The organism is Nocardia sp. NPDC004568 (assembly GCF_040609955.1).
In the GTDB taxonomy this organism is placed as follows: Bacteria; Actinomycetota; Actinomycetes; order Mycobacteriales; family Mycobacteriaceae; genus Nocardia.
The window spans coordinates 1-51,281 of record NZ_JBEXLL010000050.1 but is presented as its reverse complement, the minus strand read 5'-3'; the positions used below and the strand labels follow the sequence as shown (position 1 = coordinate 51,281).

At 69.1% G+C, this 51,281-nt stretch carries 52 protein-coding genes; 16 read left to right on the top strand and 36 right to left on the bottom strand.

Annotation, left to right across the window (positions count from 1 at the left end):
• Window positions 1–247: 247 nt before the first annotated feature.
• The 6 genes from ABZV91_RS21660 to ABZV91_RS21635 all read right to left on the bottom strand — a co-directional run bounded on the left by ABZV91_RS21660 (window position 248) and on the right by ABZV91_RS21635 (window position 6,347).
• Complete coding sequence (locus ABZV91_RS21660; protein ID WP_355244491.1) at window positions 248–1,150, bottom strand: lysophospholipid acyltransferase family protein; 903 nt, start codon at window positions 1,148–1,150, stop codon at window positions 248–250.
• Window positions 1,151–1,273: 123 nt separating this feature from the next.
• On the bottom strand, window positions 1,274–2,833 hold the full coding sequence (hflX, locus tag ABZV91_RS21655) for a GTPase HflX (RefSeq protein WP_355244488.1): 1,560 nt from the start codon (window positions 2,831–2,833) through the stop codon (window positions 1,274–1,276).
• 61 nt (window positions 2,834–2,894) lie between these two features.
• Window positions 2,895–3,773, bottom strand: coding sequence for a diaminopimelate epimerase (gene dapF / locus ABZV91_RS21650; protein WP_355244505.1), 879 nt, complete (start codon window positions 3,771–3,773; stop codon window positions 2,895–2,897).
• Window positions 3,774–3,865: 92 nt separating this feature from the next.
• On the bottom strand, window positions 3,866–4,699 hold the full coding sequence (locus ABZV91_RS21645) for a TrmH family RNA methyltransferase (protein ID WP_355244485.1): 834 nt from the start codon (window positions 4,697–4,699) through the stop codon (window positions 3,866–3,868).
• The gene (gene miaA / locus ABZV91_RS21640; protein ID WP_355244481.1) at window positions 4,696–5,679 is read right to left on the bottom strand and encodes a tRNA (adenosine(37)-N6)-dimethylallyltransferase MiaA; all 984 of its coding nucleotides are present in this window, start codon (window positions 5,677–5,679) and stop codon (window positions 4,696–4,698) included. Before miaA ends, ABZV91_RS21645 begins: the two co-directional genes overlap by 4 nt.
• The gene (locus ABZV91_RS21635; RefSeq protein WP_355244478.1) at window positions 5,676–6,347 is read right to left on the bottom strand and encodes a hypothetical protein; all 672 of its coding nucleotides are present in this window, start codon (window positions 6,345–6,347) and stop codon (window positions 5,676–5,678) included. The genes miaA and ABZV91_RS21635 overlap by 4 nt, the downstream gene beginning before the upstream one ends.
• A 517-nt stretch (window positions 6,348–6,864) precedes the next feature.
• Here ABZV91_RS21635 and ABZV91_RS21630 point away from each other — a divergent pair.
• The gene (locus tag ABZV91_RS21630; RefSeq protein ID WP_355244475.1) at window positions 6,865–8,253 is read left to right on the top strand and encodes a DUF349 domain-containing protein; all 1,389 of its coding nucleotides are present in this window, start codon (window positions 6,865–6,867) and stop codon (window positions 8,251–8,253) included.
• A gap of 96 nt (window positions 8,254–8,349) precedes the next feature.
• On the opposite strand, the gene ABZV91_RS21625 is transcribed toward ABZV91_RS21630, so the two are convergent.
• Both ABZV91_RS21625 and miaB read right to left on the bottom strand, forming a co-directional pair.
• Window positions 8,350–9,066 carry a hypothetical protein gene (locus tag ABZV91_RS21625; RefSeq protein ID WP_355244473.1) on the bottom strand — a complete coding sequence of 239 codons (717 nt, stop codon included), beginning with the start codon at window positions 9,064–9,066 and terminating at the stop codon, window positions 8,350–8,352.
• Window positions 9,054–10,607, bottom strand: a complete 1,554-nt coding sequence (gene miaB, locus ABZV91_RS21620) for a tRNA (N6-isopentenyl adenosine(37)-C2)-methylthiotransferase MiaB (RefSeq protein ID WP_355244471.1) — start codon at window positions 10,605–10,607, stop codon at window positions 9,054–9,056. The genes ABZV91_RS21625 and miaB overlap by 13 nt, the downstream gene beginning before the upstream one ends.
• Window positions 10,608–10,973: 366 nt before the next feature.
• On the opposite strand from miaB, the gene ABZV91_RS21615 reads away from it, so the two are divergent.
• From ABZV91_RS21615 to ABZV91_RS21600, 4 genes are all read left to right on the top strand, one after another.
• Window positions 10,974–11,702: an amino acid ABC transporter ATP-binding protein gene (locus ABZV91_RS21615; RefSeq protein ID WP_355244502.1), complete on the top strand. Its 729-nt coding sequence runs from the start codon at window positions 10,974–10,976 to the stop codon at window positions 11,700–11,702.
• A 72-nt stretch (window positions 11,703–11,774) separates the two neighbouring features.
• Window positions 11,775–12,614: a glutamate ABC transporter substrate-binding protein gene (locus ABZV91_RS21610; RefSeq protein ID WP_355244468.1), complete on the top strand. Its 840-nt coding sequence runs from the start codon at window positions 11,775–11,777 to the stop codon at window positions 12,612–12,614.
• Window positions 12,615–12,698: 84 nt separating this feature from the next.
• Complete coding sequence (locus tag ABZV91_RS21605) at window positions 12,699–13,379, top strand: amino acid ABC transporter permease (RefSeq protein WP_084487518.1); 681 nt, start codon at window positions 12,699–12,701, stop codon at window positions 13,377–13,379.
• On the top strand, window positions 13,376–14,269 hold the full coding sequence (locus ABZV91_RS21600) for an amino acid ABC transporter permease (protein WP_355244464.1): 894 nt from the start codon (window positions 13,376–13,378) through the stop codon (window positions 14,267–14,269). The genes ABZV91_RS21605 and ABZV91_RS21600 overlap by 4 nt, the downstream gene beginning before the upstream one ends.
• A gap of 227 nt (window positions 14,270–14,496) precedes the next feature.
• On the opposite strand, the gene recX is transcribed toward ABZV91_RS21600, so the two are convergent.
• From recX to ABZV91_RS21575, 5 genes are all read right to left on the bottom strand, one after another.
• Window positions 14,497–15,201: a recombination regulator RecX gene (gene recX, locus ABZV91_RS21595; protein WP_355244462.1), complete on the bottom strand. Its 705-nt coding sequence runs from the start codon at window positions 15,199–15,201 to the stop codon at window positions 14,497–14,499.
• Between the two features lie 4 nt (window positions 15,202–15,205).
• A complete protein-coding gene (gene recA, locus ABZV91_RS21590; RefSeq protein ID WP_355244459.1) occupies window positions 15,206–17,335 on the bottom strand; it encodes an intein-containing recombinase RecA in 2,130 nt (709 codons plus the stop codon).
• Between the two features lie 152 nt (window positions 17,336–17,487).
• Window positions 17,488–17,937: a nuclear transport factor 2 family protein gene (locus ABZV91_RS21585; RefSeq protein ID WP_355244456.1), complete on the bottom strand. Its 450-nt coding sequence runs from the start codon at window positions 17,935–17,937 to the stop codon at window positions 17,488–17,490.
• Between the two features lie 13 nt (window positions 17,938–17,950).
• Window positions 17,951–18,832: a pyridoxamine 5'-phosphate oxidase family protein gene (locus ABZV91_RS21580; RefSeq protein ID WP_355244453.1), complete on the bottom strand. Its 882-nt coding sequence runs from the start codon at window positions 18,830–18,832 to the stop codon at window positions 17,951–17,953.
• Window positions 18,833–18,846: 14 nt separating this feature from the next.
• The gene (locus tag ABZV91_RS21575) at window positions 18,847–19,308 is read right to left on the bottom strand and encodes a VOC family protein (protein ID WP_355244450.1); all 462 of its coding nucleotides are present in this window, start codon (window positions 19,306–19,308) and stop codon (window positions 18,847–18,849) included.
• Window positions 19,309–19,458: 150 nt separating this feature from the next.
• Here ABZV91_RS21575 and ABZV91_RS21570 point away from each other — a divergent pair, with 150 nt between their 5' ends.
• Window positions 19,459–19,974, top strand: coding sequence for a CGNR zinc finger domain-containing protein (locus ABZV91_RS21570; protein WP_355244447.1), 516 nt, complete (start codon window positions 19,459–19,461; stop codon window positions 19,972–19,974).
• A gap of 22 nt (window positions 19,975–19,996) precedes the next feature.
• Here the strand turns inward: ABZV91_RS21570 and ABZV91_RS21565 are convergent, their stop codons facing one another.
• The 9 genes from ABZV91_RS21565 to pgsA all read right to left on the bottom strand — a co-directional run bounded on the left by ABZV91_RS21565 (window position 19,997) and on the right by pgsA (window position 26,326).
• Window positions 19,997–20,191, bottom strand: a complete 195-nt coding sequence (locus ABZV91_RS21565; protein ID WP_039825751.1) for a DUF3046 domain-containing protein — start codon at window positions 20,189–20,191, stop codon at window positions 19,997–19,999.
• Window positions 20,192–20,234: 43 nt separating this feature from the next.
• The gene (locus ABZV91_RS21560) at window positions 20,235–21,398 is read right to left on the bottom strand and encodes a nucleotide disphospho-sugar-binding domain-containing protein (protein WP_355244444.1); all 1,164 of its coding nucleotides are present in this window, start codon (window positions 21,396–21,398) and stop codon (window positions 20,235–20,237) included.
• A 122-nt stretch (window positions 21,399–21,520) separates the two neighbouring features.
• On the bottom strand, window positions 21,521–22,234 hold the full coding sequence (locus tag ABZV91_RS21555; RefSeq protein WP_355244441.1) for a PIG-L deacetylase family protein: 714 nt from the start codon (window positions 22,232–22,234) through the stop codon (window positions 21,521–21,523).
• Between the two features lie 94 nt (window positions 22,235–22,328).
• Window positions 22,329–22,502, bottom strand: a complete 174-nt coding sequence (locus ABZV91_RS21550; protein ID WP_030521672.1) for a hypothetical protein — start codon at window positions 22,500–22,502, stop codon at window positions 22,329–22,331.
• A 110-nt stretch (window positions 22,503–22,612) separates the two neighbouring features.
• Entirely contained in the window at window positions 22,613–23,557 is a 945-nt protein-coding gene (locus ABZV91_RS21545) for a hypothetical protein (protein WP_355244438.1), read from the bottom strand.
• Window positions 23,558–23,586: 29 nt separating this feature from the next.
• A complete protein-coding gene (gene pspA, locus ABZV91_RS21540; RefSeq protein ID WP_355244435.1) occupies window positions 23,587–24,420 on the bottom strand; it encodes a phage shock protein PspA in 834 nt (277 codons plus the stop codon).
• Window positions 24,421–24,642: 222 nt separating this feature from the next.
• Window positions 24,643–25,074 (bottom strand): helix-turn-helix transcriptional regulator, encoded by a 432-nt coding sequence (locus ABZV91_RS21535; RefSeq protein ID WP_355244499.1) that lies wholly within the window; start codon window positions 25,072–25,074, stop codon window positions 24,643–24,645.
• 107 nt (window positions 25,075–25,181) lie between these two features.
• Window positions 25,182–25,697, bottom strand: coding sequence for a CinA family protein (locus tag ABZV91_RS21530; RefSeq protein ID WP_355244432.1), 516 nt, complete (start codon window positions 25,695–25,697; stop codon window positions 25,182–25,184).
• Window positions 25,694–26,326 carry a CDP-diacylglycerol--glycerol-3-phosphate 3-phosphatidyltransferase gene (gene pgsA, locus ABZV91_RS21525; protein ID WP_355244497.1) on the bottom strand — a complete coding sequence of 211 codons (633 nt, stop codon included), beginning with the start codon at window positions 26,324–26,326 and terminating at the stop codon, window positions 25,694–25,696. The genes ABZV91_RS21530 and pgsA overlap by 4 nt, the downstream gene beginning before the upstream one ends.
• 131 nt (window positions 26,327–26,457) lie before the next feature.
• Here pgsA and ABZV91_RS21520 point away from each other — a divergent pair, with 131 nt between their 5' ends.
• On the top strand, window positions 26,458–27,009 hold the full coding sequence (locus ABZV91_RS21520) for an amino-acid N-acetyltransferase (protein ID WP_355244429.1): 552 nt from the start codon (window positions 26,458–26,460) through the stop codon (window positions 27,007–27,009).
• A gap of 82 nt (window positions 27,010–27,091) precedes the next feature.
• On the top strand, window positions 27,092–27,376 hold the full coding sequence (locus ABZV91_RS21515; protein ID WP_355244426.1) for a YciI family protein: 285 nt from the start codon (window positions 27,092–27,094) through the stop codon (window positions 27,374–27,376).
• 46 nt (window positions 27,377–27,422) lie between these two features.
• Here ABZV91_RS21515 and ABZV91_RS21510 read toward each other — a convergent pair whose 3' ends face one another.
• The 3 genes from ABZV91_RS21510 to ABZV91_RS21500 form a co-directional block, all read right to left on the bottom strand.
• Complete coding sequence (locus ABZV91_RS21510) at window positions 27,423–28,427, bottom strand: TerC family protein (protein WP_355244423.1); 1,005 nt, start codon at window positions 28,425–28,427, stop codon at window positions 27,423–27,425.
• A 127-nt stretch (window positions 28,428–28,554) separates the two neighbouring features.
• A complete protein-coding gene (locus tag ABZV91_RS21505) occupies window positions 28,555–31,200 on the bottom strand; it encodes a DNA translocase FtsK (protein WP_355244420.1) in 2,646 nt (881 codons plus the stop codon).
• A gap of 236 nt (window positions 31,201–31,436) precedes the next feature.
• Window positions 31,437–32,060 carry a TIGR03085 family metal-binding protein gene (locus tag ABZV91_RS21500; protein ID WP_355244418.1) on the bottom strand — a complete coding sequence of 208 codons (624 nt, stop codon included), beginning with the start codon at window positions 32,058–32,060 and terminating at the stop codon, window positions 31,437–31,439.
• A gap of 123 nt (window positions 32,061–32,183) precedes the next feature.
• On the opposite strand from ABZV91_RS21500, the gene ABZV91_RS21495 reads away from it, so the two are divergent.
• Together ABZV91_RS21495 and ABZV91_RS21490 are read left to right on the top strand one after the other, a co-directional pair.
• Complete coding sequence (locus tag ABZV91_RS21495) at window positions 32,184–32,579, top strand: DUF4189 domain-containing protein (RefSeq protein ID WP_084487178.1); 396 nt, start codon at window positions 32,184–32,186, stop codon at window positions 32,577–32,579.
• A 67-nt stretch (window positions 32,580–32,646) separates the two neighbouring features.
• Window positions 32,647–33,207, top strand: coding sequence for a hypothetical protein (locus tag ABZV91_RS21490; protein ID WP_355244414.1), 561 nt, complete (start codon window positions 32,647–32,649; stop codon window positions 33,205–33,207).
• Between the two features lie 73 nt (window positions 33,208–33,280).
• Here the strand turns inward: ABZV91_RS21490 and ABZV91_RS21485 are convergent, their stop codons facing one another.
• Both ABZV91_RS21485 and dapA read right to left on the bottom strand, forming a co-directional pair.
• On the bottom strand, window positions 33,281–35,266 hold the full coding sequence (locus ABZV91_RS21485) for a ribonuclease J (protein WP_355244411.1): 1,986 nt from the start codon (window positions 35,264–35,266) through the stop codon (window positions 33,281–33,283).
• Complete coding sequence (gene dapA / locus ABZV91_RS21480) at window positions 35,263–36,171, bottom strand: 4-hydroxy-tetrahydrodipicolinate synthase (protein WP_355244408.1); 909 nt, start codon at window positions 36,169–36,171, stop codon at window positions 35,263–35,265. The genes ABZV91_RS21485 and dapA overlap by 4 nt, the downstream gene beginning before the upstream one ends.
• A 148-nt stretch (window positions 36,172–36,319) precedes the next feature.
• On the opposite strand from dapA, the gene ABZV91_RS21475 reads away from it, so the two are divergent.
• Window positions 36,320–36,763 (top strand): hypothetical protein, encoded by a 444-nt coding sequence (locus ABZV91_RS21475; protein WP_355244405.1) that lies wholly within the window; start codon window positions 36,320–36,322, stop codon window positions 36,761–36,763.
• A gap of 214 nt (window positions 36,764–36,977) precedes the next feature.
• Here ABZV91_RS21475 and ABZV91_RS21470 read toward each other — a convergent pair whose 3' ends face one another.
• The 4 genes from ABZV91_RS21470 to ABZV91_RS21455 form a co-directional block, all read right to left on the bottom strand.
• Entirely contained in the window at window positions 36,978–37,430 is a 453-nt protein-coding gene (locus ABZV91_RS21470) for an NAD(P)H-dependent oxidoreductase (protein ID WP_355244402.1), read from the bottom strand.
• 24 nt (window positions 37,431–37,454) lie between these two features.
• Window positions 37,455–37,898: a hypothetical protein gene (locus ABZV91_RS21465; protein WP_355244494.1), complete on the bottom strand. Its 444-nt coding sequence runs from the start codon at window positions 37,896–37,898 to the stop codon at window positions 37,455–37,457.
• A gap of 47 nt (window positions 37,899–37,945) precedes the next feature.
• On the bottom strand, window positions 37,946–38,698 hold the full coding sequence (gene dapB, locus ABZV91_RS21460) for a 4-hydroxy-tetrahydrodipicolinate reductase (RefSeq protein ID WP_355244399.1): 753 nt from the start codon (window positions 38,696–38,698) through the stop codon (window positions 37,946–37,948).
• Window positions 38,699–39,023: 325 nt separating this feature from the next.
• On the bottom strand, window positions 39,024–40,124 hold the full coding sequence (locus ABZV91_RS21455; RefSeq protein WP_355244396.1) for an alcohol dehydrogenase catalytic domain-containing protein: 1,101 nt from the start codon (window positions 40,122–40,124) through the stop codon (window positions 39,024–39,026).
• A 135-nt stretch (window positions 40,125–40,259) separates the two neighbouring features.
• Here ABZV91_RS21455 and ABZV91_RS21450 point away from each other — a divergent pair, with 135 nt between their 5' ends.
• Window positions 40,260–40,655 (top strand): VOC family protein, encoded by a 396-nt coding sequence (locus ABZV91_RS21450; RefSeq protein ID WP_355244393.1) that lies wholly within the window; start codon window positions 40,260–40,262, stop codon window positions 40,653–40,655.
• Window positions 40,656–40,657: 2 nt separating this feature from the next.
• On the opposite strand, the gene ABZV91_RS21445 is transcribed toward ABZV91_RS21450, so the two are convergent.
• On the bottom strand, window positions 40,658–41,857 hold the full coding sequence (locus ABZV91_RS21445) for an MFS transporter (RefSeq protein ID WP_355244390.1): 1,200 nt from the start codon (window positions 41,855–41,857) through the stop codon (window positions 40,658–40,660).
• 91 nt (window positions 41,858–41,948) lie between these two features.
• Between ABZV91_RS21445 and ABZV91_RS21440 the strand changes: the two genes are divergently transcribed.
• The gene (locus ABZV91_RS21440) at window positions 41,949–42,287 is read left to right on the top strand and encodes a helix-turn-helix transcriptional regulator (RefSeq protein ID WP_355244387.1); all 339 of its coding nucleotides are present in this window, start codon (window positions 41,949–41,951) and stop codon (window positions 42,285–42,287) included.
• 339 nt (window positions 42,288–42,626) lie between these two features.
• On the opposite strand, the gene ABZV91_RS21435 is transcribed toward ABZV91_RS21440, so the two are convergent.
• The 4 genes from ABZV91_RS21435 to ABZV91_RS21420 all read right to left on the bottom strand — a co-directional run bounded on the left by ABZV91_RS21435 (window position 42,627) and on the right by ABZV91_RS21420 (window position 48,133).
• Complete coding sequence (locus ABZV91_RS21435; protein ID WP_355244384.1) at window positions 42,627–44,006, bottom strand: pitrilysin family protein; 1,380 nt, start codon at window positions 44,004–44,006, stop codon at window positions 42,627–42,629.
• Between the two features lie 10 nt (window positions 44,007–44,016).
• Window positions 44,017–46,314 carry a polyribonucleotide nucleotidyltransferase gene (locus ABZV91_RS21430; protein ID WP_355244381.1) on the bottom strand — a complete coding sequence of 766 codons (2,298 nt, stop codon included), beginning with the start codon at window positions 46,312–46,314 and terminating at the stop codon, window positions 44,017–44,019.
• A 395-nt stretch (window positions 46,315–46,709) separates the two neighbouring features.
• On the bottom strand, window positions 46,710–46,979 hold the full coding sequence (gene rpsO, locus ABZV91_RS21425; RefSeq protein ID WP_063059750.1) for a 30S ribosomal protein S15: 270 nt from the start codon (window positions 46,977–46,979) through the stop codon (window positions 46,710–46,712).
• A gap of 188 nt (window positions 46,980–47,167) precedes the next feature.
• On the bottom strand, window positions 47,168–48,133 hold the full coding sequence (locus ABZV91_RS21420) for a bifunctional riboflavin kinase/FAD synthetase (RefSeq protein WP_355244377.1): 966 nt from the start codon (window positions 48,131–48,133) through the stop codon (window positions 47,168–47,170).
• A gap of 124 nt (window positions 48,134–48,257) precedes the next feature.
• On the opposite strand from ABZV91_RS21420, the gene ABZV91_RS21415 reads away from it, so the two are divergent.
• The 3 genes from ABZV91_RS21415 to ABZV91_RS21405 all read left to right on the top strand — a co-directional run bounded on the left by ABZV91_RS21415 (window position 48,258) and on the right by ABZV91_RS21405 (window position 51,057).
• Window positions 48,258–49,001, top strand: coding sequence for a metal-dependent transcriptional regulator (locus ABZV91_RS21415; RefSeq protein WP_355244374.1), 744 nt, complete (start codon window positions 48,258–48,260; stop codon window positions 48,999–49,001).
• A 249-nt stretch (window positions 49,002–49,250) separates the two neighbouring features.
• Window positions 49,251–50,495: an aminotransferase class III-fold pyridoxal phosphate-dependent enzyme gene (locus tag ABZV91_RS21410; RefSeq protein WP_355244371.1), complete on the top strand. Its 1,245-nt coding sequence runs from the start codon at window positions 49,251–49,253 to the stop codon at window positions 50,493–50,495.
• 67 nt (window positions 50,496–50,562) lie between these two features.
• Window positions 50,563–51,057, top strand: a complete 495-nt coding sequence (locus tag ABZV91_RS21405) for a DUF3830 family protein (protein WP_355244368.1) — start codon at window positions 50,563–50,565, stop codon at window positions 51,055–51,057.
• The last annotated feature ends 224 nt before the right edge of the window (window positions 51,058–51,281 follow it).

Below are 51,281 nucleotides of genomic sequence, written 5' to 3'. Positions count from 1 at the left end.
CAGGAGGGCGTCGAGATCATTGGTCACACACTGGTCATAGACGCCCTCCGCCCATGTCCGGGCATCGACGGGACTTCGGACTTACTCGTCTAGTGAACACTCCGGACGGGACCGCGCCGGCCCGTCACTGTGATCTACCGTACCCGGAGTGTGAATCGGTGTTCACTTCACTGTCCGAATTACCTGGTGCTCCCCTCTCACGACCAGTAGCCGCACCGCCTTACCATTCACCGGCGGGCGCGCCGGGTCAGACCGGCAGCAGTTCGCGCAACCGCCCGCCGAGCGTGCGGCCGCGGTCGACGGCCTGATGGCCGAGCAGGAAGAGCAGTTCCTCGCGCACCGCCTTCTGCACCACCCGGGAGAGCTGTTCCGCGGCCTCGTCGATATCGCCGGCATCGCGCCAGGGCCCCGTATCGATGGGCGGCCCGGCGCTGAAATAGAAGCGTTCGGGACGCGGAATCGGGGTGAGTCCGATACCGCACACCAGCGGCGGGGTCAGCTCGGTATGGAGACCGAGCGATTCGACCAGCAGTCGCAGCGGCCGCAGCAACCGGTCGTCCTTGTCGGCGACGATGTCGTAGGCATCGTCGATCCCGATCATCGCCACCGGCACGATCGGCACCCCGCATTCGATCGCCATCCGCGCGAAGCCGGTGCGGCCCTCCCAGCGCAGTGCGTACTTCTCCCCTTTGCGACGGATCGCCTCGCGACCCCCACCGGGGAAGACGAGAACCACTTCGCCCTGGTCGAGCAGCGTCCGGCAGTTGTCCCGGGTCCCGCGCACCGACCCGTAGTAGTGCAGCAGATGCCGCACGCCGGGTACGGAGATGAGCAGATTCTCGGCGAGACCGCGGATCAACCGGCCGCGCGTACGCAGCACTTCCGGTAGCAGTAACGGCGCGTCGATCACGCCGAGCAGGTTGTGATTGGCGACCAGTAGCACCGGCCCCTCGGCGGGAATGTTGTCCAAGCCGAAGAAACGGGGACTGCTCCAGGCCCGCAGCGGCGCCAGGGCCGCTTCGAGCACTCGGAGGTCGATCGCACTCAGATCGACCGATACCGGCGCGCCGTCACTGAGCCCGGTCCGGTCCCTCAGCGCCCTGCGCTGTCGGTCGTCGCCGCCGAGAGCGGTGCGGCCATTCTGTGACATAAAACCCTCCTGAGGTCGACTCATACCGATTGTGAATCGACATGGGTCGACAGCCCACAGGGTTATGCAATGTCCCACATTTTCGCGACCCGGATCGGTTCGGGCGGGGTGCGCCCGAACCGGTCACGCCGGCGCCGCGCCCGCGTTGGCGTAGCCGGAAAGGGCCGCTGCCAGCGCACTCGGTACCCGGGCTTGGACACGGGTGCCGTTCTCGGTGTGCTCGGAGCGCGAAATCCTGCCGTCGGCATGGATCCTGGCGAGCAGATCGCCGCGAGTATACGGAAGCAGCACGCTCACTTCCACATCCAGCCCACCGAGAACCTCGTCAAGCCGGGTACGCAACCGGTCGATACCGAGGTCCTTGTGTACGGAGACGAACTCGGCGCCGGGCAGCAGCCCACGCAGCCGGGTCAGCTCCACCGGATCGACCTCGTCGATCTTGTTGACCACCAGCAGCTCGGGCGGGGCGGGCTGTCCCGACTCCCGGATCACCTCGGTGACGACCTCCCGGACCGCCTTGATCTGCTCCGCGGGCAGCGCATCGGAACCGTCCACCACGTGCAGCAGCAGATCGGCGCCGGTCACCTCCTCCAGCGTGGAGCGGAACGCCTCGACGAGCTGGGTGGGCAGGTGGCGGACGAAGCCGACGGTATCGGTGAACACCACCTCGCGGCCGTCCTCCAGCTCCGCGCGTCGGGTGGTGGGGTCCAAGGTGGCGAACAGCGCGTCCTGCACCAGCACACCCGAGCCGGTGAGCGCGTTCATCAGGCTCGATTTGCCGGCATTGGTATAGCCGACGATGGCCACCGACGGCACCCCGCTGGAGGTGCGTCGTGCGCGCTTGGTGTCGCGGGCGGTTTTCATCTCCCGGATCTCGCGGCGCAGTTTGGCCATCCGCTCCCGGATCCGCCGCCGATCGGTTTCGATCTTGGTCTCACCGGGACCGCGCAGACCCACACCACCGTTGCTGCCGGCCCGGCCACCCGCCTGCCGCGACATGGATTCACCCCAGCCGCGCAGCCGGGGCAGCATGTACTCCATCTGGGCCAGCGCGACCTGGGCCTTGCCTTCGCGGGAGGTGGCGTGCTGGGCGAAGATGTCCAGAATCAAGGCGGTCCGGTCGACCACCTTGACCTTGACGACCTTCTCCAGCGCGGTCAGCTGCGCCGGGGTGAGCTCGCCGTCGCAGATCACGGTGTCCGCACCGGTGGACAGCACCACCGCGCGCAGTTCGTCGGCCTTCCCCGAACCGATGTAGGTCGCGGGATCGGGCCGATCGCGCCGCTGGATCAGGGCTTCGAGCACCTCGGATCCGGCGGTCTCGGCCAGCCGGGCCAATTCGGCCATACTCGACTCGGCTCGCGCCACACTGCCCTCGGTCCATACCCCGACCAGGACGACACGTTCCAGTCGCAGCTGCCGGTATTCGACCTCGGTGATATCGGTGAGCTCGGTGGACAGACCCGCGATACGGCGGAGCGCGCTCCGCTCGTCCAGTTGCAATTCGCCGGTGGTCGGATCGGCGGACCAGCCGGCACGCCGGCTGCCGGGCGCCACGCCGTTCGCGGTGCGCGCACCCGAGTCGATATCGTCGAGCGCGAAAGCCGGATCTGTTTCCGGCGAGTGCGCGTCGAACGATTCAGGGGACCCGTTCCCGGTCCCGGAAATATCAGAATTTCTCATACACCATCCATGCTGCCACTGATGCGCTGGTCGGCGCATATGATTTTCCGCCCGGACGCGGTTATCGCGCGTCCCACCACTGCGCGGCCAGCCGACCGGTGGCGAGCAGCTCGGAGGGACCGCGCAGCCACGCCGCGCCCGCGTGCACTCCCACGCGGACCTCCCCGCCCGGAATCCGGACGCCGACCTCGCCGGTCCCGTCCGCGAGATCGAACCCGTCGGCCGCCAGGGCCGCGGCGGCCGCGGCGACGGTGCCGGTGCCGCAGGAGCGGGTCTCGCCGACGCCGCGTTCGTACACCCGCATATCCACAGTGCCGTCGGTGTCGAGCCCGGTCAGGATCTCGACATTGACGCCCCGCGGGAACATATCGGGGTCGTATCCGGGAGGCGCCGTGAGATCGAGTTCGGCCAGCGCACCGGCCGACAGATCCGCGACACACGCCAGATGCGGGTTGCCGACATCGATACCCAGGCCGGGGTATCCCCACCCGGCCACCGTGGCGGTCGAGGCGCCGAGCACCCGCACGGGCCCCATATCGACGGTCACCTCTCCCGCGACCGTGCCGGCCTCGTGCACCACGACCGGTCGTGCCCCGGCACGACTGCCGACCACGAATTCGGCCCCGTCGGCCAGACCGCGGGCCACGAGGTAGTGCGCGAACACGCGCACCCCGTTCCCGCACATCTCGGCGATCGAACCGTCGGCGTTGCGGTAATCCATGAACCAATCGCCGGGCCCCACGCCGTCGGGGTATTCGTCGAGTACGCCCGCGCCGACCAATTCGCCCGCCCGCGCGACGCGCAGTACGCCGTCGGCGCCGAGCCCGCGCCGCCGGTCGCACAAGGCCGCCACCCGGGACACGGTCAGATCGAGTCGCACCTCCGGGTCGGGTAGCACCACGAAATCGTTCTGGGTGCCGTGGCCCTTGGTGAACTCCACATCCTTGTCGTTCCCATTTCGGAGCACGTCGGGCCTCTCCTGCACGTCGGGGGTGTTCTGCACGTCGGTTCGGGTCTCCTCGTCCACTGTTCTCACCGGGCAAACGTCCGGCGCTGCCGGGAAATTTCGTACAGCGCCACGGCCGCGGCCGACGGCGCCCCGAGCGAGCTGGCGCTGCCGCCCATCGGAATGGTGACCGTGCGGTCGCAGGCCGCCAGCCAGGCGGCGCTCATCCCGCTGGTCTCGTTGCCGACGACCAGGATCGTGGCGTCGATCAGATCCTCGTCGAAGACCGCGCGCTCGCCGTTCTCGTCGGTTCCCACGATCCGGGTGGGCACACCGCGCGCCACCTGACGGTCCCGGAACTCCAGCACCTCCGCGGGCCCGGGCACCCGGAAGACCGGCACCGAGAACAGCGATCCGGTGGAAGCGCGGACGCAGCGAGGGTCGTACTGATCGGCCCCGTGCCCGGCGACCACCACCGCCGACGCGCCGAACGCGTCGGCGGACCGGATCACGGTGCCCAGATTCCCGGGTGAATTCGGCCGGTCGAAGACGACGACCACCGGCGCCTCCCCCGGCTCGCCGAGCTCGCATCCGGCCAGGTCGTCGCGGGCGTATTCCGCGACCGCCACCAGTTCGGGCGGTCCGCCCGTCTTCTCTCCCAGATCGGCCATCAGCTCGGGCGCCAGCCCGACCGCGGGCACCGCGCTCGTCTCCAGGATCTCGCGCGCCCAGGCGGACAGACCCGGATCGCCCAGGCGATACAGCAGAGTTTCCAGCGGCCAGTCGTGCGCGAGCGCCTGCGTGATCGGCCGCACCCCGTGCACCAGGAAACGGCTGTCCCGGTGACGTTTGGTGCGATTGTCCAGATAGGCCGTCCACACCTGGACAGCGGCGTTGCGGCGATGGATCTGCCGGGTCACGAGCGGGTTCGCTCCTCGGGTAGGCGATCGGACGCCCGCGGACCGGGCGCCGGTGGGCGGGTTACCGCAGAGTCTGCCAGCAGGGCCAGGGCGATCGCGGTGGAGTCCGGGGCGGCGCCGTCCACCCAGCGCACCCGGCGGTCGCGCCGGAACCAGGACCGCTGCCGCCGGACGTAGCGGCGGGTCCCGATGAAGGTGCGCTCACGCGCCTGCGCTTCGTCGTACTCACCGTCGAAACAGGCCAGCACCTGGGCGTAACCGATGGCCCGGCGCGCCGTCTGCCCATCGCGTAGCCCCAGTTCGACGAGCCCGCGGACCTCCTCCAGCAGCCCCTGCTCGAACATCGCCGCGGTGCGCCGGGCGATCCGCTCGTCCAGTTCGGCTGTCTCACGATCGACCCCGAGGATGCGGGTATCCCAGCGCGGCGCGCCGATCACCGGCGCGGACGCCGCGAACGGCCGGCCGGTGAGTTCGACGACCTCGAGCGCGCGCACCATCCGGCGGCCGTCGGTGGGCAGGATGGTGGCGGCGGCGGCCGGATCGGCCCGGCACAGCGCCTCGTGTACGGCAGTCACCCCCTGCCCGGCCAGCAGTTCTTCCCATTTCGCCCGCACCGCCGGATCGGTGGCGGGGAACTCCCACTGGTCCAGCAGCGCCTGGACGTACATCATCGAACCGCCGACCACCACGGGCACCCGGCCGCGGGCCATGATCGCCTCGATATCGGCGGACGCGGCGGCCTGATACGCCGCGACGGTCGCCGTCTCGGTGACCTCCAGTACGTCGAGCTGATGGTGCGGGATGCCACGCCGCTGATCCGGCGGCAGTTTCGCGGTGCCGATGTCCATACCGCGGTACAGCTGCATCGCATCGATGTTCACGATCTCACCGCCCAGCTCTTCGGCCAGGTCGAGGGCGAGTTCCGATTTACCGGTAGCGGTCGGTCCGACCACCGCGACCGGTCGCGGGTCCCCCGTCACCGCGCCACGGCGGCCAGCCGCCACAGGCCCGCGAACCAGCCGACGCCGAAGGGTGCGCCCCGATACCGCTCGCTCACGACCGGCGGCGCGGCGTCGGCCGCGAAAAGCCCGGCGAGCGCTTGATAGGCGGCACGGCCGGACACCATCAGTTCGGTGCACAGGGCCGGGTCCAGGGCGAGCAGCGCCTCCGGATCCCCCGTGCCGACCGCCCGGTCGAGCGCGGTCTGCACCGGCGCCGACCGCGGATCGAAATATCCGGGGGCGGCGGTCGACAGGGTCGCGGCGCCGTCGGCGACCACCAGGACACCCTGTGGCTCGGCCTCGGCGTCCAGTTCGGTGCGCAGCTGCGCACCGAACTCCGCGCACTTGTCCGCCGGAGTGTCGGCGGCGAGCATGCACGCCCGCGCCGGCACGTGCGGCGCCACCGCCGCGCGCAACCAGCCGGCGACGAGGACCGCCAGCGGCAGGTCCGGGTCCGGGTCCGCGGCCGTCTGCGCACCCGGTCCACCCAGATCCACCCGCACATCCACGCCGAAGCCGCGGAAGGTACCCGCCGTATCGGCGTCGTAGCTCCGCTCGACGGGCCCGACCCCGAGCACGGTCCAGTGCGGTGTCGCCTCCGCCAGCGCGGCCCCCGCGGCGAGGACGGCGGCGCGGAGTTCGTTCACCGCCGCCTCCGGCGGCCGCGACCCGCCCCGCGCACCGGCCGGTTCGGAGGCGGGGCCCGCGCCGGCCGCTGGCGCGCCGCCACACAGCTCGGGGACGAGAACGGGCGGCGAGGGGATCAGAGCCGCTAGACAGAACACGCCGTCAACCGTAGCCCGTACCCGCGGACCAGCGACGCGGCCGGTTCGCCGGTACCGCCCGCGCCCCGCGCGCGGTACGAGTGTCTCTCCCGGAAACCGGGCGGCAATTGCTAGGGTGCGAAGTATCCGGACCAGGTCCGAGGAGTCCGGATCCGCAGGTCCGGCCAGTTGCCGCCGCTGTCGGCGGTGTGGTTTCCGGAAGTGCGGGCGGGTTGAATGGGGACGCACGGGCAACGCACGTACGACACGTCGACCCCAGCACGGCCGAGACGGGCAGACGTAGCCAGAATGATCGGGCGTAGCCAGAATGAGCAGAGCATAGCCAGAATGCGCAGCGCGTAAACCAGGCAGCCGTGACGCGCGGCAGGGACGAGGAGCAATGACCCACAGCAACGGAACCGCCAAACCCGGCCCGGGCAAGCCCGGTCGCCCGTCCAGCGCTCCCAAGCCCGGTAGCCGTCCCAAACCCGGCGAGGCGCACCCCACCCCGGCCGCGATGAAAACGTCCGGGCCCGCCACCGAACACCCGCATCCGGTGGTCGTCCCCAGCGCCACCGACCCCAGCGTCTGGGGCCGGGTCGACGAGGACGGCACGGCCTGGGTCAAGACCGCCGACGGCGAGCGGATCATCGGTTCCTGGCAGGCCGGGGACGCCGCCGAGGGACTGGCGCACTTCGGTCGCCGTTTCGACGACCTGGCCACCGAGGTCGCCCTGCTGGAGGCCCGGCTGGCCGCCGGCACCGATGCCCGCAAGACCAAGGCCGCTGCCCTCGCGCTCGCCGAAACGCTGCCGACCGCCGCGGTGATCGGCGATATCGAGGGCCTGGCCGCGCGCCTCCGCGCGATCGCCGAACACTCCGACGAGGCCGCCGCGCACGCCAAGGAGGAGAAGGAGCGCACTCGGCACGAGCACACCGAGCGCAAGGAGGCACTCGCGGCCGAAGCCGAGCAGATCGCCGCCGAATCCACCCAGTGGAAGGCCGCCGGCGATCGGCTGCGCGAGATCCTCGACGAGTGGAAAACCATCCGCGGAGTGGACCGCAAGGTCGACGACGCCCTGTGGCGCCGGTATTCCAAGGCCCGGGAGGCCTTCAACCGCCGCCGCGGCGCTCATTTCGCGGAGCTGGACCGGGAGCGGGCCGCCGCCAAGGTCCGCAAAGAAGAACTCTGTGTCCAGGCCGAGGAACTGTCCGAGTCCACCGATTGGGCGGGGACCGCGGCGGTGTTCCGGGAACTGCTGGTGGAGTGGAAGAACGCGGGCCGGGCTCCCCGGGAAGCCGACGAGGCACTGTGGCGCCGCTTCAAGAGCGCCCAGGACGTCTTCTTCGCCGCGCGCAACGCGGCGGCCTCCGAACGCGACGCCGAGTTCGCCGACAACGCGCTGGCCAAGGAAGAACTACTGAGCAGCTACGAGCCGGCCATCGACCCGGATACCGATCTGGAGGGCGCCCGGGCCGCCCTGCGCGATCTGCAGGAACGCTGGGACGCCATCGGCAAGGTTCCGCGCGAGCGGATGCACGATCTCGAGGGCCGGTTGCGCGCCATCGAGAAACGCGTCCGGCAGGCCGCCGACGCCCAGTGGCGCCGCACCGACCCGGAGGCACTGGCCCGGGCCGCGCAGTTCCGGGAGCGGGTCGCGCAGTTCGAGGAGCAGGCCGCCAAGGCCACCGCCGCCGGTAAGACCCGCGATGCGGAGAAGGCCCTCGCCCAGGCCCAGCAGTGGCGGGAGTGGGCCGAAGCGGCGGAGGGCGCGGTCAGCAACCTCTGAGCGGTCCCCCGCTCGGCGCTCCGTCCACCGCGACCGACCGCCGCGACCGGTCCGCCGCGACCGACCGGTCGCGGCGGACGGTCGCGGTCGCCGGAGTCAGTCCTCGCCGAACCGATCGCGCCGCTGCCGCTCCTCCTCGCGCGCCGCGGCGATCCGCCGCTGTTCCTCCGCCGCCAGTTGTAGCGCGGTCCGGCTCCAGACGACCTTCACCCAGTGGAAGGTCAGCACCACGATGGCGAGGGTGCCCAGCACCAGACCGATACCGGGCCCGGAACCCACGTAGTTGTTCAGGCCCGGGGTCTGCCGATGCCAGATCGAGAACACCCCGAACGCGCTGCCGATCGCCGATCCGGCCACCGCGATCCAGGCGAGCACCCAGCGCCTGGTCATCAGTGCCAGCAGCGAGAACCCGATTCCGAAGATCAGCACGAACCAGACGAAGACCCGCGACGGCAGCCCGACGTGCTCGATCGTCGCCGCCTGCGACCCGAGCAGTACATCGAAACCGCGCGCGCCACCGGTATGCGGCAGCACCAGCGACAGCAGCAGCAGGAACACCGCGCCGGCCACCACCATGGCGCGCACACCCGGATCGATCTCGCCCGCGATCCGGCGCTCCACCGCGTCGAGGTCTTCGCGGAATTCTTCGAACTGCTCGGTCTCGGCCGGATTCACGTCGTCCTCGTTTCCCTCGCCTGATCGATGTCCCGGGGCCGGCGCGTCATTCGCCGGCGGCGTCGCGTCGCGCGGCTCCGATGCGGCGCGGTCCTCGTCGCTTCGGTCGTCGTCGCCGGTGCCGCTCATGTCCCGCATCCGGAGGCACAGCCCGAGGCGACCGGCTCCGGTGCGGGCGCCCCGATCCGCGGCAGCCCGAGCCCGACACCGATCGGCGCGGTCTTCGGCGTGGTACCGGCCTCGTGCGCGTCCCCGGCGCGGGTCCGGCGATGTGCCCGGACGCCCGCGTCCGCGACCAGGTGATGCGGTGCCGCGCCGGTCACCTCGACGGTGACCAGGTCGCCGGGGCGGATCGGCGCGGCGGCCCCGTCGGGCCGGAAATGCACCAGTCGACCGTCCCGGGCCCGCCCGCTCATCCGGGCGGTCGCGGCGTTCTTCTTTCCCGCGCCGTCGGCGACCAGGAGTTCCACCTCGGTGCCGATCAGGGCGTGATTGGCCTCCACGCAGATCTGCTCCTGCAGCGCGATCAGCCGGTCGTAGCGCTCCTGGACCACCTTCTTGGGGACCTGATCGGCCATCTCCGCGGCCGGAGTGCCCGGTCGCGGGGAGTACTGGAAGGTGAAGGCGCTGGTGAACCGGGCCTGCCGGACCACATCGAGGGTCTGCTGGAAATCCTCCTCGGTCTCCCCCGGGAAACCGACGATGATATCGGTGGTGATCGCCGCATGCGGCATCGCCGCCCGCACCTTCTCGATGATCCCCAGATAGCGGGCCTGCCGGTAGGACCGGCGCATGGCCTTCAGCACGCGATCCGAGCCCGATTGCAGCGGCATGTGCAGCTGCGGGCACACAGTCGGGGTCTCGGCCATCGCCTCGATGACATCGTCGGTGAACTCCGCCGGATGCGGTGAGGTGAAGCGCACCCGCTCCAGTCCGTCGATGTTGCCGCAGGCCCGCAGCAGTTTGGCGAAGGCGCCCCGGTCGCGGGGTTGCCCGGGGTCGGCGAAGGAGGCGCCGTAGGCGTTGACGTTCTGCCCGAGCAGCGTCACCTCCAGCACACCCTGGTCCACCAGCGCCTGCACCTCGGCCAGCACATCACCGGGGCGCCGGTCCACTTCCTTGCCGCGCAGGGCGGGCACGATGCAGAAGGTGCAGGTGTTGTTGCAGCCGACGGAGATCGACACCCACCCCGCGTACGCCGATTCCCGGCGCGCGGGCAGGGTCGAGGGAAACGCCTCGAGCGATTCCAGGATCTCGACCTGGGCTTCGTCATTGTGCCGGGCGCGTTCCAGCAGCACCGGCAGCGAGCCGATGTTGTGGGTACCGAACACCACATCCACCCAGGGCGCCCGGTTCAGGACCGAATCGCGGTCCTTCTGGGCCAGGCAGCCGCCGACCGCGATCTGCATACCGGGCCGGGACGCCTTGATCGGCGCGAGATGGCCGAGGGTGCCGTACAGCTTGTTGTCCGCGTTCTCCCGCACCGCGCAGGTATTGAAGACCACCAGATCGGCCGTCGCGCCGGGCGCGGCCTTCCGATACCCCGCATCCTCGAGCAGGCCGGACAAGCGTTCGGAATCGTGCACGTTCATCTGGCAACCGAAGGTGCGGACCTCGTAACTGCGCGCGCCGGCCGGCTCGATCCGGGTGGGGAGCGCTACCTGTCCGATCGAATCCACGCGTCCAGGGTACGGGCCCTCGCCCCGGCGTTTTCCAGCAGATCCGCCCCTCCCGCCCCGGTGGCCGGACCCGGCCCGCCCGTGACCGCCTGGAGACGGCATGTCCGCCGTGGCCCTTCCCACATATGGGGAACGGGCCGGCCGATTCGCCGCTACTGTCCCGCCGGCCCCTCGGCAGGCAAATCCCGGCCGAGCGAACGGATTACAACGGATGACCATCGGGTTAAACCCGAATTTCGACTCGGTGTGGCGCCGGGGTGTGTCGCCGAAAGGCTCGCAAAACCGAAATTTCGGCTTAAGGTCAGTGCCATGACCGACACCGACGCCGACACGCCAGGGGCGGCCGGCGACACAACTGCTGTGCCCATGATCACCCTACGCGCCGTCGACAAGCACTTCGGTGCCCTGCACGTGCTGCGCGATATCAACCTCGAGGTGCCCCGTGGGCAGGTCGTGATCGTGCTCGGGCCGTCGGGCTCCGGGAAGTCGACGCTCTGCCGCACCATCAACCGGCTGGAGCCGATCGATTCCGGAGAGATCCGCGTCGACGGGGTACCGCTGCCCGCCGAGGGTCGCGCCCTCGCCGCCCTGCGCGCCGATGTCGGCATGGTCTTCCAGTCGTTCAACCTCTTCGCGCACAAGACGATCGTGGACAACGTCATGCTCGCGCCGATGAAGGTCCGCGGGACCAAGAAGGACCAGGCCCGCCGCCACGCCATGGAACTGCTGGAACGGGTCGGTATCGCCAACCAGGCCGACAAGTACCCCGCCCAACTCTCCGGCGGGCAGCAGCAACGCGTCGCCATCGCGCGGGCGCTGGCCATGAATCCCAAGGTGATGCTGTTCGACGAGCCGACGTCGGCACTCGACCCGGAAATGGTCAACGAAGTCCTCGATGTGATGGTCTCGCTGGCCAAAGAGGGCATGACCATGCTGGTGGTAACCCATGAGATGGGCTTCGCCCGCCGTGCCGGCGATCGGGTGTTGTTCATGGCCGACGGCCAGGTCGTCGAGGACACCGACCCGGAGACATTCTTCAGCGCACCGAAGTCCGATCGTGCCAAGGACTTCCTGGGCAAGATTCTCAGTCACTGAATCTGCCCGGCGGATAGACAGGCACACACTCGACGGCATCGCGCCGTCGAGGAGATGAGGGAAGGAACACCGATGAGGATCAACCGAGCACTCCGCATCGCGGTCGGCGCGGTCGCTGTGGCCGTCACCACCGCCACCACCGCGGCCTGTGGCGGCGGCAGCGACAAGACCGCGCTGGAGAACGCCCAGGAGGGCGAGCTGACCATCGGCATCAAATACGACCAGCCCGGCCTGGGCCTGCGTAACACCGACGGGACCTACAGCGGCTTCGATGTCGAGGTCGCCAAGTACGTGGCCTCGAAACTCGGCGTCCAACCGGACGGCATCACCTTCAAGGAAGCCCCCTCCGCGCAGCGCGAGACCCTGATCGAGAACGGGCAGGTCGATTTCGTGGTCGCCACCTATTCGATCACCGACGCGCGCAAGGAGAAGGTCGATTTCGCCGGCCCCTACTATGTCGCGGGGCAGAGCCTGCTGGTGCGCGCCGACAACAACGATGTCACCGGCCCGGAGAGCCTCAAAGGCAAGACGGTGTGCTCGGTGACCGGTTCCACGCCCGCGCAGAACATCCAGAAGAAGTATCCCGACACCCAGCTGCAGACCTACGACACCTACTCGCTGTGCCTCGAGGGTCTGAACAGTGGCGCCGTCGCCGCGGTGACCACCGATGACATCATCCTGGCCGGTTACGCGTCGCAGTCGCCCGGCAAGTACAAGGTCGTCGGCGAGAAGTTCACCACCGAGAACTACGGGATCGGCCTGAAGAAGGGCGATCAGGACACCCGCAACAAGATCAACGACGCGATCGAGGAAATGATCAGCTCGGGCGCCTGGGACACCGCGTTCCAGGAGACGGTCGGTAAGGCCGCGAGCTACGAAACCCCGCAGGCCCCGCAGGTGGACCGGTACTGACCACCGCATCGGAGGGCGGGGTCGCGCCCGCGGCCCGGCCCTCCGGTCCGGCCCCATCCTGCCGATCGGAGGCGCGCAACCACCGTGTTCGATTTGATCTCGGAATACGACACCCAGCTGCTCGAAGCATTCTGGATGACCATAAAACTGACCGTGTTCTCGGCGGTGGGTTCCCTGGTGCTGGGTACCGTTGTCGCCGGTATGCGGGTATCGCCGGTCCCCGTGGCCCGCTGGGTGGGCACGGCCTATGTGACCGTGTTCCGCAACACCCCGCTCACCCTCATCCTGGTGTTCTGCTCCCTGGGCCTGTACTCCACGCTCGGGATGAACCTGGCCTCCGAGGGGCCCACCTCGCTGGCCGACAATAATTTCCGCTGGGCCGTGATCGGTCTCAGCGTGTACACGGCGGCATTCGTCTGTGAATCCCTGCGGGCCGGTATCAACACTGTGCCGATGGGCCAGTCGGAGGCCGGGCGCTCGCTGGGCCTGAGCTTCCTGCAGAACCTGCGGATCATCGTGCTGCCCCAGGCGTTCCGCTCGGTGATCGCACCGCTGGGCAGTGTGTTCATCGCGTTGACCAAGAACACGACGGTCGCCTCCGCGATCAGTGTCGCCGAGGCATCGTTCCTGATGAAGAACATGATCGAAACCGAAGCGGCGCTGCTGGCCATCGGCCTGATCTTCACGCTCGGCTTCGTGATCCTGACGTTGCCCGCCGGTCTGCTGTTCGGGCATCTGGCCAAACGATTCGAGGTGGCCCGATGAGCCGCACGGCATCCGTTCTCTACGACGCTCCGGGCCCCGTCGCCCGTATCCGCAATAGCGTCTACTCGCTCGTGGTGCTCGTGGTGGTCGTGGCCGCGGGCTTCTTCGTCTACCGCGGTTTCGCCGACAAGGGACAGTTCACCGCCGAGAAATGGGAGCCGTTCCTGGACGGGGCGGTCTGGAGCACCTACATCCTGCCCGGCCTGCGGGGCACGGTGGTCGCCGCGCTGTTGTCCATCGTGTTCGCCATGGTGATCGGCATGATCTTCGGTATCGCCCGGCTCTCGGACCACCGCTGGGTGCGCTGGACCGCGGGCACGATCGTGGAGATCGCCCGCGCCGTTCCGGTGCTGATCCTGATGATCTTCCTGTTCGCCCTGTACTCCGAATACGACCTCTTCGAATCCGAGTATCTGGCGCTGGGCGCCGTGGTGACGGCACTGACCATCTACAACGGTTCGGTGATCGCCGAGATCGTGCGCGCCGGCATCCTGTCGTTGCCCAAGGGGCAGACCGAGGCCGGTGTGGCACTGGGACTGCGCAAGGGTCAGCTGATGCGCCTCATCCTGCTTCCGCAGGCGATCACGGCGATGCTGCCGGCCCTGATCTCCCAGATGGTGGTCGCGCTGAAGGATTCGGCGCTGGGCTATGTGATCACCTACGAGGAGGTCGTCCGCAGCGCGCAGCAGCTCGGGGCGGCGGAATCGAACACCATTCCCGCTCTGATCGTGGTCGCGATCATCATGATCGTGCTGAACGTGCTGCTCTCGACGATCGCCACCGGACTGGAGAAGCGCCTGCGGGCCGGCCGCCGGAAACGTGGCGGCGCGGTGGTCGCGGCCGATTCGGTTATCACCGACGCTGCTCCCGGGGTGGATATCACCAAGTAGTCCGCCGGTGCCGGGCCTCGCGCGGTCCGGCACCGGGATCGGCGGCGGACCACCACCGCGCTAGGGGGAGCCGGTCCGGCCGAGGTACCGGGGAGACCGCCCGCACCCATGGGGGGTGCTCCGAGTCCGGAGGTCGAGCTCGCGCCGGCTCGCAGGTCGATCTCCGGACGCTGAGCAGTTCGACCGGCGCCGGATCGGGGCGGCGCATCAGCTTGCCCGGGGCGCCCTCAATCCAGCGGTGGGTCGTCGCCGAATCCGGCGGACTCGTATTCGGACTTGACCACCGCGTATGCCACCGAATGCCCGTAGCCGCGCCGGGCGAGCATTCCGACCAGCCGCCGGATGGCCTTCTCCCGGTCCAACCCGGCCGGCAGGCTCCGTAGTTTGCGGCGCACCAGCTCGACGGCCCGCTCGTATTCGTCGTCGGCCGTGACGGCGTCCAGCGCGGCCGCCGAGTCCTCCTGTGACACGCCTTTCCGCCGCAGTTCCTGCTCCAGCGCACGCCGCCCCTTCCCGGAGAAACCGTGCCGCTGCCGCACCCACTGCCGCGCGAAATCGGCGTCGTCGATGAGACCGACCTCGGCCAGCCGGTCGAGTACCTGCTCGGTCACCTCGGACGAATACCCCTTGGCGGACAGTCGCTGCGCCAGCTCGGCCCGGCTGTGGGCACGGACGGCCAGTAACCGCAGAGCGGACTCCCTCGCCTGTTCGATAGCGCCACGCACATCATCGCCGGTGCGCCCACCGATCGGCGCATCGTCCGGTGCACCGGAGCCGGCCGGACGAACCCGCTGCGGATCGGGCTCGTCCGGCCGTGGACCCCGGGCGGAACCGGTGACGGTGCCACCGGTCGCCAGGAGTTCGTCGAGTCGGCGCCGCATCTGCGCCACCGGATCGGTGGTCTCGGCGCGGCCCCGTGACCTCGCGTCCACCGGGTCAGAAATCGGCCGGGGTCTCTTCCGTCGCGGTCACATCCGCACCGATCCCCAGCTTTTCCTTGATCTTCTTCTCGACCTCGTCCCGGATATCGGTGTTCTCCAGGAGGAATTTGCGGGCGTTCTCCTTACCCTGGCCGAGCTGATCGCCCTCGTAGGTGTACCAGGAGCCGGACTTACGAATGAATCCGTGCTCCACCCCCATATCGATCAGCGAGCCCTCCTTCGAAATTCCGTGTCCGTACAGAATGTCGAATTCGGCCTGTTTGAACGGCGGGGAGACCTTGTTCTTCACCACCTTGACCCGGGTCCGGTTACCGACCGCGTCGCTCCCGTCCTTCAGGGTCTCGATCCGCCGGACGTCCAGACGAACCGACGCGTAGAACTTCAGCGCTTTACCACCGGTGGTGGTTTCCGGGGAGTTGTGCACCATGACACCGTCGACGAAGTAGTTGTGGTTACCCTCCACCTCGATATCGAACCGGTGCATCGACCTGGTCTGCGGCTTCACGCGGACGTCCAGGACGCGTGCCGGCACAAGCCTTTTGGCCGGAGGGACGAAGTCCGGGCGGACAACACTACCACCACGGTAGCGGGGCAGAAGTTTGTACTCCATGGACGGGGCCATGAAGGGCGCCACCAACTCCTGAAATTCGGCAGTCGCCGCTGCGGTGAAGACGAGCACAGCTTTACCCGCACTACCGGCAGCACGAAGCCGGACGTCGAGACCGTACGCATCACGAAGATAGTCACGTAGCCGCGTACGCGATCCCTCGCTCATCGCTTCCACACATATTTCGATCCGGCCGCTCCCACCAGCGGTACGCTGCTGCACCCCTTTCGAGCGCACAGTAAATGATCCATCATCCATATACCAAATGGCCAGCGCGAGCGGTGTGAGCGCCTTCAAGAATTCCTCGGAAAAGAATTTCTTTCCATCACCCAGGTAGACCGCACGCTGCAACTCGGCCAGTTCGGGCAATGGCGTGAAATCGACGAATTTCGCACCTTTATCGTTGATCCGGCTCGAATGCTCGATGTTTCCGAGGAGTCCGGCCTTCCAGTCCAGGTACTCGTGTTGACGCGATCCGTGCCCCATCCGGAACCGCACACCATTACGATTCCGGCGATTCGGCGACAAATTACCATCGCCCATGAGAGAACCGAGTACGACCTGGAACTGCTGACCACCCAGCCGGAAGTCTTCGACGGCCAGTACCCGATCTCCTGCGGTGATCTCGCCCGCCTCGGTCCATCCACCGGGAGTGCGGATCAAGTGATTCGCAGTCGCAGCGAACTGAGACCTACCATTACCGCTGGACTTCTCCACGGTGAACTGGAGAAAGGAGTCCGCCGGTCCGTTGTCGTACCAGTTGACCACGCGCCGAGGAACGACCCGATCGGTCTCGGGGTCGTAGGAAAGTACCTCGACATCCATCTTCTGGTTGACGATCTTCCCGATTTTCTCGGTGGTACCGTCGGCCAGCTGAACTCGGGTGGCATAGTTGAAACACCCGAACATGACGCCGATCTTCTCGCGCAGCTGGTTGATGAAGATGGCGGTGGTGCCGGAATTGTTCAGGGCACTGGTCATCTTGCGCAGCGCCTGACTCATCAGGCGGGCCTGCAGGCCGACGTGACTGTCGCCCATCTCGCCCTCGATCTCGGCCCGGGGTACCAGGGCGGCCACCGAGTCGATGACGATGATGTCGATGGCGCCGGAGCGGACCAGCATATCGGCGATTTCCAGGGCCTGTTCACCGGTATCGGGCTGGGACACCAGCAGCGCGTCGGTATCGACACCGAGTTTGCGGGCGTAATCGGGATCGAGCGCGTGCTCGGCGTCGATGAAGGCAGCGACACCGCCGGCGGCCTGCGCATTGGCGACCGCGTGCAGCGCGACCGTGGTCTTACCGGAGGATTCCGGGCCGTAGATCTCCACGACGCGGCCACGGGGCAGACCGCCGATACCCAGTGCGACGTCGAGTGCGATGGAACCGGTCGGGATCACCGAGACCGGCTGGCGGGCTTCTTCGCCGAGGCGCATGACCGCCCCCTTGCCGAAACTCTTCTCGACCTGCGCGAGCGCGAGTTCGAGCGCTTTGTCGCGGTCATAGGGCTGTGGCGCCATCGTGACTCCCCTTTTCACCGGGTGGTAGGTAGGTGGTGTGGTTGGCGCCCACAGTAGAGGGCGGCACCGACAAGTTCCGGCCTCAGCCTAGACGAACAGGTGTTCGAGTCAAGCTACGTGGCCGCGCGTCGCGGGCCCCTCGGCACACCTGTTCACCACTGTGGGAGCTCGGTCGTATCCCCCTCCGGCCGGGGTCCGTGGATGCGCCGCTGCGCCCGGGTGATGGGTACGTCGTCGATACTCGCCTCCCGCCGCGCCATCAGCCCGTCCGGTGCGAACTCCCACTGTTCGTTGCCGTAGCTGCGCCACCACTGCCCGGCCTCGTCGTGCCATTCGTACTGGAATCGCACCGCGATCCGGTCTCCCGACCAGGCCCACAGCTCCTTACGCAGGGCATAGCCGTTCTCCTTCGCCCATTTCCGCGACAGGAAATCGACAACGGCCGGCCGACCGGTGAAGTACTCGTCGCGGTTACGCCACACCGTATCGACGGTGTAGGCGGCGGCGACCGTCTCGGGATCACGGGTGTTCCACGCGTTCTCGGCCGCGCGCACCTCGGCGGCGGCGGTCACGGCGTCGAACGGGGGCAGTGGTGGTCGCATGCGGCGACTCCTTTCACGGGTTGACGGGGGAGAGTTCGGGCGGGCTCCAGCGCAGTGGCCCCGCGAGCCGCTCGGCCACCGCGCGCACGGTGAACTCGACACCGGCGGGCCCGGCGCCGGCCGGACCGGCGGCCCACGAGAGTTCGGCCGTACCGGTGAGGTGCAGCAGGCCGCCGGTGTTCCAGTCCGGGATCAGCACACCACAGCGTGGCTCCACCGCCAGGTTGCCGAGCGTCATGAACATCGAGTTGCCGCGATACTCGGGCCAGTACAGCCGGTCCGGCGCGCGCACTTCCACGAAGCCGGGGTCTCCTCCACGATGTGAGGCGTCGGCACGACCCGCCGTATCCGTACTGCCCACGAAGAAGGCATCGGCCGCCGCGATCGCGGCCTGCTGCCGGGCATCCAGTTCGATACCGCGGCGTACCTCCGGCTCCGGCGGCGTCCGCTCCGCGACGTCGACGATATGCCGCCGGGAGATGTATTTCGGGCAGTTCGAATAGACCTGCTCCACTGTCATGTGCAGCCGGTCGCCGATCCGACGTACCGTCCCGTTGGCCCGCATCCGCCGCCGGCGGTCCGGTTCGACGGCGATGAGGCCGACCCGCCACGGATGGTCGGGCGGTGTCAGCGGATCACCGCGCCCCGGGAGCGCCGCGATCTCGAGGGTGCGAGCGTCGAGGGCCCGGAGGAAGCCCGGTGCACCGGTCAGCTGGGTCACCCACGGGCTTCCCGCGTCGTCCACCGCGGCGATCACGACCATCGGCTGCTCGGCCAGGAAGCGGGCGGCGGCCTCGGGTATCGCGGTGTGGACCGTCCGCCCCACCTTCGCGGCGATATCGGCCTGCCCCGCCCGGCGCTGCACCGCCAGTTCACCGGAATGGAAGACATTCATCGGACCGGGACCACTCAGAAGAACCCGCAGGTCGGCGCCGCGCCGCTGGGGGCGGGGGCGGATTCGACGCCGGCCGGCGTGTAGACCTCGAGCCGGATACCGTCCGGATCCGCGAAGAAGATGCCGCCGGACGCCGCGCCCTCGCCGTGCGCGACCACACCGTCGTGGAAGAAGGTGACCTCGCGCGCGGTCAGCGCGGCTTCCACCTGCCGCACCTGCTCGACGGACGACACCTGGAACGACAGATGGTGCAGCCCGGGCCGATCCACCGGGAACTCCCCCGCGCTCTGCTGCCACAGCGTGAGGGCGAGTTCACCGCCGGCACCCAGAAAGGCCCAGCGCCGATCGGCATCGGCGCCGGTGGCGAGCTCGTCGAAGCCGAGGACATCCCGGTAGAAGCGCAGCGAGCGATCCAGCTGGGACACGTTCAACCCGATATGCCCGGTGGCGAGTCGAGGTGTGACGGCTGTGGTCATGGGCGATTCTCCTTGTCTAACCGTTCAAGTTGTTTGAACGGTTAGAACTTAGCGCGCGCGGACACCGGCCGTCAACCATTGAAATTCGGATAGACAGTTACACTGGGTTCGGATACCCGGATACCGATCAGGAGGCCGTTACCCTCAGGCATGCTCGATCCACGCCCCCACCTCGGTGAACCGCCGGCCCTCGACCTGCTGAACACGCGGTGGATGGAGCACGGCCCGCGAGACCTGCTCACCGACGTGGCAGGTCTGCGGGTCTGGCTGGAGTCGGCGGGCCTGACCGGAACGGCCCCCGCGGACGAACGAACCCTGGAGGCCGTGCTCACCGCCCGCTCCGCCGTGTACGACGCGGTCGTGCACGGCTCCCGCGATGCGCTCAACGAAGTACTCGACCGGGGTCGCATCCGGCGTCACCTCGAGGAGACCGGACCCGTGGGTACTCCCGAGGTCGCCGACCCGGCCTGGCTACCCGGCTGGCTGGCGGCGGACAACCTGCTGCATCTGCTGGCCGAGGGGCCCACCCGTATCCGCCGCTGCGCCCACCCCGACTGCGTGCTGTTCTTCTACGACACGTCCAAGAACGGAACCCGCCGCTGGCATTCGATGGCGACCTGCGGAAACCGCGCGAAAGCGGCGCGCCATCACGCGCGCCGGAGCTGACCGCGCCCCGGCGGGCACGAGGTCACCAGCGAGAACGCGGGACGTCGAATTCGGCGCACAGCGCACGCCATACATCACGCGGATCGACACCGGCCTCGATGGCGACGGCGCCGGTCCGGCCGCCGAGCGCGGGGATGACGTGATCATTGAGCAGGGTGTCGCCCCGGGCCTCGCCGAATTCGGTGTGCATGAGTTCCTGGAATTCCGTCAGCCGCACCGTGCACAAGATACCCGCACCGGCGTCCGCGGGTGCCGGGCGGTCAGTACGTCCGCACCGAGTCGAGGACCCGGTGGCAGATCTGTACCGGATCGGCCACCTCGGCGACTCCCGCGGCCGCCGTTTTCGCCGCCGTGGTGAAACCGGGTTCGGCCAGTATTCGCAGCACCGCGGCGCGCACCGCCTCCGGGGTGAGCGGGCGGACCAGCAGCGACGAACCCTGGCGTTGCGCGCGATTGGCGAGCTCCCACTGGTCGCCGCCTCCCGGGACGGTCACCACGGGCACTCCCGCGGCCAGCGATTTCGCCAGGAGCCCGTGCCCACCACCACCGATCACCACGGCGGCGTGGGCGAGTAGTTCGTCCTGCCGTCCGAGCCCTGCGGTCGCCCAGTCGGGCAGCGCCGACGGCGGCTCGTCGAGCATCGAGATCGCCACCCGGACCCCGGCCCCGGCCAGGGCGTCCAGCACCGTCTCCACCATCCCGGCGACCCCGGTATGGGCGGTGGACGGCGCCACCACCACCAGGGGGTCGTCCCCCGGCGGCAACTCCAGTCGCCGGTCGGTGGGCTCCCAGAGCAGCGGGCCGACCAGCTCGGCCTCCGCCGGCCAGTCCGGTCGCGGGACCTCCAGCGCGGGCAGGGTGGCGACGAGCCGCGCCGCCGGCCCCGGGTCGGTCGCCGGCAGACCGACCCCGGCCCGGGCGGCCTCCCGCTGCCGCTGCCCGGTCCGCACCGCGCGGGCGGTCAGCATCCGCAGCACCGAATCCCTGGCGCGCCCGCGCACTCCGGCGCCCGGCGCGAGCCCACTGCCGATCGGCGGCAACCCTTTCGACGGAAGGTAGAGCGGATGCGGGGACAGTTCCACCCACGGCACCCGCAACCGCTCGGCGGCCATACCGCCTCCCGCGGTGAGCACATCGGAGACGACCAGTTCCGGCAGCATCGCGCCCAGTTCGGGCAGGATCTCGGTCGAGATGTAAGCGGCCCGTTGGTGTATCCGCGCACCGGCGTCGCTGTCGTCGTCGATCGGCCTGGGCGCCAGCCCCTTCAGCCGCCGCACCCCGATACCGGCCGCCCGCGCGGCCTCGAACCAACGGGGGCCGGTGAAGAGGACAGGATCGTCACCGGCGTCCCGGAAACGCAGGCAGAGCGCGATAGCGGGAAACGCATGACCCGGGTCGGGACCGGCGACGACAGCCACTCGCATCCGGTCATGCTATCGGCGCGCCCGCGGGCGCCGACTCCGGGCTGCGCTTCCGCGGCCGCGCCGAGGCGGCGCGGGACCTGTTTCGCGGCGCGTTCCGGCGGCGGTATCCGGCCCCGCGGAACTCAGCCGGCGAAGGTGTACAGCTCGAACCCGACGGCGCGTTCGGCGCCGAAACCGTCCAGTGGTCCTGTGGTCATCGTGACCACCGCCCGCACCTGATCCGCCACTGGCTCCGGGCTCAACACCTCCAGGTAGCGCCGGTGTTCGGCCAGTGACGCCTCGGCGGCGGCGACGGTATCGGTGACATCCACGGCGTGGGTGGCGCCGGCCGGAACGGCCACGGCTGCCCAGCGCGCGGTCCACGGTGGTGTTCCGGTGAGCTCGGGGAAGATCCACTCGTTCCCGGCATCGGATACCGCGTCGAGGGCCGCGCGGCCGACCGCCCGGTGGTCGGCGCTGTTGACGATGCCGGGCGCCCAGGTCGGCCCGAAGTGGCCCAGTACCACCAGGTCCGGACGGTGCCGGCGGATCGCCGCGGCCAGGTCGCGGCGGAGGGCCGGGTTCGCTTCGATCCGGCCGTCGGGATGGCCGAGGAACTGTACCTCGCTCACCCCGACGACCGCGGCCGCGGCCCGCTCTTCGGCTTCGCGCAACGGCCCCGCCTCGGCGGGCGGGACCCCGGCGATTCCCGCCTCGCCGGAGGTCACCAGCAAGTAGCGCACATCTTTGCCCTGGCCGGTCCAGCGGGCCACCGCGGCGGCGACCCCGTACTCGATATCGTCGGGATGGGCGACGATCACCAGGGCCCGCTGCCAATCCTCCGGAAGGTGCTGCATGGCGCCATTCGAACACAAGCGCCCGCCCGGGACACGGAAAAGCCGGATGACTCTCCGAGCGAAGAGGCATCCGGCCGTACAGTCGCGGGCGGGGTCAGACCTTGGTGACCGAATTGTCGTCCGAGCCCGAGATCGCCTTGTAGAGCAGATACAGCCCGAACACCACCGCGCTGATCACCAGAATCGGGAACAGCCCTTTGATCAGTGCGCCGATCACCGCCAGCGCGATCCAGACGACGGCGACCACGCCGATGATCTTCCACAGCATTTCGTGCCTCCCAGCGGTTGTCTCCTGCTTCGAGCATGGCACCGCGGACATGGGAAATCACCAGGTGAAGGGCAATATCCGGGGAAGATCAGGGTTGTCCCTGAGACCGGTTACGGGTGCGGGCGGCCGTGCGGCGCCTCGGCCACGGGCGGCTGCCACGGGGTGTGGGCCGCGGCGGGCGGCGGCAGCGGACCGGGGGCGCGATCGGCGAGTTCGGTGAGTGCCTGCGCCCAGCCGTCCATCCGGTCGGCCGCCTGCCGCAGATCGGCGACGATACCGTCGAATTCATAGCGCAGCGAACCTGTTTCGTCGACGGCGAGGACGCGGGTGGCCGCGGCGACCACCTGCTCGTACTCGGCGACCCCGCTGTCGAGCCGGGCGACGATCGACCGCAGTGTCTCCCCGAGCCGGTGGACATCGGCCGCGTCGGCGATCTCCGCCGCACCTCCGTGGAGGGTGCGGACCGCGCCTTCCATGGTGGCGATATCGGCGGCCAGCGCGGTCAGCGCGGCGGCACCGGACCCGGCGGTGGCGATCAGATCCTCGAGTTCGTCGGCGGGCAGCCGGCGCGACCGGGCGATCTGCCCGGCCACCTCGTGCAACGCACGTTCGGCGCGTGCCAATCGAGCCATGGCAGGCCGGGCGGCGGACCGCCCGGAGGGGAGTTTGCGCGGGAGATAGCCGGCCAGTGGCAGCGGCGCCCGCCGCAACCGCAGGTACCGACGGGTACTCAGGGCGGCGCCGGTGACCAGGGCGACCGCTCCGCCGCCGAGCACCACGACCGCCCAGGCGGGCGCGGACAGGATCACCAATCCGACGGCCCCGGCGGTGGTGAGCCCGGAAACCGTGCCGAGACCGATACTGCGCCGCCGGGCCCGGCGGCGTCGGCGGAGCTCACGTTCACGCGGATCGGCCCAGCGGCGAACCGCGACGAGCGCGTGTTCGCCGGCCCCCCGCAAACTGTCGGCGACATAGGCCGCCTGCGGCGGCAATTCGGGCCAGGCGCGGGCGAATTCCCGGGACCCGGTGCGGAATCGGGACCTGTCAGACTTCATCGCTGTCCTCGCCGAACTCGGTGGAGCCGCTACTGCTGTGCGGTCTGCCCTTTGTCCATCTGTGGTTGTGGTTGTGCGGGTTCGGCCGCCGACTTCCCGGCGTCGAGCGCCGCGCCGGTGTTCCCGGCGGGCAGGGAATCGCCGCGCATGGACGCGCGGATCTGCTCGAGCCGGCTGTGGCCCGCCATCTGGACGCTGGCCTGCTGGACCTCGAGCATGCGCCCCTGGACGGTGTTCTGGGCGAGTTCGGCGGACCCCAGCGCGGTGGCGTAACGGCGTTCGATCTTCTCCCGCACGGCGTCCAGGCTGGGGACGCTGCCGGGCGCGGACAGCGTGCTGTCCATCTGCTGCAGGGAGGCGCTGACCTGCTCCTGCATCTTGGCCTGTTCGAGCTGGCTGAGCAGCTTGGTGCGCTCGGCGACCTTCTGCTGCAACAGCATCGCGTTCTGCTCCACCGCCTTCTTCGCCTGCGCGGCGGCCTGCAACGACTGATCGTGCAGTACCTTCAGGTCCTCGACCGACTGTTCGGCCGTGACCAGCTGCGCGGCGAACGCCTCGGCGGCGTTGGTGTACTGGATGGCCTTCTCGGCATCGCCCGCGGCATTGGCCTGGTCGGCGAGGACGACGGCCTGCCGGGCGTTGGCGTTGAGCTTCTCGACCTCGTCGAGCTGCCGGTTCAGCTTCATCTCCAGCTGCCGCTGGTTCCCGATCACCGAGGCGGCCTGCTGGGACAGGGCCTGGTGCTGACGCTGAGCCTCTTCGATAGCCTGCTGAATCTGGACCTTCGGATCCGCGTGCTCCTCGATCTTGGAATCGAAGAGGGCCATCAGGTATTTCCAGGCCTTCGTGAACGGATTAGCCATCGGTTGATCCCGCCTCCATCTACTGTGCCGCCTGGGCGACTCGGAGTGCGCGACCGTCACGCACTCGGTATCTGCCTATCCTCCACCATGCGGCGCCGGGTCCCGGCCACCGAACGACGCCGCGTCTCGCCGAGAACGGCCGCGCCGACGCATACTACGAATCTATCCGGTCCCCGCCGCCGCGCGCATTGTCACGATCGGGTATACCGCGGCTATCACCGGTCAGGCGGCTTCGACCAGCACGAGCGGACCGTTGGTGGGCGCCGGGATGACGATCCTGGTCTCCCCGTCGACCTGGGTCCGCGTACCGGTGACGGCCGACGCGGCCGCGGTGGCGGGTTCGGCGGCCGCGGGTTCGGCGGCGGGCTCCGCCGAGGTGGCCGCTTCGGCGGGCTCGCGGGCCGGGGCGGCGGCCGGCACGTCCTCGCCGGCGATCGCGGTGCTCACATCCCACAGCACCCGGGACAGCGGCACGTCGAGCGCCTCGCAGATCGCGGCCAGCAGTTCACTGGACGCTTCCTTACGACCTCGCTCGACTTCGGAGAGGTAGCCCAGACTCACCCGCGCCGAGGTGGATACTTCGCGCAGGGTCCGGCTCTGGGCGAGGCGCGCACGCCGCAGACTGTCCCCGATCGCTTCTCGCAGCAGCGTCATCGAGTTCTCCTTCTCCCGGTAGGCGTCGCCCACGGCACGCACGCGGTTCTCTCTTCGCACAACGTCGGAACCGGCCCCGAGGGTTCCCGGGCCGGTCGCGGAGCTGCTCACCGGGTGGGTGATTCGCCCCGCACGCACCGCAACAGTTCCCGAACCGCGGCCTGTGTCGCTGTGAACCTGATATTCCACCGGTCGCCGGTGAGTTTCAACCGCATCACCTCGGTATGCCCGGGTCCGGCGAGTCCGAGGAAGACGGTGCCGACCTCGATCCCGTCCTGGGGGTCGGGTCCGGCCACTCCGGTGAGCGCGATTCCCCAGTCGGCGCCACAGCGGTCCCGGGCACCGACCGCGAGCTGTTGGGCGGTACTCGCGGCCACCGGTCCCTCGGCGTCCAGGACCTGCTCGTCGACCCCGGCCAGACTGTGTTTCAGGTCTGTGGCGTACACCACCAGCCCGCCACGCAGCACGGCACTGGCGCCGGGCACACCCGCGACAGTGGCCGATACCAGGCCCGCGGTCAGCGATTCGGCCGTGGCGACCGTCTGTCCGCTGTCCTTCAGGGCGGCGACGAGATCGGCGGCCGCGCTGCCGGCGGTGAGCGGGCCGGTGTGCCCGGCCGTCATCCGCGGGTCCGGTGCGGTCCGGCGAGCCACAGCCTGACCGCCTGGCCGACGTAGTCCAGCCCGGTGACCACTGTGAGAACCAACGCGATCCACATCAGCGTCATTCCCGCGGTGGCGAAACCACCCGAGAGCGGGAGCAGCAGCACTCCGATGGCGACCGATTGGACGAGGGTTTTGAGTTTTCCGCCGCGACCGGCCGGGATGACGCCGCGGCGCACCACCGCCAACCGCAGCAGGGTGATCCCGATCTCGCGCGCGCAGATCACCAGCGTCATCCACCACGGCAGATCACCCAGTAGTGAGAGCCCGATGAGCGCCGCGCCGATGAGCGCTTTGTCCGCGATGGGGTCGGCGAGTTTGCCGAAATCGGTGACGAGACCGTATTTGCGGGCGAGCTGACCGTCGAACCGGTCGGTGATCGCGGCGAGCGCGAACAGCAGGGTGGCGGTGATCCGCCAGCCGGTCTGGTGCCCGCCACCGGCGAACAGCGCCAGCACGAACAGCGGTACCAGCGCGATCCGGATCATGGTGAGGATGTTCGCGATGTTCAGCAGCGGCACCGCGGATTCGGCGGGTGCGGGCACGAGCCCACCGCGCGGTGGTCCCGGCACGGCCAGACGCCGGTCCATCTCCTCGGGGTGCACGCTCATGGCCGCCTCTGCGCCGCGGCGCCGGGACAGGCGCGCGAGGTCGAGCGGGAAGGCGGGGTCTGCGGCACACACTCAGACTATCGGTAGCCCGGCCGACTACTGTGCACCCCATGACCTCACGGGGACCACTGAGTGGTTCGACCAGCGACGCGCCCGGTGCGCAGACCGCCACCGTGCGGGTGCGTCGCGCCCGCACCTCCGACGTCCCGGCGATCAAATCGCTCGTCGACGTCTACGCGGGCCGCATCCTGCTGGAGAAGAACCTCGTCAATCTGTACGAGTCGGTACAGGAGTTCTGGGTGGCCGAACTCGGCGACCGCGTGGTGGGCTGCGGTGCGCTGCACGTGCTGTGGGCCGATCTCGGCGAGGTGCGCACGGTGGCGGTACTGCCCGAGGTGAAGGGCCACGGTGTGGGCAAGATCATCGTGGAACAGCTGGTCGAAGTGGCCCGGGAGCTCGAGCTGCGACGGTTGTTCGTGCTCACTTTCGAGGTCGAGTTCTTCGCCCGGCACGGTTTCGCGGAGATCGAGGGCACCCCGGTGACCGCCGAGGTGTACGCGGAGATGTGCCGGTCCTACGACACCGGTGTGGCGGAATTCCTGGACCTCAGTTTTGTGAAACCGAACACTCTCGGCAACACCCGAATGCTGCTCACGCTCTGAGGTGCGGGCCCGGCAGGGCACCGCACCCGGGGGTGGAGGGCCGGGACCGCGGCGCGCCACCGGCGCGCACTAGAGTCGGCCGGTGCCTGTTTTCGCTGTTCACTACACCTATTCCGAAGCCACCGCGCCCGCTCGGGACACCCATCGCCCACGCCACCGTGCCTGGCTGTCCGACCGGCTCGCCGCGGGCGCGCTGCTGAGCAGCGGGCCGTACCCGGACGGTTCCGGCGCGCTGCTCCTGTTCCGGGCGAGCGACGCCGCGGCGCTGGACGAACTGCTGGCCCAGGACCCGTTCGCCCAGGAGAAGCTGATCGACGCTGTCCGGGCGGTCGAATGGCAACCCGTTCTCGGCGTGTTCGCCGACTGAACGGTGCCGCTCCCGGCCGGGCGTCGACCCGGCCGGGACGCACCGGCTACTCGCCCGGACCGGCGGCCGATTTCGGCCGGGCCTGCCCCCGGGTGCGCAGCAGGCTGGCGACGGTCGCGACGACCAGGATGCCGAGGATCACCGACAGCGACAGCGCGGTGGAGATCTCCGGGACGCTCACATGCTCGCCGCCGTTGATGAACGGCAGATTGTTCTCGTGCAACGCGTGGAGCACCAGTTTGACGCCGATGAAGGCCAGGATGGCCGCGAGACCGTAGGACAGGTAGACCAACCGGTCCAGCAGTCCGCCGATCAGGAAGAAGAGCTGACGCAACCCCATCAGCGCGAACGCGTTCGCGGTGAACACGATGTAGGGCTCCTCGGTGAGGCCGTAGATGGCCGGAATCGAGTCGAGAGCGAACAGCAGATCGGCGAAGCCGATGGCCACCAGGGCGAGCAACATCGGCGTGAGCGCGCGCCGGCCGTCGATCCGGGTAACCAGTTTGTCGCCGTCGTAGGTCTCGGTGGTGGGCACGAAGCGCTTGATGAGCGCGACGATCCGGCTGTCGCGTTTCTGTTCCTCTTCGACCTCGTGACCGCTCTCCTTCAGGAGTTTGACGGCGGTGTAGACCAGGAAGAATCCGAACAGATAGAACACCCAGCTGAAGGCGCTGATGGCGGCGGCGCCCACCGCGATGAAGACACCGCGCATGACCAGGGCCACCACGATGCCGATGAGCAGCACCTTCTGCTGGTAGATCCGGGGCACCGCGAAGGTGGACATGATGATCAGGAAGATGAACAGGTTGTCGACCGAGAGCGCTTTCTCGGTGACGAAACCCGCGTAGTACTCACCGGCGAAGGTGCCGCCCCATTTCCAGGCGATCACCCCGCCGAAGGCCAAAGCGAGGCCGATATAGACCGCGGACCAGAAGCCGGACTCGCGGAAGGTCGGTTCGTGCGGGGTGCGCACATGGGCGAAGAAGTCGAAGACGAACAACCCGAGGATCACCGCGATGGTGATGCCCCAGACGAGAGCGGTTACCTGCATACGGCGATCCGTTCAGCGGTGCGAGTCATGACACCAATAATGCCCGATATGCCCGTTTCGGCCGACTTGCGGGGTGGTTGCCCGCTATCGTCGCATATCAGCGCCCGCGCGCACGGCGGCACACCGGTCAGCCGGCGTCCGGTGCCGCCGCTTCCTCGTCGCCGCCGCCACGGATCGACCAGAGCAAGCCGTCGAGTTCGTCCGGCTTGATCAGCACATCGCGCGCCTTGGACCCTTCGCTCGGCCCCACCACGCCCCGGGTCTCCATCAGATCCATCAACCGGCCCGCCTTCGCGAACCCGACCCGCAACTTGCGCTGCAACATGGACGTGGACCCGAATTGCGAGGTGACCACCAGTTCCACCGCCTGCAGGAATACCTCGAGATCGTCGCCGATATCGGGGTCGACATCCTTCTTCTCCCCGGCTTTGGCCGCGGTCACGCCCTCGGTGTACTCCGGTTCGGCCTGGTTCTTGGTGAACTCGACGACCGCGTGGATCTCCTCGTCACTGATGAAGGCGCCCTGCAACCGCGTCGGTTTACCGGCGCCCATCGGGAGGAACAGGCCGTCGCCCATGCCGATGAGTTTTTCGGCGCCGGGCTGATCGAGAATTACGCGGGAATCGGTGAGCGACGAGGTCGCGAACGCCAGCCGGGACGGCACATTGGTCTTGATCAGGCCGGTCACCACGTCCACCGACGGCCGCTGGGTGGCCAGCACCAGATGGATACCGGCGGCCCGGGCCTTCTGGGTGATCCGGACGATGGCGTCCTCGACGTCGCGGGGCGCGGTCATCATGAGATCGGCGAGTTCGTCGACAATGGCCAGAATGTACGGATAGGGCCGGTACACCCGTTCGCTGCCCAGCGGCGTGGTGATGGCGCCGGACTTCACCTTGCGGTTGAAATCGTCGATATGGCGGACCTTGCTGGCCTGCATGTCCTGGTATCGCTGTTCCATCTCCTCCACCAGCCAGGCCAGCGCCGCGGCGGCCTTCTTCGGCTGGGTGATGATGGGCGTGATCAGGTGCGGAATACCCTCATAAGGGGTCAGTTCGACCATCTTCGGGTCGATCAGGATCATCCGGACCTCGTCCGGTGTGGCCCGCTGCAACAGCGACACCAGCATCGAGTTCACGAAACTCGATTTACCGGAGCCCGTGGAACCCGCGACCAGCAGATGGGGCATCTTGGCCAGATTGGCCGCGACGAACTCGCCCTCGATGTTCTTGCCGAGCCCGATGACCAGCGGATGATGGTCGTTGCGGGTGGACGGTGCGGTGAGCACGTCGGCGAGACGCACCAGCTCCCGGTCGGCGTTGGGCACCTCGATACCCACGGCGGATTTCCCGGGGATCGGCGCGAGCAGCCGCACGTTCTCGGTCGCCACGGCATAGGCGATATTGCGGGTCAGGGCGGTGATCTTCTCGACCTTCACACCCGGCCCGAGTTCCACCTCGTACCGGGTGACGGTGGGGCCCCGGACGAACCCGGTGACCGCGGCGTCGATCTTGAACTGCACCAGTACCTCGGTGATCGCCTCGATCATCGATTCATTGGCGGCGCTGCGCTTCCGGGGCGGATCGCCCTCGACGAGCAGGTTGATCGGCGGCAGTGTGTAATCGCCCTCGATGACCCGGTCGGCGACGAACTCCGGTTCCGGGGGCGGCGGTGGGGTCTGATCGACCACCGCTGGTGTGGCGGGCTCGCGCTTCTTGCGCTTCGCGGGTCGTGCTCCCTCGGGGGCGCCCGTGATCGGCTTGGCGTCACGCAGGGGCGGCTCGCCCGCACCGCCGGGCGCGGACCCCGAAAATTCCTCGGCCGGATAGTTCTCGGCCGGCGCCCGGCCGCGACGACGCGATCTGCCGGGAGCTTCTCCGGCACCCGCCTCGTACTCGTCGACCGGGTCGTAGCCGTCCCGATAATCGGCCTCGCCCTCGTCACCGGGCGCTCCGAAGAATTCGCGCAGCCGCTGCGGCGCCTCCCGCACCGTCGTGCCGGTCACCAGCAGCACACCGAAGACCATCGCCAGCAGCAGTATCGGCACCGACAGCCAGGCGGTGAGACCGTCGGTCACCGGACCGCCGATGACGAATCCCACGAACCCGGCTCCGTCGGCCCGCCCGGCCGCGTCGGTGGGGGCGCCGTCGGCGATATGCCACAGCCCGAGCAACGGCAATCCGATCAGCAGACCGCCCAGCACCAGCCGGGGCCGGATCTCCGGACGGGGTTCGGTACGCATGAGCACCACCGCGATACCGGAGGCGACGAACGGCAGCAGCGCCGAAGCCGAACCGGTGACCGCACGGATGACCGCGTCCACCGCACGCCCGATCGGCCCGCCCGCGGACAGCCAGACAGCGGCCGCGATCACCGCGCTGAGCGCGATCAATCCGAGCGCGACCCCGTCGCGCCGATGGCCGTGCTCGATCTCCCCGGCCCGGCTGATGGCCCGGGTGGTGGCGCCCAGCCCACGGGCGGCCATGGTCCAGCCGCCGCTCACCATCCGGCCGAACACCGCCAGCGGCGCCGTCTCGGAGCGTCGCGCGGCGGCGGGCCGGCGCGCCGCCGCCCGGCGGGGGCGGGCACCGGTGGCCGGGCGTGTGGCGGCCTTGGCGGCCTTACGTGTGGTTCTGCGAGCCGGACCCTGGGCCGCGGCCGCGCCGGTCGCGCCGCGTGTACTGCCCGAACGAGAACGCGCCGCGGTGGTCCGCCCCCGAGCCGATCCCGCCCGCGTACCAGGTGTGGTCGTGCCGCGGGACTTACCTGCCATGGCCTCAGGCTAGCCGCAACAACCCCACCGGGACCATCCGCAACACTGGTTACCGCCGCCCGACGGCGCGCGATACCGCCTCGCGGCGGGGACGGGCCGCGCCGCGGCGGGGTCGTCACCGGGGTCCGCGGCGGCGGCGATACGCGCGCCGGCCGCCGGCGATATTCGGCGCGGAACCCGGCGAGCCGCTGGTCGGCACTGCCTCGCCCGCGACCCGCGGGTGCCGCCGCCTGTGTTCAGATGGAGCGGTCGAGTTCGAGTACCTGCCGGACCGCGTAGGGTTCGCCGGTCGATTCGATCCGGACCTGATCGCGACCGAAGGCGTGCAGCAACAATTCCGACGGCGCGCCGGTGAGCGTCACCCCCGGGCCGGTCCCGTCCACGATCCGGGCCCGTTCCCCGTCCGGAGTGCACAACTCCACCGGTACCGGCGATTTCCGGTACGCCATCTTCCCCATCTTGCGCACCGTCGCCCACAGCCGCCGCTGGTCCTCGGCCGACAGTTCCCGCGGTTCCCAGCCCGGACGCGCCCGCCGGACGTCCTCGTGATGGACGAACATTTCGCTGAGATTGGCGATCGCGTCCACCGGACGCAACGGTGACCACCAGGGCGGTCCGGTACGGATCTGGTCCAGCAGCCGGTCGAACTCCTGCCCGGCCGCCTTGTCCTGCACCTTCTGCAGATAACCGGCGAAGGGCCGCAACATGATTCCCGGCGCGGCATCGGGACGTCGCTCCCGGACCACCAGGTGTGCCGCGAGGTCGCGCACCGTCCACGCACCGCATAAGGTGGGCGCGTCCGGGCCGGTGCCCTTCATCGTGTCGACCAATGCACGGCGTTCACGCTGAGCCATGTTCACACGATGAATCTAGCCGAGACCCAGCCATCGGGGAGGGAACGTGTTGCCGATCCGGTTGCTCACCGGCAGAGATGCTCTGTACTTTGTCATTCGGTCCATAGGGTCGTGGACCGAAAAACACAGATGGGAACACCTTTGAAGAAGATTCTCACCGTTGCCGCCGTTCTGGTGGCGACCATCGGCTCCATGTTCGTCGCTTCGGTGACACCGGCGCACGCGCAGTACAGCAGTTACTACGGCGCCATCGCGGTGTCCCTGTCCACCGGCAACTACGGCTGGTCCTACGACTACGACAGCTACGCCGAGGCCGAATCGGCCGCGGAGAGCAGCTGCGGTGCCGCCGACTGCGTCGCCAAGATCTCCTGGCGCAACGGATGTGGCGCGCTGGCGGTTTCGGACAACTGGCTGAGCTACGGCTCTGGCGCCACCATGGCCGCCGCCCGGTCCGAGGCGCTGGCCAACAACCCGGGCAACGCCTACATCGAGCACTGGAATTGCACTTCCGGCTACGACCTGTGAGCTCGTACCGACCACATCTTCCGGCCGGCGCCGAACTCGCCGACTACACCGTAGGGGAATCAGAACTGTGAAAATTCGACCGATCCGGGTCGTGGCCGCCGCGACGATGGCCGCCGCCGCCCTCACCTTCACCGCATGCTCGTCCACCGAGAACTCCTCGACCGAGGCCGCCGCGACCAGCACCGAGGCCGCCGCCGAGTTCGAATCGGGTAAGACTCAGGACGGCCGGGAGGAGGGCAAGGCGCCGACCACCACACCCGCGCCGAACCTGCCCAAGCCGACAACCGAGGAACTCAACGACAAGATCAACCGGGCGCTCGACGGCTCGGTCGGCGAGGACGAGAAGCTGGCCTGGATCGAAGACGCCGAGAAGGATCCGCAGCTGGTCGACAAGCTGGTCGAGGCGGCCAAGAAGAACGAGGTCACCGTCAAGATCACCAATGTCGGCGAACCGGTCGACGGCAAGGTGACCGCCGATGCCGATGTGACCATCGGCGGCAGCCCGGTGGAGAACGCGACCGTCGATTTCGTGGCCGAGGGCGATCAATGGAAGATCGCGCACGGGTTCGCGTGCAATATCGTCAAATCCGCGCAGCTGGATTCGGCGGCCTGCCAGGCCGACTCCTGAGCTACGCGTAACTCGGCAGCGAGCGAAACCGCCGGAGGGCCTGGCCCTCCGGCGGTTTTTCGTATGCGCTGAACTAGACGCCGAGCACGGTCGGCACGATCATCGGTCGCCGCCGGTAGGTGTCTGCGACCCAGCGTCCCACGATCCGCCGCACGGCCTGCGCGATGCGATGCGTATCGGTGACGCCCTCGCCGGCCAGCCGTAGCAGTTCGGCCTCCACCAGTTCCGCGGCTTCCGCCAGCGCGGTCGGATCATCGGAGAATCCGCGCCCGCTGACCTCCGGCGGGCTCACCGCCTTACCGGTGGTCTCGTCGACCGCCACCGTGATGGCGATGAAACCGCCCTCGCCGAGCACGAGCCGGTCCGACAACGTGGATTCGCCCACGTCGCCGACCGAGAGGCCGTCCACGTAGACGTGCCCGACCGGGACCCGGCCCACGATGGAGGCGATGCCGTCCACCAGGTCCACCACCACACCGTCCTCGGCCAGGACCACCCGCTCCTCGGGAACCCCGGTGGCGACGGCGAGTGCGGCATTGGCGCGCAGATGCCGCCATTCACCGTGGACCGGCATGGCGTTGGTCGGCCGGACCGCGTTGTACAGGTACAGCAGTTCCCCGGCCGACGCGTGCCCGGAAACGTGCACTTTCGCGTTCTGCTGGGTGATGACGGTGGCGCCGAGGCGGGCCAGCCCGTTGACGACCGTGAACACCGAGTTCTCGTTGCCCGGGATCAGCGAGGAGGCCAGCACGACCAGATCGTCGGCGCGGATATGGATCTGGCGGTGCTCGCCCCGGGCCATCCGGGACAGCGCCGAGAGCGGTTCGCCCTGCGAACCGGTGGAGATGAGCACCAGTTTGTCGCCGGGCAGGGTGGCGGCCTGATCGAGATCGACCACGAGCCCGTCGGGCACCGACAGATAGCCCAGATCCTGCGCTATCTGCATATTGCGCACCATGGACCGGCCGACGAAGCACACCCGGCGCCCGTACTTCTGCGCCACATCCACCACCTGCTGGATCCGGTGTACATGGCTGGCGAAGGACGCCACGATCACCCGGTTGCGCGCCTTGCCGATCACAGTGTCCAGGACACCGCCGATCTCTCGTTCCGGGGTGACGAAACCGGGGACCTCGGCATTGGTGGAATCGACCAGGAACAGGTCCACGCCCTCGTCGCCGAGGCGGGAGAAACCGGCGAGATCGGTGAGCCTGCCGTCGAGCGGTAGCTGATCGAGTTTGATGTCGCCGGTGTGCAGGACCGTGCCGGCCGGGGTCCGGATGGCGACGGCGAGAGCGTCCGGGATGGAGTGGTTGACCGCGAAGTACTCGCATTCGAACGGGCCGTGTTCGGTGCGCTCCCCCTCGGTGACCTCGAGCAGCCGCGGATGCAACCGGTGCTCCCGGCATTTCGCGGCGACCAGCGCGAGAGTGAACTTGGAGCCGACCACCGGGATATCCTGGCGCAACCGCAGCAGGAACGGCACGGCGCCGATATGGTCCTCGTGCCCGTGGGTCAGGACCACGGCCACCACATCCCCGATCCGGTCCTCGATCGGCCGGAAATCCGGCAGGATCAGGTCCACACCCGGCTGCTGATCCTCGGGGAAGAGGACCCCGCAGTCGACGATCAGCAGTTTGCCGCCGTACTCGAAAACGGTCATATTGCGCCCGATTTCACCGATACCGCCGAGCGCGAAGACCCGCAGGCCCTGCTTCGGGAGTTTCGGGGGCAGCGCGAGCCGGTCCTGGGCGGCGGCCTCCGGAGTGACGGCGGAACGGGCCTGCTCACCGCGGCCCCGGCCGGACTGCCGGCCCCGGCCGCCGCGACGCGACCGCTGGCCCCGGGCTTCCGGAGCGGCGGTTTCGGTCACGGTCGCGGATTCGGTTGCCACCGTCTCGGGTTCCCTTTCGACAGTGGGTTCGGGTTCGGTCACTACGGGCGGGGGCACCGGTGCGGCCTGCGGTTCGGGCGCGAGCTGCGGTTCGGGCGCGGGAGCGGCCGGACCTGCCTCGCGCCGCGCGGTGCGGCGGGGACGGCGGGCGGCGGGTTCACTCATTCGAGCACCCCGGCGGCCCGCAGGTCCGCGGCCAGATCCTCGAGCTGTTCGGGACTGGGCATGATCTGCGGCAGCCGCGGTTCACCCGCGTCGATGCCGAGCAACCGGAGCCCGCCCTTGGTCATCGCGACGCCGCCGAGGCGGGCCATCGCGGCATTGAGCCACAGCAGACTCGTGTTGATATCACGCGCCCGCACCACATCTCCGGCGGTGAACGCGTCCACCATCTCGCGCAGTCGTTCCGGGACCAGATGCCCGATCACGCTGATGAAACCGACCGCGCCCATCGCCAGCCACGGCAGGTTCAACATATCGTCGCCGGAATAGAAGGCCAGATCGGTTTCGGCGATGAGCGCCGCCCCCGCGTTGAGATCGCCCTTGGCGTCCTTGACCGCGACGATCCGCGGGTGGTCGGCGAGCCGGCGGATGGTGTCGGAGGCGATCGGGACGACCGATCGCGGCGGAATGTCGTACAGGGTGACCGGCAGGTCGGTGGCGTCGGCGACCGCGGTGAAATGCGCGTACAGGCCTTCCTGGGTGGGTCGCGAGTAGTAGGGCGTCACCACCAGCAGGCCGTGCGCGCCGGCGCGCTGGGCGTTGCGCGCCAGTTCGATCGAATGCGCCGTGTCGTAGGTGCCGGCGCCGGCGATCACGGTCGCCCGGTTGCCGACCGCGTCGACGATCGCGCGCAGCAGATCCGCCTTCTCCGATTCGGTGGTGGTCGGCGATTCGCCGGTGGTTCCCGAGATCGCGAGCAGGTCGACGCCCCGATCGACCAGACGATGTGCCAGGGAGACGCCGGTGTCTATGTCGAGCTTGCCCTCGGCACTGAAGGGGGTCACCATCGCGACACCTACTGTGCCGGACGCGCTCAACACCGGGGGCGTCGATTCACCGTTCGTCATGGTCAGAAAGGCTACCCGGTCACCTGGTACGGCTCGACACCCTCGTCGGTGTTCTCGGCCGCCGAACCAGCCGTCGACGGCATGATACCGCCATCACGCCGTCATTTCTCTCCTTGAATGACATCAAGAATGGCGTCACACTGGTGTCATGGATCTGACCCGATATACCGCCCGCATCCGCGAGGATCTGGTGGCCGCCGCCGCCCTCGGCGACGAGAAGACGCAGGCCACGGCCGCCGCGCTGGCCGGCGCGGTGGAGAACTCGGCCCGGCTGGCCCTGCTCTCGGCCCTCACCGAACTCGCCGATACCGTCAGCGGCGAACTGGGCGACCGCACCGTGCGTGTCTCGCTGCACGGCACCGAGGCCGATATCGAAGTGCGGCGCGCACCGGCCGGCGACAATCCGAGCTTCGAGGAGATGACCGGCGATATCAGCCGGGTGACCCTGCGTCTGGTCGAACAGGTGAAGGCGCGCGCCGAGGAAGCCGCCGCACAGAGCGGGCAATCGCTGAACTCGTGGATGTCCGGCGTGGTCTCCGGTGCCCTGCGCGATCAGATGCGCGGCGGCTACGGCCCCAAACGCGACGAGTAGTCGTAGTCTCCGGCGCGGCCCGTTCCGCGAGCTGCCCGGCGCCGCGATATCGGTACGCCGGTCCGGTCCCTCGCGCTGACCAGCACTGTCGCGAGGAGGCGCCCGCTCACGGGTAGTACCCGGGCCGTCACCGCGCCCGTGGTGGCGGCGTCCAGGGCCTCGACCGCGATTCGCACCGTGAGGGCGACCAGCCGCAGATCCGGGTGCGGTCGGGTCAGCCCATCAGCTGGGCGGCCACCGTCGCACCCAGTTCCCAGCACCGTTCCAGATCGTCCTTCGCCGGTTTGCCCATCAGCACCACCGGACTCGCGGCCTTGACCCACCCCAGACCGGCGGTCACCGATTCCACACTCCGCTCGGCGCCCTCGGTGCCCTCGTTCCCGTGGATGTAGAGCCCGTAGGGCCGGCCGCGGGTGCTGTCCAGACACGGGTAGTAGCAGGTGTCGAACGCGTGCTTCAGCGCACCGGACATATAGCCCAGATTGGCCGGGGTCCCCAGCAGATAGCCGTCGGCGGCCAGCATCTCGTCGGGAGTCAGCGCCAGGGCAGCGCGCCGCACGACCTGCACACCTTCGATCTCCGGGTCGGTCGCCCCCGCGAGGACCGCCTCGAACATGGCCTGCATATGGGGGGACGGGGTGTGGTGGACGATCAGCAGCCTCGGCACCTCGCCGAGACTAACGGCTCGGGCTCAGGCTCCGGCCCGGCGCTCCTGTTTCTCCAGCTCCACCGCGCGGCGCATGGTGTCGCGAGCCCGCGAACGATCGCCGGCGCAGTCGTAGGCGCGCGCCAGCCGGTAGGAGACCCGCCAGTTGTCGGGGTCGGCTTCCCATTCCTTCTTCACCGACAGGAACAGTTCGTCGGCGGCCGCGCGTTCGATACGGCCGGACGGGCGCCGCGGCAGATCCGCGGTATCCAATTCCAGGCCCTCGTCGTGGATCCGGCGGGCCAGCCGCTGATGATCCAGCGCCGACCGGAGGGTGGACACCACCATCCACACTCCCAGCAGCGGCAGGATCAGTACGCCGACCCCGAGCGCGACGGCCGCGACGTCGCCCGAGGTCAGCAGCGCCACCGCGATCCGGCCGAGCCACAGGAAGTAGAAGACCAGTGCGAGCACCAGCGCCGCCACCATCGCGACGATCTCGAGGACCTCGCGGCCGGACCCGCCGGCGGAATCGCTCACAGGTCGAGAAACGGATCGAGACCGACGGTGAGCCCCGGTCGCAGCCCGATCTGACGCACCCCGAGCAGCACACCGGGCGCGAACGACGAGCGGTCGATCGAATCGTGGCGGATGGTCAGCGTCTCGCCCTGGGTGCCGAACAGCACCTCCTGATGGGCGACCAGACCCGCCAACCGCACCGAATGCACCCGCACCCCGCCGACCTCCGCGCCGCGCGCTCCCGCGAGTTCGGTGGTGGTGGCATCCGGAATCGGGCCGGCGCCGGCCTTCTCCCGGGCCTCGGCGATGATTCCGGCGGTCCGGTAGGCGGTACCCGACGGCGCGTCGGCCTTGTTCGGGTGATGCAGTTCGATCACCTCGACCGATTCGAAGAATCGGGCGGCCTGTTCGGCGAAACGCATGGACAGCACCGCTCCGATCGCGAAGTTCGGCGCGATCAGCACCCCGACCTCCGGCCGGCCGGACAGCCGGCGCCGCACCTCGTCGAGCCGGGCCTCGTCGAACCCGGTCGTCCCGACCACGGCGTGGATACCGTTCTCCACCAGGAACCGCAGGTTGTCCATCACCACATCGGGATGGGTGAAGTCGACGACGACCTGGGTGCCGGTTTCGACGAACCGGCTCAGCGGATCGTCCTTGTCCACCGCGGCGACGAGCTCGAGATCGGCGGCCGCCTCGACGGCCGCACAGATGGCCTGCCCGACCTTGCCCTGTGCTCCCAGAACGCCGACCCGAATCGGTTCCTTCACCTCGCCACTCCCTGTCCATCGTCGACCTGCGCACCGAGCCTACTGTGTTCATTCGCGCCGCCCGCGGCGGCGCGGGGTCGCGGCTTCCGGAGGTCCCGCCGTTCAGCGCCCGACACTCGCGCGTTCGGCGCATGCGCTTCGGGCGCTGACCGGCGGGACGGCCTCGACCCTTTCCGGGCCTCGCTGAACTCGGCGCTGGGTCGGGCTGTCCGGTCATCGCGGGCCGACCAGGGCACACGTCCGCGCGGCGACCCGTCGCCGGAGTGCGGAACCCGGGGTACGAGAGGCCGAGCCGTGGCGCCGAAGGCGGCGCCTTGCCCACAGCTCAGAAGATGATCACCTGGCGGAGGGCGTGTCCGGCCGCCAGTTCGTCCATGGCGCCGTTGATATCCGTCAAACCGATCCGCGCGGAGATCAGTTTCTCCACCGGGAGCCGGCCGTCTCGCCACATCCGCACATACTCCGGGATATCGCGCGACGGTACCGCCGAACCGAGGTAGCTCCCCACGATCGAGCGTCCCTGGGCCACCAGGCCCAGCGGTGAGATGGTCGCGCGGGCGTCGGGGGCGGGCAGGCCCACCGTCACCGTGACACCGCCGGGCGCGGTGGCCGCGACCGCGCTCTCGAAGGCCCGCGCGTTGCCGACCGCTTCGACGACGACTTCCGCCTGGATGCCCCGGTCGGCGACTTCGGCGGGTGTGTACGCGCTGCCGGCGCCGAGTTCACGGGCCAGCGCGAGCTTGTCCGGGACCGTGTCGACGGCGATGACCTCCCGGACGCCCAGGGAGACCGCCACCAGGACGGCCGCCATACCCACGCCGCCGAGCCCCACCACCATGACCCGGTCGGTCGCGGCCGGTTTCGCCGAGTTCAGCAGGGCGCCGCCGCCGGTCAGGACCGCGCAACCGAGTACCGCGGCGACCTCCGGCGGCACGTCGTCGTCGACGGGCACCACGGAACGCCGGTCCACCACCGCGTGGGTCGCGAATCCGGAGACGCCGAGGTGGTGCTGCACTTCGACGCCGTCCCGGTGCAGTCGGCGGCCGCCGCCGAGCAGTTCGCCCGCGTTGTTGGCCGCGCTGCCGGGGACACACGGGGTTCGGCCGCCGGAGGCGCATCCGGCGCAGTCGCCGCAGCGCGGCAGGAAGGTCATCACGACCCGCTGTCCGACGGGCAGATCGGCGCCGGGGCCGACCTGGACGACCTTCCCGGAGGCTTCGTGACCGAGCAGCATCGGCACCGGCCGCACTCGATTGCCGTCGACCACCGAGAGATCGGAATGGCAGAGTCCGGCGGCTTCGATACGCACCAGGATCTCGCCGGGCCCCGGGTCGGCGAGCTCGAGTTCGCTGATGGTGATCGGCGCCGACTCGGCGTACGGCACCGGCGCACCGATCCGTTCCAGGACTGCCCCACGAATTCTCATGCCACCACGGTAGGCCGCGCGCGCGGTGTGATCATGATCCGGTTCGGACTATTCTCTGGGGCGTGCTGGTGCTCCCGTTGGCCGCCTTGTACCGAGCCCGGGGTCGGGACCAGCACGACCCGAGGAGATATTCCTTTGTCCGTTCAGTTCAACCACACCATTGTCGGATGCCGTGACAACCGCGAATCGGCCGAATTCTGGGGCGATATCCTGGGCGTGGAACCGGGCGCCCCATGGGGCCCTTTCATTCCACTGGTCACCGGTAACGGGGTCACGTTCGATTTCGCGAACGTCCCCCCGCACGTCACCGAGATCCAGGGCCAGCACTACGCGTTCCTGATCTCCGAGCAGGAATTCGACGCCGCCTACGCCAAGATCCAGCGGTACGGCCTCGAACACTGGGCCGACCCGCAGCAGAAAGCCGCGGGCGAGATCAATCACAACGACGGCGGGCGCGGGGTCTACTTCCTGGATCCCAGCGGTCACTATATGGAGTTGATCACCGTGCCCTACGGAGGATGGCCGGCATAGCCCTACCGGGCGCCGCGACGCGATCCCAGCGTCGCGGCGCCCAGGCAGGCCACCGCCACGACGCCGACGAACCAGGGGAACACCGTGTGCAGACCCCAGGTCGTGGCGGCCCAACCCGCGAGAACGGTCGGCAATGCCATGGAGGTGTAGGCGAGCAGGTAGTAGGCCGACATGGTCTCGCCACGCCGGTGTTCGGGCACCACGTGGGAGAGGTGGCGCAGCGAACCACCGAATCCGAGACCGAAGGTGGCGCCCAGGAGCACACCGGCTCCCAGCACCGCCGCCCAGTTGTGCGTGCCCAGCGCGGGCACGGTCAGGACCAGGGCGACGGCCATGCCGATATCGCCACCGACCGCCGCACGCCGGGCCGGGACCGCGGTGGCGAACAACTGGACCACCGCGGCCGTCGTCGCGGTGGCCGCCACCACGACACCACCGAAGACGAGATTGTGGATACCGGTCTGCTGCGCGGCCAGCGACGGATACAGCGACAGCAGCACACCGAGCACCGACCACGCGGCCATGACCCCCATCGCCGCGAACCAGAAATCGGCGCGGATCTCGCGGGGTACGGCGGGGCGGGCGATACGGATCCGGCCGGCGGCCCGCGCCGCGTGCGGTTCGCGCAGCGCCAGTACCCCGGCGGTGACGAGCAGGCAGACGACGCTGATCACCACATACGGCGTGCGCAGCGGGTGGGGTGCGTACTGGGCCAGTAATGCCGAGCCCATGATGGCCACCGCCATGCCCACATTGAACGCGACGCCGGTGAGCTGACCCGAGCGCGCGCCGCGATGCGGTCGCAGGTCGAGGAGCGCCGCCGCGCCCGCCACCACGGTGGCGCCGACTGCCATCCCGTGCAGGGCGCGGGCGAGCAGCAGCATGGGCACCGTATCGGCGAGCACGAACACCACCAGCCCGGCGATCATCACCGTGAACGCACCGAGCAGGACCGGCTTGCGCCCGACCACATCCGAGATCCGCCCCGAGACGAGGACGGCGCCGAGGGCCGCGATCGCGTAGACGGCGAAGACGACGGTGGTGGTCAGTGGGGACAGATGCCACTGCTGTTCGTAGAGGCCGTAGAGCGGGGCGGGTACGCCGGAGACGCCGAGAGCCACCCCCGTCGCGCCGAGGACCAGCCCGTAGGCCCAGGGTTGGATCGTTCTGTCGTCGGTGGGAACCGCCGCTGTCGCTGTCATGAGAACCCCGAAACAGGTAAGTTTGACGTTGATCGAACTACATCGAGCCTAAACCGAGGTTCGATGATCATCAAACCCAAGCGAGTAGATCATGACGCAGACCACACCGACCACGGATTCCCCGAACCCGGTGGCACCGCTCCCCGTGGTCCTGGCCGCGCTCCAGGACCCGGTGCGCCTGGAAATGGTCCGTCGCCTGCACAACGCGGACGACGCGGTACGCTGCGCCGCCCTCTACGAGGTGATCAACAAATCGACCGCCACGCACCACTTCAAGGTGCTGCGCGAAGCCGGGGTCATCGAACGCCTGATGATCGACGGACAAACCCATCAGCGGCTGCGCACCGACGACGTCGACCGGGCGCTGCCCGGTCTGCTGGACTCCGTGGTCGGGGCCGCCAATCGCGCGGCCCCGGATCGGCGCGAGTGACCCGCCGCGTGCCCCACGCGGGGCTCGCCACCCGCAATGGCCGACGCGCTCCCGCCGGGTCGGGTCGGCGACCGACAGCACTCGCGACCCCCGGCACCGACCGGCGGCAATCGGACCAGGCATGTCCGGGCCGCATGTGGTCGGGCGGCGCGAACCCGCAACCTGCACCGGCCGAGCCGTCGACGGTACCGGCGTCATGATGCCGTCGCACACCGCGATGGTGGGCCGGCGCCGGAGCGCGACCCGGTAGCGGCACGACACGGGTACCCGCGCAACCGAGGATGCCCGGGCAGTCGGCGGCCACCGCGCATCCGAAGCGCCCGGTTCCCGCGCCGCCGATCAGCTCGCGGCGAGCCGGCGCACCGGCGCCGGCAGATCACGGACCCGCTGATACGGCCCCGCCACCGACGCGGCGAACGGCCGGGACAGCAGCGCCGCCGCGACCTCGCCGACCTCCTCGGTGGTCACCGCGTCGATCCGGGCCAGCGTCTCGGACACGCTGCGGTGGTTGCCGTAGCTGAGTTCGCTGCGCCCGATCCGGTTCATCCGGGACGCCGAATCCTCCAACCCCAGCACCAGCCCGCCGCGCAGCGAACCCTTGGCCCGGGCGCATTCGGCATCGGTGATCCCGTCCGCGGCGATCTCCTCCAGCACCCCGCGGGCCAGCGTCGCCACCTCGCCGAGATTCTCCGGCTGACAGCCCAGGTACACCGAGAACGCGCCGGTATCGGCGAAGGTGTCCACGCTGGAGTACACCGAATAGGCGAGCCCGCGTTCCTCCCGGATCCGCTGGAACAGCCGGGAACTCAGACCGCCGCCGACCACCGTGTCGAGCACCGACAGCGGCCACCGCAACTGCCCCTCGTGGCGGCCGTAGGCCCGCACCCCGAACACCAGATGCGCCTGCTCGCTGTCCCGGTTGGACCAGGTCAGCTGCGGCTCGTGCCGGGCACGGAACCGGCCCTCGCGCCGCGGCGCCGGCAGGGCGGCGGGGTCGAGCCGACCGGCGACCGCGCGATGCACCAATTCCACGGTGTGCTCGTGCTCGATATTGCCCGCGACCGCCACGACCATCCGGTCCGGGGTGTAGCGACGCTGATGGAAGGACCGCAGCTGGCTCGCGCGCATCCCCTCGATGGACTCCACCGAGCCGATGATCGGCCGGCCGATCGGGTGATCACCGAACAGCGCGGTGAGGAAGGCGTCCCCGACGAGATCTTCGGGATCGTCGTCGCGCATCGCGATCTCCTCGAGCACGACCTGCCGTTCCACATCGACATCGGCCGCGCGGCACAAGCCGTTGAGCACCACATCGGTGACCAGATCCACCGCCAGCGGCAGATCCTCGTCCACCACATGCGCGTAGTAGCAGGTCTGCTCCTTGGCGGTGAACGCGTTGAGTTCGCCGCCGACGGCATCCATGGCCTCGGCGATATCGAGTGCCGAACGGCTCGGCGTGGCCTTGAACAGCAGATGTTCCAGGAAATGGGCCGCGCCGGCGACGGTCGGGCCCTCGTCCCGGGAACCGACACCCACCCAGACCCCGACCGAGGCCGAGCGGACACCGGGCACATGTTCGGTCACCACGCGCAGACCACCCGGCAGAACGGTACGCCGTACCCCGTGGTCGATATCGACCGTTTCGCCGATCCGCCACGCCGATGACGGGCCCCCCTGCCCACTCGGGCGCAGGGGGGCCGTCGTTTTCTGCTCCGTCACACGACCAGTACTACTCGGCCGCCGGGGCGTCCGCATCGGCGGGCGCTTCGTCGGCGGTCTCGTCGACGGGGATCAGCGAGATCTTGCCGCGGTTGTCGATATCGGCGATCTCCACGCGCAGCTTGTCGCCGACGTTCACCACGTCCTCGACCTTGGCCACCCGCTTGCCGTTGCCCAGCTTGGAGATGTGCACCAGGCCGTCACGGCCCGGCAGCAGCGAGACGAACGCGCCGAACGCGGTGGTCTTGACCACGGTGCCGAGGAACCGCTCGCCGACCTTGGGCAGTTGCGGGTTGGCGATCGCATTGATCGCGTCGATCGCCGCCTGCGCCGACGGGCCGTCGGTGGCGCCGACGAACACGGTGCCGTCGTCCTCGATGGAGATGTTGGCGCCGGTGTCCTCGGTGATCTGGTTGATCATCTTGCCCTTGGGCCCGATCACCTCGCCGATCTTGTCGACCGGGATCTTGATCGCGGTGACCCGCGGTGCGTACGGGCTCATCTCGTCCGGGGTGGCGATGGCCTCGGCCATCACATCCAGGATGGTGGTGCGGGCGTCGTGCGCCTGGCTCAGCGCACCGGCCAGCACCTGCGAGGGGATACCGTCCAGCTTGGTGTCGAGCTGCAGGGCGGTGACGAAGCCCCGGGTTCCGGCGACCTTGAAGTCCATATCACCGAAGGCGTCCTCGGCGCCGAGGATATCGGTCAGCGCCACATAGCGGACCTCCTGCGCACCGGCCTCGTTGGTGACGGTGTCCGACACCAGACCCATGGCGATACCCGCGACCGGCTCCTTGAGCGGTACACCGGCGTTGAGCAGCGACAGCGTCGACGCGCAGACCGAGCCCATGGAGGTCGAACCGTTGGAGCTCAGCGCCTCCGACACCTGCCGGATCGCGTAGGGGAACTCTTCCTGGCTCGGCAGCACCGGGATCAGCGCCCGCTCGGCCAGCGCGCCGTGACCGATCTCGCGGCGCTTGGGCGAACCGACGCGACCGGTCTCACCGGTGGAGTACGGCGGGAAGTTGTAGTGGTGCATGTAGCGCTTGGAGGTTTCCGGGCCGAGCGAATCGACCTGCTGCGCCATCTTCACCATATCGAGGGTGGTCACCCCCATGATCTGGGTTTCACCACGTTCGAACAGCGCCGAACCGTGCGCCCGCGGCACGACCGCGACCTCGGCGGACAGCGCCCGGATATCGGCCAGCCCGCGGCCGTCGATCCGGAACCCGTCGGTGAGGATGCGCTGGCGGACCAGCTTCTTGGTGACCGAGCGGAACGCGGCACCGAGTTCCTTCTCCCGGCCCTCGAACGCCTCGCCGAGCCGCGACAGCACCTCGAGCTTGATCTCGTCGATCTTCTCTTCGCGCTCCTGCTTCCCGGCGATGCTCAGCGCCTCCGACAGCGGCGCCTTCGCGGCGTCCTCGACGGCGGCGTAGGCATCGTCGGCGTAGGGCGGGAACAGCGGGAAGTCCTCGGTGGGCTTGGACGCCAGCGCCGCGAGGTCCTGCTGGGCCCGGCACAGCCGCGCGATGAACGGCTTGGCGGCCTCGAGGCCCTCGGCGACCACGGTCTCGGTCGGCGCCTGGGCCCCGCCGTCGATCAGCGCGATGACGTTCTCGGTGGCCTCGGCCTCGACCATCATGATCGCGACGTCACCGGACTCGGTGACCCGGCCGGCCACGACCATATCGAAAACAGCCTTCTCCAGCTGCTCGTTGGTCGGGAAGGCGACCCACTGCCCACCGGGGGCGGTCCCGGCCGCCGGATCGTTGATCAGCGCGACCCGCACGCCGCCGACCGGACCCGAGAACGGCAGGCCCGCGATCTGGGTGGACGCCGAGGCCGCGTTGATCGCGACCACGTCGTAGAGATCCTTCGGATCCAGGCTCAGTACGGTCACCACGACCTGGATCTCGTTGCGCAGGCCGTCGACGAACGACGGACGCAGCGGCCGGTCGATCAGGCGGCAGGTCAGGATCGCGTCGGTGGAGGGGCGGCCCTCGCGGCGGAAGAACGAACCGGGGATCCGGCCCGCGGCGTACATCCGCTCTTCGACGTCGACGGTCAGCGGGAAGAAATCGAACTGGTCCTTGGGGTGCTTACCGGCGGTGGTCGCCGACAGCAGCATGGTCTCGTCGTCCAGGTAGGCGACGACGGATCCGGCGGCCTGTTTCGCGAGCCGGCCCGTTTCGAAGCGAATGGTGCGGGTGCCGAAGGCGCCGTTGTCGATCAGCGCGACGGATTCGAAAACACCCGGTTCGACCTCGATGGCCGAGCTCTTCGAGCGTTCAATCGTTTCTGGCATTTCTCTGTTCTCAACCTCTCGTCTCGCCGGATACGGCGCCCGGTGGCGCGATCCGGCTGTGTCAGCCGTACCAGGTTCGAACGCGGCGCGTCGGCGGAACCGCGGTGACCGTAGGGTCAGCGGTGGCCGTATTCGTGCTGCGGCGCGTACACCCGGCCGGGCTCCCCTTGGAGCCGGCGACGCGGAGGCGGTCATCGATCGAAGCTCTCCGGCATATCACGTCCGGGCCGAAAAGCCACTACCGAAGACCGACGCCACGAGCGCGGGTGTGCACGGCTGGTTCTGTCGTTCCGTGCCCGGCTACCCGGTACACGAAAATGCCGACGAGGCGATTGTATGCGCCCCGTCGGCATACGTACCGCCCGGCTCGTGGAACCGGGCGTGTTCAAGATCGTTCAGCGGCGCAGGCCGAGACGTTCGATCAGGCTGCGGTACCGGTTGATGTCCTTGTCCTGCAGGTACTTCGACAGCCGCTTGCGGCGGCCGATCAGCGCCATCAGACCGTGGCGGGTGTGGTGATCGTGCTTGTGCACCTTGAGGTGCTCGGTGATCTCGGAGATCCGCTTGGACAGCAGCGCGATCTGCGCCTCCGGCGAACCGGTGTCGGTCTCGTGCAGACCGTACTCCGCCAGGATCGACTTCTTCTGCTCGGTGGTCAACGCCATGGGGCATCCACTCCTGTTTCTCAGTTCCGCGCGCAAGAGGCCCGGTGACCACACCACCCCGCGCTCGCCGAAGGCGTGCACCGTGGTGGTCCGGCCGGACGTCCGGGTGGGGCGCCGCCGCGGACCGCAGCAGACCCGACGGGCCACCTTACCCGAGCCGTCGTCACCCGCCCGCGCCGGGCCGCCGATCAGCTCCCGGAGCCGAGGATCTTGCGGGTCGCGTCCACGTCCCGGCCCATGACGGCGATCAGTTCCTCGACCGAGTCGAATTTCCGCATCCCGCGCAGATGGTCCACGAAGTCCACCGCCACGTGCTGTCCGTAGAGATCGGCCTCGCGGTCCAGGACATAGGCCTCGACCGTCCGCGCCCGCCCGGAGAAAGTGGGGTTGGTGCCGACGGAGATCGCGGCCATCACGGGTTCGCCGGGGGTCACGGTGCCGATGGTCGGCCCGGGACCCAGCACCGTGAACCAGCCCGCGTACACCCCGTCGGCCGGGATGGCGGCATGCATGGGCGGTGCGACATTGGCCGTGGGAAATCCCAGCGTGCGGCCGCGTCCGTCGCCGCGCACCACCACACCCTCGACCCGGTGCGGGCGACCCAGCGCGTCGGCGGCGGCGGCCATATCCCCGGCGTCGACGCAGGCGCGGATGTAGGTGGAGGAGAAGGTGACGGCATGCTCGCCCAGCAGCGTCACCGCGTCGACCTCGAAACCGAACCGGCCGCCGAGTTCGCGCATGGTGTCCACGGTGCCCGCGGCCTTCTTACCGAAGGTGAAATTGTCGCCGACCACCACTTCGCTGACATGCAGGCGCTCCACCAGCAGGTCGTGCACGTACTCGCCCGGGGTGAGCTTCATGAAATCGTGGGTGAAGGGCATGACGCAGAAGACGTCGACGCCCAGTTCCTCGGCGAGTTCGGCGCGGCGGGTGAGCGTGGTGAGCTGCGCGGGATGGGAACCGGGCCGGATCACCTCCATGGGGTGCGGATCGAAAGTCATCAGTACCGCCGGGACACCACGCGCGGCAGCGGACTTCACCGCCCGGCTGATCAACTGCGCGTGTCCACGATGAACACCGTCGAACACGCCGATCGTGAGAACGCACCGCCCCCAGTCCGCGGGTACGTCGTCGAGACTTCGCCACCTCTGCACAGACGCCAAGCCTACGCAAACATGCGGCCGTACCGTATTCGGGTGCGACGGGTGTTCGACTGCGCAACGCCCGGGCGAACACCGGGTTTCCCGGAAGTGGCGGGATATGTGTATCGCCCCCGAAATGCTTAAGCTCGTGATTGTGCCCGGAAAACGAGATATCGCCACCCGACGGGACCTCGCCGACGCCGGGGAATCGGCCGCTCCGGGGCTGTCGTCGGTGGCCCAGGACTATCTGAAAGTCATCTGGACCGCCCAGGAGTGGTCGCAGGAGCGGGTGAGTACCAAATTACTCGCCGAGCGGATCGGCGTCTCCGCCTCCACGGTGTCGGAGGCCGTGCGCAAATTATCGGACCAGGGCCTGGTCGAGCACGCCCGCTACGGCTCCATCGCCCTGACCGAGGAAGGCCGCCGCGCCGCCATCGATATGGTGCGCCGGCACCGGCTGATCGAGACCTTCCTGGTGAGCGAGCTGGGTTACGGCTGGGACGAGGTGCACGACGAGGCGGAGATCCTCGAGCACGCGGTCTCGGATCTGCTGATGGCCCGAATCGACGCGAAACTGGGCTTCCCCGATCGGGATCCGCACGGCGACCCCATTCCGTCGGTGGACGGGGCGGTGCCCACTCCGCCGGCGCGCCGGTTGATCGATTTCGAGGCCGGCGAGTCGGGCCGGGTGGCCCGTATCTCCGATTCCGATCCGGAGATGCTGCGGTATTTCGATTCGGTCGGTATCGCCCTGGACACGGTGATCGTCGTGGTGGAGCGGCGCGATTTCGCGGGGACCATCGCGGTGCGGATCGGGCGCGAGGAGTCCCTGACGGATCTGGGCAGTATCGCCGCCGAGGCCATCTGGCTGCGAGAGTGAGCCCGAGCTCGCCACGGCCGCATCGGACCGCCGGGCCACCCGGCCGGCGGACCGCCGCGCGACCCGCGGGCGAGCAGACCGGCCGATCGGGTACGCGGCGGACGCGCATCTGGTGAACCATTGCCGCGGGCAGTGCCGACGTGCTATTCATATTGTCAACAATCCGACAATTTCCGAGTGGCTCTCACTCGGCCTCGCACACCCGTCGGTCCGGCGCGCCGCACCGACTGTCCCGGGAGGCGGAACACCATGGCCGAACTTTCCCCGATCCTGAAACAGGCCACACCGGTCACCGTCGATCACGGCGCCGGGTGCTACCTGTACGACGTCGACGGGCGCCGGTTCCTCGACTTCACCGCCGGTATCGGCGTCACCAGTACCGGCCACTGCCATCCCCGGGTCGTCGCGGCGGCGCAGGAGCAGGTCGGCAAGCTGATCCACGGCCAGTACACGACCGTGATGCACCGGCCGATGCTGGAACTGACCGAACGCCTGGGCACCGTGCTGCCCGACGGGCTCGACTCGGTGTTCTACGCCAACTCCGGCAGCGAGGCCGTCGAAGCGGCGTTGCGGCTGGCCCGGCAGGCCACCGGCCGGCCCAATGTGATCGTCTTCCACGGCGGTTTCCACGGCCGCACCGTGGCCGCCGCCACCATGACCACCTCCGGCACCCGCTTCTCCGCCGGTTTCAGCCCCCTGATGCCGGGTGTGCACGTGGCGCCCTTCCCCACCGCCTTCCGCTACGGCTGGACCGAAGCCGAGGCCACCGCCTTCGCACTGCGCGAACTCGACTACCTCTTCGCCACCCTCACCTCCCCCGCGGAGACGGCCGCGTTCATCGTGGAGCCCGTCCTGGGCGAGGGCGGTTACATTCCCGGCAACCGCGAGTTCTTCCAGGGCCTGCGCGAACGCGCCGACCGCTACGGCATCCTGCTGATCTTCGACGAGATCCAGACCGGCTTCGGCCGCACCGGAAAGTTCTTCGGCCACCAGCATTTCGACGTCCGCCCCGATGTGATCACCATGGCGAAAGGCCTGGCCAGCGGCTTCCCCATCTCCGGGATCGCCGCCTCGGCCGAGCTCATGGGCAAGGCCTGGCCCGGATCGCAGGGCGGCACCTACGGCGGTAATGCCGTGGCCTGCGCGGCCGCCCTGGCCACCCTCGACGTGATCGAATCGGAGGGCCTGGTCGAGAACGCGGCGGTGCGCGGCGAGCAGCTGCTGACCGGGGTACGCGCGGCCGAGACGAAGGCCGTCGGCGACGTCCGGGGCCTCGGTCTGCTGGTGGGTTCGGAGTTCACCACCCCCGACGGCACCCCGGACCGGGAAACCGCGACCGCCGCACAGCAACTGGCCGCCGCCAAGGGGTTGCTGCTGCTCACCTGCGGGGCCCATATGAACGTGGTGCGGATGATCCCGCCGCTCATCGTGTCCGAAGCCCAGATCGCCGACGCCCTCACCGTCTGGTCCGAGGTCCTCGCCGAACTGGGGTAGCCGACCCTCCCCGCCGACACCCCGGCGACATCGCCCCTCCCACCCGTACGACGCCCAGGACGGATCGATGGCCCGCTACATCACGATCACCCTCACCAAGACCGGACTCACCTGCCGCGCCCGGCTCCTCGACGACGAGGCGCCACGCACCTGCGCCGCGGTATGGGAGGCCCTCCCCCAAGAAGGGGATGCCTTCCACGCCAAATACGCCCGCAACGAGCTGTACACGCTGGTCCCCCGGATCCCCGGCGCCCCGCACCGGGAGAACCCCACGGTCACCCCGATCCCGGGGGACGTCTGCCTGTTCGATTTCGAGCCGTGGGAGATCGGCAATCCCGCCTACGGGTACGAACCCGGGTCGGCCGCCCACCACGATCAGGGCGCCACCGATCTGGCACTGTTCTACGGCCGCAACAATCTGCTCATCAACGGCGATCTGGGCTGGGTGCCCGGCAATGTCTTCGCCACCATCGAGGAGGGCCTGCCCGAACTGGCCACCGCCTGCAACGCACTGTGGTTGCACGGGGTGGTCGGGGAAACGCTCGCCTTCGCCCGAGCCTGAAAACAGCACACACGGTCGGTGAAAGTGGGCCGACCCGCGACGGCGAAAAGCGGACCGTCTCACGAGAGCGGTGAGGCGGACCGGACCCTATGAGGTAGGTACACGACACAGGCACGCGATAGCCGAGATGCGGGCCTGCTCGTGAAGGTGCTGTGTTTTTTGGCGCCGCCTGCGGCGGCGCGGGGTTGAGGCCCCCTTGGTCTCGCCGTTTCGGCCTCGAGACT

Coding starts and splice junctions, on each gene's coding strand:
- ABZV91_RS21660 (WP_355244491.1), bottom strand. CDS start 1,150: ATGTCACAGAATGGCCGCACCGCTCTCGGCGGCGACGACCGACAGCGC.
- hflX (WP_355244488.1), bottom strand. CDS start 2,833: ATGAGAAATTCTGATATTTCCGGGACCGGGAACGGGTCCCCTGAATCG.
- ABZV91_RS21630 (WP_355244475.1), top strand. CDS start 6,865: ATGACCCACAGCAACGGAACCGCCAAACCCGGCCCGGGCAAGCCCGGT.
- ABZV91_RS21625 (WP_355244473.1), bottom strand. CDS start 9,066: ATGCGGGACATGAGCGGCACCGGCGACGACGACCGAAGCGACGAGGAC.
- ABZV91_RS21615 (WP_355244502.1), top strand. CDS start 10,974: ATGATCACCCTACGCGCCGTCGACAAGCACTTCGGTGCCCTGCACGTG.
- ABZV91_RS21610 (WP_355244468.1), top strand. CDS start 11,775: ATGAGGATCAACCGAGCACTCCGCATCGCGGTCGGCGCGGTCGCTGTG.
- ABZV91_RS21600 (WP_355244464.1), top strand. CDS start 13,376: ATGAGCCGCACGGCATCCGTTCTCTACGACGCTCCGGGCCCCGTCGCC.
- recA (WP_355244459.1), bottom strand. CDS start 17,335: ATGGCGCCACAGCCCTATGACCGCGACAAAGCGCTCGAACTCGCGCTC.
- ABZV91_RS21585 (WP_355244456.1), bottom strand. CDS start 17,937: ATGCGACCACCACTGCCCCCGTTCGACGCCGTGACCGCCGCCGCCGAG.
- ABZV91_RS21580 (WP_355244453.1), bottom strand. CDS start 18,832: ATGAATGTCTTCCATTCCGGTGAACTGGCGGTGCAGCGCCGGGCGGGG.
- ABZV91_RS21575 (WP_355244450.1), bottom strand. CDS start 19,308: ATGACCACAGCCGTCACACCTCGACTCGCCACCGGGCATATCGGGTTG.
- ABZV91_RS21570 (WP_355244447.1), top strand. CDS start 19,459: ATGCTCGATCCACGCCCCCACCTCGGTGAACCGCCGGCCCTCGACCTG.
- ABZV91_RS21560 (WP_355244444.1), bottom strand. CDS start 21,398: ATGCGAGTGGCTGTCGTCGCCGGTCCCGACCCGGGTCATGCGTTTCCC.
- ABZV91_RS21555 (WP_355244441.1), bottom strand. CDS start 22,234: ATGCAGCACCTTCCGGAGGATTGGCAGCGGGCCCTGGTGATCGTCGCC.
- ABZV91_RS21550 (WP_030521672.1), bottom strand. CDS start 22,502: ATGCTGTGGAAGATCATCGGCGTGGTCGCCGTCGTCTGGATCGCGCTG.
- ABZV91_RS21545 (WP_355244438.1), bottom strand. CDS start 23,557: ATGAAGTCTGACAGGTCCCGATTCCGCACCGGGTCCCGGGAATTCGCC.
- pspA (WP_355244435.1), bottom strand. CDS start 24,420: ATGGCTAATCCGTTCACGAAGGCCTGGAAATACCTGATGGCCCTCTTC.
- ABZV91_RS21535 (WP_355244499.1), bottom strand. CDS start 25,074: ATGACGCTGCTGCGAGAAGCGATCGGGGACAGTCTGCGGCGTGCGCGC.
- ABZV91_RS21530 (WP_355244432.1), bottom strand. CDS start 25,697: ATGACGGCCGGGCACACCGGCCCGCTCACCGCCGGCAGCGCGGCCGCC.
- pgsA (WP_355244497.1), bottom strand. CDS start 26,326: ATGGACCGGCGTCTGGCCGTGCCGGGACCACCGCGCGGTGGGCTCGTG.
- ABZV91_RS21520 (WP_355244429.1), top strand. CDS start 26,458: ATGACCTCACGGGGACCACTGAGTGGTTCGACCAGCGACGCGCCCGGT.
- ABZV91_RS21510 (WP_355244423.1), bottom strand. CDS start 28,427: ATGCAGGTAACCGCTCTCGTCTGGGGCATCACCATCGCGGTGATCCTC.
- ABZV91_RS21505 (WP_355244420.1), bottom strand. CDS start 31,200: ATGGCAGGTAAGTCCCGCGGCACGACCACACCTGGTACGCGGGCGGGA.
- ABZV91_RS21495 (WP_084487178.1), top strand. CDS start 32,184: ATGGGAACACCTTTGAAGAAGATTCTCACCGTTGCCGCCGTTCTGGTG.
- ABZV91_RS21485 (WP_355244411.1), bottom strand. CDS start 35,266: ATGAGTGAACCCGCCGCCCGCCGTCCCCGCCGCACCGCGCGGCGCGAG.
- dapA (WP_355244408.1), bottom strand. CDS start 36,171: ATGACGAACGGTGAATCGACGCCCCCGGTGTTGAGCGCGTCCGGCACA.
- ABZV91_RS21475 (WP_355244405.1), top strand. CDS start 36,320: ATGGATCTGACCCGATATACCGCCCGCATCCGCGAGGATCTGGTGGCC.
- ABZV91_RS21465 (WP_355244494.1), bottom strand. CDS start 37,898: ATGGTGGCGGCGCTGGTGCTCGCACTGGTCTTCTACTTCCTGTGGCTC.
- ABZV91_RS21455 (WP_355244396.1), bottom strand. CDS start 40,124: ATGAGAATTCGTGGGGCAGTCCTGGAACGGATCGGTGCGCCGGTGCCG.
- ABZV91_RS21445 (WP_355244390.1), bottom strand. CDS start 41,857: ATGACAGCGACAGCGGCGGTTCCCACCGACGACAGAACGATCCAACCC.
- ABZV91_RS21440 (WP_355244387.1), top strand. CDS start 41,949: ATGACGCAGACCACACCGACCACGGATTCCCCGAACCCGGTGGCACCG.
- ABZV91_RS21430 (WP_355244381.1), bottom strand. CDS start 46,314: ATGCCAGAAACGATTGAACGCTCGAAGAGCTCGGCCATCGAGGTCGAA.
- rpsO (WP_063059750.1), bottom strand. CDS start 46,979: ATGGCGTTGACCACCGAGCAGAAGAAGTCGATCCTGGCGGAGTACGGT.
- ABZV91_RS21415 (WP_355244374.1), top strand. CDS start 48,258: ATGCTTAAGCTCGTGATTGTGCCCGGAAAACGAGATATCGCCACCCGA.
- ABZV91_RS21410 (WP_355244371.1), top strand. CDS start 49,251: ATGGCCGAACTTTCCCCGATCCTGAAACAGGCCACACCGGTCACCGTC.
- ABZV91_RS21405 (WP_355244368.1), top strand. CDS start 50,563: ATGGCCCGCTACATCACGATCACCCTCACCAAGACCGGACTCACCTGC.